General features: G+C 46.6%; 50 protein-coding genes and 1 tRNA gene. 21 read left to right on the plus strand and 30 right to left on the minus strand.

Translation table 11 applies throughout. The features are described from left to right. Nucleotides 1-179: 179 nt before the first annotated feature. The 3 genes from yjiA to LPW36_RS09140 all read right to left on the minus strand — a co-directional run bounded on the left by yjiA (nt 180) and on the right by LPW36_RS09140 (nt 3,668). On the minus strand, nt 180-1,145 hold the full coding sequence (gene yjiA / locus LPW36_RS09130; protein WP_230609374.1) for a GTPase: 966 nt from the start codon (nt 1,143-1,145) through the stop codon (nt 180-182). A 19-nt stretch (nt 1,146-1,164) separates the two neighbouring features. Next, complete coding sequence (locus LPW36_RS09135) at nt 1,165-1,368, minus strand: YbdD/YjiX family protein (RefSeq protein ID WP_108901291.1); 204 nt, start codon at nt 1,366-1,368, stop codon at nt 1,165-1,167. A 146-nt stretch (nt 1,369-1,514) separates the two neighbouring features. Next, nucleotides 1,515-3,668, minus strand: a complete 2,154-nt coding sequence (locus LPW36_RS09140) for a carbon starvation CstA family protein (protein ID WP_230609375.1) — start codon at nt 3,666-3,668, stop codon at nt 1,515-1,517. A gap of 589 nt (nt 3,669-4,257) precedes the next feature. On the opposite strand from LPW36_RS09140, the gene LPW36_RS09145 reads away from it, so the two are divergent. The 6 genes from LPW36_RS09145 (at nt 4,258) to truB (ending at nt 10,615) form a co-directional block, all read left to right on the plus strand. Continuing rightward, nucleotides 4,258-4,334, plus strand: a tRNA-Met gene (locus LPW36_RS09145). Between the two features lie 202 nt (nt 4,335-4,536). Further along, the gene (gene rimP / locus LPW36_RS09150) at nt 4,537-4,989 is read left to right on the plus strand and encodes a ribosome maturation factor RimP (protein WP_230609376.1); all 453 of its coding nucleotides are present in this window, start codon (nt 4,537-4,539) and stop codon (nt 4,987-4,989) included. A gap of 20 nt (nt 4,990-5,009) precedes the next feature. Then, entirely contained in the window at nt 5,010-6,497 is a 1,488-nt protein-coding gene (gene nusA, locus LPW36_RS09155) for a transcription termination factor NusA (RefSeq protein ID WP_230609377.1), read from the plus strand. Nucleotides 6,498-6,520: 23 nt separating this feature from the next. Then, entirely contained in the window at nt 6,521-9,196 is a 2,676-nt protein-coding gene (gene infB, locus LPW36_RS09160) for a translation initiation factor IF-2 (RefSeq protein ID WP_230609378.1), read from the plus strand. A 70-nt stretch (nt 9,197-9,266) separates the two neighbouring features. Then, nucleotides 9,267-9,668 (plus strand): 30S ribosome-binding factor RbfA, encoded by a 402-nt coding sequence (gene rbfA / locus LPW36_RS09165; RefSeq protein WP_140919748.1) that lies wholly within the window; start codon nt 9,267-9,269, stop codon nt 9,666-9,668. Beyond that, nucleotides 9,668-10,615 carry a tRNA pseudouridine(55) synthase TruB gene (gene truB, locus LPW36_RS09170; protein ID WP_230609379.1) on the plus strand — a complete coding sequence of 316 codons (948 nt, stop codon included), beginning with the start codon at nt 9,668-9,670 and terminating at the stop codon, nt 10,613-10,615. Before rbfA ends, truB begins: the two co-directional genes overlap by 1 nt. A 523-nt stretch (nt 10,616-11,138) precedes the next feature. Here truB and LPW36_RS09175 read toward each other — a convergent pair. The 7 genes from LPW36_RS09175 to LPW36_RS09205 are packed head-to-tail and all read right to left on the minus strand — an operon-like array spanning nt 11,139 to nt 18,761. Continuing rightward, nucleotides 11,139-12,443 (minus strand): DUF58 domain-containing protein, encoded by a 1,305-nt coding sequence (locus LPW36_RS09175; protein ID WP_230609380.1) that lies wholly within the window; start codon nt 12,441-12,443, stop codon nt 11,139-11,141. Next, nucleotides 12,440-13,459 (minus strand): AAA family ATPase, encoded by a 1,020-nt coding sequence (locus tag LPW36_RS09180; protein ID WP_230609381.1) that lies wholly within the window; start codon nt 13,457-13,459, stop codon nt 12,440-12,442. Before LPW36_RS09180 ends, LPW36_RS09175 begins: the two co-directional genes overlap by 4 nt. Continuing rightward, nucleotides 13,449-14,696, minus strand: a complete 1,248-nt coding sequence (locus LPW36_RS09185) for a DUF4350 domain-containing protein (protein WP_230609382.1) — start codon at nt 14,694-14,696, stop codon at nt 13,449-13,451. Before LPW36_RS09185 ends, LPW36_RS09180 begins: the two co-directional genes overlap by 11 nt. A gap of 2 nt (nt 14,697-14,698) precedes the next feature. Beyond that, nucleotides 14,699-16,231, minus strand: coding sequence for a hypothetical protein (locus tag LPW36_RS09190; protein WP_230609383.1), 1,533 nt, complete (start codon nt 16,229-16,231; stop codon nt 14,699-14,701). Beyond that, nucleotides 16,221-17,219: a stage II sporulation protein M gene (locus LPW36_RS09195; RefSeq protein ID WP_230609384.1), complete on the minus strand. Its 999-nt coding sequence runs from the start codon at nt 17,217-17,219 to the stop codon at nt 16,221-16,223. The genes LPW36_RS09190 and LPW36_RS09195 overlap by 11 nt, the downstream gene beginning before the upstream one ends. Beyond that, nucleotides 17,216-17,911: an RDD family protein gene (locus LPW36_RS09200; RefSeq protein WP_230609385.1), complete on the minus strand. Its 696-nt coding sequence runs from the start codon at nt 17,909-17,911 to the stop codon at nt 17,216-17,218. Before LPW36_RS09200 ends, LPW36_RS09195 begins: the two co-directional genes overlap by 4 nt. Before the next feature lie 40 nt (nt 17,912-17,951). Next, a complete protein-coding gene (locus tag LPW36_RS09205) occupies nt 17,952-18,761 on the minus strand; it encodes a BPSS1780 family membrane protein (RefSeq protein WP_230609386.1) in 810 nt (269 codons plus the stop codon). 414 nt (nt 18,762-19,175) lie between these two features. Here LPW36_RS09205 and rpsO point away from each other — a divergent pair, with 414 nt between their 5' ends. From rpsO to yedF, 8 genes are all read left to right on the plus strand, one after another. Next, nucleotides 19,176-19,445, plus strand: coding sequence for a 30S ribosomal protein S15 (gene rpsO / locus LPW36_RS09210; protein ID WP_230609387.1), 270 nt, complete (start codon nt 19,176-19,178; stop codon nt 19,443-19,445). Between the two features lie 276 nt (nt 19,446-19,721). Then, entirely contained in the window at nt 19,722-21,839 is a 2,118-nt protein-coding gene (gene pnp, locus LPW36_RS09215; protein ID WP_230609388.1) for a polyribonucleotide nucleotidyltransferase, read from the plus strand. 151 nt (nt 21,840-21,990) lie between these two features. Then, on the plus strand, nt 21,991-22,878 hold the full coding sequence (nlpI, locus tag LPW36_RS09220; RefSeq protein ID WP_230609389.1) for a lipoprotein NlpI: 888 nt from the start codon (nt 21,991-21,993) through the stop codon (nt 22,876-22,878). Between the two features lie 107 nt (nt 22,879-22,985). Beyond that, nucleotides 22,986-23,057, plus strand: coding sequence for a protein YrbN (gene yrbN, locus LPW36_RS17970; protein ID WP_407656544.1), 72 nt, complete (start codon nt 22,986-22,988; stop codon nt 23,055-23,057). Beyond that, the gene (locus tag LPW36_RS09225) at nt 23,050-24,939 is read left to right on the plus strand and encodes a DEAD/DEAH family ATP-dependent RNA helicase (RefSeq protein WP_230609390.1); all 1,890 of its coding nucleotides are present in this window, start codon (nt 23,050-23,052) and stop codon (nt 24,937-24,939) included. Before yrbN ends, LPW36_RS09225 begins: the two co-directional genes overlap by 8 nt. Nucleotides 24,940-25,168: 229 nt before the next feature. Further along, the gene (locus tag LPW36_RS09230) at nt 25,169-25,927 is read left to right on the plus strand and encodes a hypothetical protein (RefSeq protein ID WP_230609391.1); all 759 of its coding nucleotides are present in this window, start codon (nt 25,169-25,171) and stop codon (nt 25,925-25,927) included. Between the two features lie 298 nt (nt 25,928-26,225). Beyond that, on the plus strand, nt 26,226-27,449 hold the full coding sequence (gene yedE / locus LPW36_RS09235) for a selenium metabolism membrane protein YedE/FdhT (RefSeq protein WP_230609392.1): 1,224 nt from the start codon (nt 26,226-26,228) through the stop codon (nt 27,447-27,449). Continuing rightward, nucleotides 27,446-27,691, plus strand: coding sequence for a sulfurtransferase-like selenium metabolism protein YedF (gene yedF, locus LPW36_RS09240; RefSeq protein ID WP_230609393.1), 246 nt, complete (start codon nt 27,446-27,448; stop codon nt 27,689-27,691). The genes yedE and yedF overlap by 4 nt, the downstream gene beginning before the upstream one ends. Nucleotides 27,692-27,746: 55 nt before the next feature. On the opposite strand, the gene LPW36_RS09245 is transcribed toward yedF, so the two are convergent. The 9 genes from LPW36_RS09245 to LPW36_RS09285 form a co-directional block, all read right to left on the minus strand. After that, complete coding sequence (locus LPW36_RS09245; RefSeq protein ID WP_230609394.1) at nt 27,747-28,703, minus strand: D-2-hydroxyacid dehydrogenase; 957 nt, start codon at nt 28,701-28,703, stop codon at nt 27,747-27,749. Between the two features lie 78 nt (nt 28,704-28,781). Next, entirely contained in the window at nt 28,782-29,792 is a 1,011-nt protein-coding gene (locus tag LPW36_RS09250) for a luciferase-like monooxygenase (RefSeq protein WP_230609395.1), read from the minus strand. A gap of 48 nt (nt 29,793-29,840) precedes the next feature. Continuing rightward, nucleotides 29,841-31,220: an MFS transporter gene (locus LPW36_RS09255; protein WP_230609396.1), complete on the minus strand. Its 1,380-nt coding sequence runs from the start codon at nt 31,218-31,220 to the stop codon at nt 29,841-29,843. A 235-nt stretch (nt 31,221-31,455) separates the two neighbouring features. After that, nucleotides 31,456-32,349: a heme o synthase gene (gene cyoE, locus LPW36_RS09260; RefSeq protein WP_230609397.1), complete on the minus strand. Its 894-nt coding sequence runs from the start codon at nt 32,347-32,349 to the stop codon at nt 31,456-31,458. A gap of 11 nt (nt 32,350-32,360) precedes the next feature. Next, nucleotides 32,361-32,693, minus strand: a complete 333-nt coding sequence (locus LPW36_RS09265) for a cytochrome o ubiquinol oxidase subunit IV (protein WP_230609398.1) — start codon at nt 32,691-32,693, stop codon at nt 32,361-32,363. After that, complete coding sequence (locus LPW36_RS09270; protein WP_230609399.1) at nt 32,694-33,314, minus strand: cytochrome o ubiquinol oxidase subunit III; 621 nt, start codon at nt 33,312-33,314, stop codon at nt 32,694-32,696. Beyond that, nucleotides 33,304-35,298: a cytochrome o ubiquinol oxidase subunit I gene (gene cyoB, locus LPW36_RS09275; RefSeq protein WP_230609400.1), complete on the minus strand. Its 1,995-nt coding sequence runs from the start codon at nt 35,296-35,298 to the stop codon at nt 33,304-33,306. Before cyoB ends, LPW36_RS09270 begins: the two co-directional genes overlap by 11 nt. Nucleotides 35,299-35,301: 3 nt before the next feature. After that, the gene (cyoA, locus tag LPW36_RS09280; protein ID WP_230609401.1) at nt 35,302-36,189 is read right to left on the minus strand and encodes a ubiquinol oxidase subunit II; all 888 of its coding nucleotides are present in this window, start codon (nt 36,187-36,189) and stop codon (nt 35,302-35,304) included. Between the two features lie 399 nt (nt 36,190-36,588). Next, a complete protein-coding gene (locus LPW36_RS09285; protein ID WP_230609402.1) occupies nt 36,589-37,140 on the minus strand; it encodes a metal-dependent hydrolase in 552 nt (183 codons plus the stop codon). Nucleotides 37,141-37,360: 220 nt separating this feature from the next. Here LPW36_RS09285 and LPW36_RS09290 point away from each other — a divergent pair, with 220 nt between their 5' ends. Next, on the plus strand, nt 37,361-39,082 hold the full coding sequence (locus LPW36_RS09290) for a M14 family metallopeptidase (protein ID WP_230609403.1): 1,722 nt from the start codon (nt 37,361-37,363) through the stop codon (nt 39,080-39,082). Between the two features lie 25 nt (nt 39,083-39,107). On the opposite strand, the gene LPW36_RS09295 is transcribed toward LPW36_RS09290, so the two are convergent. From LPW36_RS09295 to ubiU, 3 genes are all read right to left on the minus strand, one after another. Then, entirely contained in the window at nt 39,108-39,959 is an 852-nt protein-coding gene (locus tag LPW36_RS09295; RefSeq protein ID WP_230609404.1) for an ergot alkaloid biosynthesis protein, read from the minus strand. Between the two features lie 303 nt (nt 39,960-40,262). Beyond that, the gene (locus LPW36_RS09300) at nt 40,263-41,144 is read right to left on the minus strand and encodes a U32 family peptidase (RefSeq protein ID WP_230609405.1); all 882 of its coding nucleotides are present in this window, start codon (nt 41,142-41,144) and stop codon (nt 40,263-40,265) included. Nucleotides 41,145-41,156: 12 nt separating this feature from the next. After that, nucleotides 41,157-42,152: a ubiquinone anaerobic biosynthesis protein UbiU gene (gene ubiU / locus LPW36_RS09305; RefSeq protein WP_230609406.1), complete on the minus strand. Its 996-nt coding sequence runs from the start codon at nt 42,150-42,152 to the stop codon at nt 41,157-41,159. 309 nt (nt 42,153-42,461) lie between these two features. On the opposite strand from ubiU, the gene ubiT reads away from it, so the two are divergent. Both ubiT and LPW36_RS09315 read left to right on the plus strand, forming a co-directional pair. Next, nucleotides 42,462-42,983 carry a ubiquinone anaerobic biosynthesis accessory factor UbiT gene (gene ubiT / locus LPW36_RS09310; protein ID WP_230609407.1) on the plus strand — a complete coding sequence of 174 codons (522 nt, stop codon included), beginning with the start codon at nt 42,462-42,464 and terminating at the stop codon, nt 42,981-42,983. Beyond that, complete coding sequence (locus LPW36_RS09315) at nt 42,977-43,480, plus strand: GNAT family N-acetyltransferase (RefSeq protein ID WP_230609408.1); 504 nt, start codon at nt 42,977-42,979, stop codon at nt 43,478-43,480. Before ubiT ends, LPW36_RS09315 begins: the two co-directional genes overlap by 7 nt. Here the strand turns inward: LPW36_RS09315 and LPW36_RS09320 are convergent. Continuing rightward, complete coding sequence (locus LPW36_RS09320) at nt 43,477-43,788, minus strand: GIY-YIG nuclease family protein (RefSeq protein WP_338085977.1); 312 nt, start codon at nt 43,786-43,788, stop codon at nt 43,477-43,479. The two genes, LPW36_RS09315 and LPW36_RS09320, sit on opposite strands and share 4 nt — an antisense overlap. 144 nt (nt 43,789-43,932) lie before the next feature. On the opposite strand from LPW36_RS09320, the gene LPW36_RS09325 reads away from it, so the two are divergent. Further along, the gene (locus tag LPW36_RS09325; RefSeq protein WP_230609409.1) at nt 43,933-44,382 is read left to right on the plus strand and encodes a YhbP family protein; all 450 of its coding nucleotides are present in this window, start codon (nt 43,933-43,935) and stop codon (nt 44,380-44,382) included. Here LPW36_RS09325 and LPW36_RS09330 read toward each other — a convergent pair whose 3' ends face one another. The 4 genes from LPW36_RS09330 to nrdD form a co-directional block, all read right to left on the minus strand. After that, on the minus strand, nt 44,383-44,649 hold the full coding sequence (locus LPW36_RS09330) for a type II toxin-antitoxin system RelE/ParE family toxin (RefSeq protein WP_230609410.1): 267 nt from the start codon (nt 44,647-44,649) through the stop codon (nt 44,383-44,385). Nucleotides 44,650-44,652: 3 nt separating this feature from the next. Continuing rightward, nucleotides 44,653-44,910 carry a type II toxin-antitoxin system RelB/DinJ family antitoxin gene (locus tag LPW36_RS09335; protein ID WP_230609411.1) on the minus strand — a complete coding sequence of 86 codons (258 nt, stop codon included), beginning with the start codon at nt 44,908-44,910 and terminating at the stop codon, nt 44,653-44,655. A gap of 209 nt (nt 44,911-45,119) precedes the next feature. Beyond that, nucleotides 45,120-45,584, minus strand: a complete 465-nt coding sequence (gene nrdG / locus LPW36_RS09340; protein WP_230609412.1) for an anaerobic ribonucleoside-triphosphate reductase-activating protein — start codon at nt 45,582-45,584, stop codon at nt 45,120-45,122. Between the two features lie 119 nt (nt 45,585-45,703). Beyond that, complete coding sequence (nrdD, locus tag LPW36_RS09345) at nt 45,704-47,863, minus strand: anaerobic ribonucleoside-triphosphate reductase (protein ID WP_230609413.1); 2,160 nt, start codon at nt 47,861-47,863, stop codon at nt 45,704-45,706. Between the two features lie 394 nt (nt 47,864-48,257). Here nrdD and LPW36_RS09350 point away from each other — a divergent pair, with 394 nt between their 5' ends. After that, entirely contained in the window at nt 48,258-50,540 is a 2,283-nt protein-coding gene (locus tag LPW36_RS09350; protein ID WP_230609414.1) for a YgiQ family radical SAM protein, read from the plus strand. A 665-nt stretch (nt 50,541-51,205) separates the two neighbouring features. Then, complete coding sequence (locus LPW36_RS09355) at nt 51,206-53,581, plus strand: glycoside hydrolase family 31 protein (RefSeq protein WP_230609415.1); 2,376 nt, start codon at nt 51,206-51,208, stop codon at nt 53,579-53,581. A gap of 73 nt (nt 53,582-53,654) precedes the next feature. Here the strand turns inward: LPW36_RS09355 and uxuA are convergent, their stop codons facing one another. The 3 genes from uxuA to LPW36_RS09370 form a co-directional block, all read right to left on the minus strand. Next, the gene (uxuA, locus tag LPW36_RS09360; RefSeq protein ID WP_230609416.1) at nt 53,655-54,845 is read right to left on the minus strand and encodes a mannonate dehydratase; all 1,191 of its coding nucleotides are present in this window, start codon (nt 54,843-54,845) and stop codon (nt 53,655-53,657) included. 167 nt (nt 54,846-55,012) lie between these two features. Beyond that, on the minus strand, nt 55,013-55,765 hold the full coding sequence (locus tag LPW36_RS09365; RefSeq protein WP_230609417.1) for an FCD domain-containing protein: 753 nt from the start codon (nt 55,763-55,765) through the stop codon (nt 55,013-55,015). Nucleotides 55,766-55,869: 104 nt separating this feature from the next. Next, on the minus strand, nt 55,870-56,844 hold the full coding sequence (locus LPW36_RS09370; protein WP_230609418.1) for a TRAP transporter substrate-binding protein: 975 nt from the start codon (nt 56,842-56,844) through the stop codon (nt 55,870-55,872). 327 nt (nt 56,845-57,171) lie between these two features. Between LPW36_RS09370 and LPW36_RS09375 the strand changes: the two genes are divergently transcribed. Continuing rightward, nucleotides 57,172-57,666: a TRAP transporter small permease gene (locus LPW36_RS09375; RefSeq protein ID WP_230609419.1), complete on the plus strand. Its 495-nt coding sequence runs from the start codon at nt 57,172-57,174 to the stop codon at nt 57,664-57,666. The last annotated feature ends 5 nt before the right edge of the window (nt 57,667-57,671 follow it).

A 57,671-nucleotide genomic window follows, 5' to 3' on the forward strand; every position in this document is an offset into this window, starting at 1 on the left:
TCTTGCGACACTCTCCGCTAATTTTAAGACGAACAGTACTCAGTACTGTTCTTAATCATCTCGCCAAAACCTACCAGAGTATGGTGTTGGTTTATTAGCGCTGATTTTGTGGGGATCCCTCAGCGCAAATGTGGGGCTTTTTGTTTAGTGTTTCGAAAGGGTATTATTGATGATAATTATCAGTTTGATAATTCGGCAAATTTAGTTCGAATTTCTTCTTCTGGTAAATCGATACCGATGAATATCATGGTGCTTTTTTGTTCTTCATCTGAAAGCCACTCACGATCCCAGTCGGCGTTGTACAGACGCTGTACGCCTTGAAACAGCAGGCGACGGGATTCATCTTTTATCAGCAAAATTCCTTTATAACGCAGCAAATTATCAGCAAATTTCACCAGAAGGTTTTCCATGACTTCGGATATTTGCATCAGTTCTAGCGGTTGGTCGTGATAGATTACTATTGACTGAATATTATTTTGTGGCTGAGGTATTCGGCGAAAAACGGGCGTTGGTGCTGTTACATTTAACTTATCATTAAGCACAAAGCCTTCGATATCAAACAAGACACTGAGGTCGATATTGCCATGTGTCACTTTGTGAATAGAAGCGCGAGCATTCATTAGCTGTAGCCGTTGAATCAATGCTTCATTATCTGTTGCAATATCGGTTTTGGTCAGCAAAATGCGATCTGCATAGCCAACTTGTGCTTGTGAGAGAGTAAATTGACTTAGTTGCTGATCGGCATGTACCGCATCGACTAATGTGAGAATGCCATCTAACAAAAAGCGTTGGCAAATACGTTCATGAGCAAAAAAGGCTTGAGTAATAGGACCAGGATCGGCCATACCGGTACATTCGATAATCAGACGGTCAAATTCCAACTGATTTTTATCTACGCCATCTAACAAATCCAGCAGGGCGTTTTCCAGTTCATCCGATTTGCTGCAACAGATGCAACCGTTGCTGAGGGTGGTGATACGGCTGGCGCGATCGCCAATAATGGTATTATCTATTGGTACTTCACCAAATTCATTTTCAATAACAGCAATTTTATAACCGTGATTTTCATTCAGAATGTGGCGTAATAAGGTGGTTTTACCTGCACCCAAAAAGCCTGTCAGGATAGTGACTGCAATGGGTTTCATATCGCATCCTTAGTGTCTGTTAACAGCAGCGCATTCCGCCTTTGCCGTCTGCACCGTAGCGGGCATCCTGACGTTCGCGAAAAAACTCTTCGTAAGTCATCGGCGTTTGGTCCGGGTGAGTGAGCTTTATATGCTGAACGTAATTATCATAATCAGGTACACCGATTAGCATACGCGCGGCTTGCCCCAGATATTTACCAGCCTGACCGAGATTTCCAAACATGTTGTTCTCCAGGAAAATACGCTACAAAAATTATCTGTAAATCTGATGGATAATGGGCGCAGTGTTTGCTGCGCCCATGAATATCAGATCTTAACTTGTTCTGAATACGGCATTATTTATATTATGCAACGTATTCATGATGTCTGTTAGTGGTGCGAAGAAATCTGAATACCACCTTCAGGAACTGGCACAAAAGGCGTTTCCTGATCGGTACGTTCTGATTTTTTACGCGCAGCCATTGCAGTTTTGATACCGTAGAAAATGATGCTGTAAACCACTAACAGGAACAGGATGCTTAAACCAGCGTTAGTGTAGTTGTTAACTACAATGTGGTTCATATTAGCAATCTGTTGTGCAGTCAGGTTAGCACCACCATCAGCGATCTTCTGCTTATAGTTGTTAGCCTGGAAGAAGAAGCCTTCTAACTGAGGATTGTCGCTCAGCAGTTTCAGACCCAGTGCATAAGTGGTACAGATCAGCAGCCAAATAGCTGGAATCACGGTAACCCAAATGTACTTGGTACGCTTCATCTTAATCAGTACAACGGTACTCAGAACCAGAGCAACAGCTGCTAACATCTGGTTGGAGATACCGAACAGAGGCCACAGGCTCTTCACGCCGCCTAATGGATCCACTACGCCTTGATACAGTAAGTAACCCCAAAGACCAACGCAACCCGCGGTACCGATAATACCGGCAATCAGAGAATCAGTTTTCTTCAGGAATGGAACGAAGTTACCCAGCAGGTCTTGCAGCATAAAGCGGCCAGAACGAGTACCGGCATCCAGAGCAGTCAGGATGAACAGTGCTTCAAACAGAATACCAAAGTGGTACCAGAAGCCCATGTTCGCCGCAGGAATGATCTGATGGAACACGTGTGCAATACCAACGGCTAATGTTGGAGCACCACCAGCACGGTTCAGTACTGAAGGTTCACCGATGTCTTTAGCGGTTTGCAGGATTTGATCGGGGCTGATTACAAAGCCCCATGAGCTAACGGTAGCCGCAGCATGGGTAGTCACATCACGCAGTGATTCTATGATCATTGGTGCATCTGCAGTACCCAGTCTGTGCAGGTCTGGCATGGTGATGCCTAACGCTGCTGGCGGGGTGTTCATTGCAAAGTACAGACCAGGCTCGATAATAGAAGCCGCGATCAGAGCCATGATAGCTACGAAAGATTCCATCAGCATTGCGCCGTAACCGATGAAACGAGAGTCGGTTTCGCAAGCCAGCAGTTTTGGCGTAGTACCAGAAGAAATCAGCGCATGGAAGCCAGAAACAGCACCACAGGCGATAGTAATAAACAGGAATGGGAACAGTGAGCCTTTCCACACTGGACCAGTACCATCAATGTACTGCGTTACGGCAGGCATTTTCAGGTCTGGGTTCAGGATCACAATACCAATTGCTAAACCAACGATAACACCGATTTTCAGGAAAGTTGCCAGATAATCGCGCGGTGCCAGAATCAGCCATACAGGCAGTAAGGCAGAGATAAAGGCATAACCAATCAGCGTATAGGTAATAGTGGTGTCTTTGAAAGTCAGTGCAGGGCCCCAGTATGGGTCGTGGGCAATAACGCCACCGAACCAAATGGATGCGACTAACAGAATGATACCGATAACCGAAATTTCGCCCACACGACCCGGGCGTAAGAAGCGCATGTAAATCCCCATGAACAGCGCGATCGGTACAGTCGAACATACGGTAAACACACCCCATGGACTTTCGGCCAGGGCTTTAACAACGATCAGTGCCAGTACTGCCAGAATGATGATCATAATCAGGAAACAGCCAAACAGCGCGATAGTTCCCGGAACCGGGCCCATTTCCTTTTTGATGATCTCACCCAGTGAAGCACCATTACGGCGTGAGGAGATGAACAGTACCATAAAGTCTTGTACTGCACCTGCTAATACCACACCGGCCAGCAGCCATAGGGTACCAGGCAGATAACCAACCTGTGCAGCCAATACAGGACCAACTAATGGGCCTGCGCCAGCGATAGCAGCAAAGTGGTGACCAAACAGTACTTTTTTGTTAGTAGGTACATAGTTCAGACCGTCATTATTAATCACGGCTGGTGTTGCACGGTTTGGATCCAATTGCATCACTTTAGAAGCGATATAAAGGCTGTAGTAGCGGTATGCCACCAGATAAACCGATACAGAAGCAACGATAATCCACAGGGCGCTGATGTGCTCGCCACGGCGTAAAGCAACTACGCCCAGGCAAGATGCGCCAAGTATTGCCAACAATATCCATGGGATATGTTTCAATATTCCCTCTCTTTTCATGAGGTATCCTTTTTCTTCCTGTCTGTAATAAATTGAGTGATTAGCCCGGTTATATGTCGTTTTAAGCAAGTGTTTGCCTGATCCGGACATGTCATTTCCCTCCTTATAATAAGGGGGGAATATAATATTGACGGCTCATTATCATGAGGCGCGTCGAGGGATAACATCGCAATTTGGTCCAGCGGTTTGATCTGCAGGCTAAGCGGTTAAAATCGACCAGTGAGTGGTTGGAAGATGATTAACTGATGGGCAGATAAAGGTTGATTAACTTGATAGCGTGTTTTTTGGGTATGGCCAGCCCTGAACAGGCTGAAAGTTAAAGTTGATGTGGTTATTCACGGGTGGATAAAATTTTGATTTCTTCCAAAGGAGCCCGTATTATCAGCGCATCTAAGGTGTTTATATTGTCATTAAGTTATCATATGCAAATATAAAAGATGCAGTAATTGGATTCAGACGGGTAAGCCCGGTTAGTGATTATTTACTATCATTGATCAAGCGGATGAGTACTTAAGGCCTGTCCCATAAGCATTACCTTTTGAACATTTGCGTTTTGCAGGTGGTTAGCGTATTATACGCATCGTTCGGACGCGGGGTGGAGCAGCCTGGTAGCTCGTCGGGCTCATAACCCGAAGGTCGTCGGTTCAAATCCGGCCCCCGCAACCATTTTCCCTAGTTTATTTTCAAATAGAGCAGCGACAGTTTGTTGCGGCTGTTTATTTGAAAAGATACTCACTGAGTCAGTAGCTCAATCGCTTTCTCAGTAACAGGGTCCAGTTGCAAAAAGCCCCGACTTATCGGGGTTTTTTGTTATTAGACAGCAGAATCACTGGGCTTTATGCCCTTTTTTTATGTCTTGGGGGTGGGGTTGGCCACGCTAGAGCAGAAGTTGACAGAGTTGATAAGCGCACCGGTAGAAGCATTGGGCTTTGAACTGGTTGGTATTGAGTTCATCCGTGGGCGTCAATCGACTTTGCGTATCTACATTGATAGTGAAAACGGTATTAATGTTGATGACTGTGCCGATGTCAGTCATCAGGTCAGTGCAGTACTGGATGTTGAAGATCCAATTACTACGGCCTATAACCTGGAGGTATCGTCTCCGGGTCTGGAAAGACCGTTATTTACAGCGGCTCATTATGAGCGCTTTATCAATGAAGACGTATCCCTGACTTTGCGCATGGGTGTACAAAACCGTCGTAGATGGGCAGGCAAGATTAAATCCGTCGAGGGTGAAATGATAACTCTTGATGTGGAAGGTAAAGATGAAGTATTCGCACTGAGCAATATTCAGAAAGCGAATCTGGTCCCCCACTTTTAGAGCTCATATGAGGCAACTAGATGAATAAAGAGATTCTGGCTGTTGTTGAAGCGGTTTCTAATGAAAAGGCGCTTCCTCGTGAGAAAATTTTCGAGGCGCTAGAAACAGCTCTGGCAACGGCAACTAAGAAAAAGTATGAGCAGGAAATTGACGTTCGCGTAAGTATTGATCATCGCTCCGGCGATTTTGATACTTTCCGCCGCTGGATGGTGGTTGAAACTGTCACTCAGCCAACGCGTGAAATTACGTTAGATGCTGCTCGTCTTGATGAACCTGAAATTCAGGTTGGCGATTACGTTGAAGATCAAATTGAGTCGGTAACCTTTGACCGTATCACAACTCAAACCGCGAAACAGGTTATCGTACAGAAAGTACGTGAAGCTGAACGCGCGATGGTGGTTGAGCAATTCCGCGAGTATGAAGGCGAAATCGTTACTGGCGTCGTTAAAAAAGTTAACCGTGATAGCATCATTCTTGATTTAGGTAATAATGCCGAAGCCGTTATTGGTCGTGAAGATATGCTACCGCGTGAAAACTTCCGCCCAGGTGACCGTGTTCGCGGCGTACTGTATATCGTTCGCCCGGAAGCGCGTGGTGCCCAGCTGTTTATCAGCCGTTCACGTCCGGAAATGCTGATTGAACTGTTCCGCATTGAAGTACCGGAAATTGGCGAAGAAGTTATTGAAATTAAAGCGGCTGCTCGCGATCCGGGTTCCCGTGCGAAAATTGCTGTGAAAACCAACGATAAGCGTATCGACCCGGTTGGTGCCTGTGTTGGTATGCGCGGTGCGCGCGTACAGGCCGTTTCTGGTGAACTGGGCGGTGAGCGTATCGATATCGTATTATGGGATGATAATCCTGCACAGTTTGTAATTAATGCGATGGCCCCCGCAGACGTGGCCTCTATCGTTGTTGACGAAGATAGACACACCATGGATATCGCTGTAGAAGCCGGTAATTTGGCTCAGGCGATTGGTCGTAACGGTCAAAACGTTCGTCTTGCTGCACAGCTGACCGGCTGGGAGCTGAACGTGATGACAACTGAAGAGTTACATGCAAAACATCAGGCAGAAACATACGCTGCGATTGATGCCTTTACCAAGTATCTGGATATCGATGAAGATTTCGCAACGGTACTGGTACAGGAAGGCTTCTCATCTCTGGAAGAACTGGCTTATGTGCCGGTGAAAGAGCTGTTAGAAATTGATGGTCTGGATGAAGACACCATTGAAGCGTTACGTACCCGTGCTAAAAATGCGTTAACCACGCTGGCATTAGCGCAGGAAGAGAGCCTTGGCGACAACAAGCCGGCAGAAGATTTATTAAGTCTGCCTAATCTTGATCGTTCTATGGCGTACAAGTTGGCTGCAAAAGGCGTTTGTACGTTAGAAGACCTTGCGGAGCAGGGTGTTGACGATTTAACAGATATTGATGGCCTGACCAGCGAAAAAGCTGGCGAGTTAATTATGGCCGCTCGCAATATTTGTTGGTTTGGCGATCAAGAGTAATCACTGTAGCAGGAAGGAACAGCATGTCAGAAGTAACCATAAAATCGCTGGCCGAAGAGATCCAAACTCCGGTAGACCGCCTGTTACAGCAGTTTGCTGATGCAGGTATTAAAAAGTCTGCCTCGGACTCCGTGACCCAGCAGGAAAAAGAGACGTTGCTGACGCATTTAAACCATGAACATGGTGGTGCGCCGAGCAAACTTACGTTGCAACGTAAGACCCGTAGCACACTGAGCATTCCAAGTACCGGTGGCAAAAGTAAATCTGTCCAGATTGAAGTACGTAAAAAACGTACTTATGTAAACCGTGACTCACAAGAAGCTCAGGAAGCGGAAGCACAGGCAGCTCGCGAAGCCGAAGAATTAGCGCAACGCGAAGCAGAAGAGAAAGCCAAACGTGCTGCAGAAGAGCAGGCGAAACGCGAAGCAGAAGAGAAAGCCAAGCGTGAAGCTGCTGCTAAGAAAGCGGCTGAAGAGAAAGCTAAAGTGGCGACAACAGCGAATAAACCTGCAGAAAAGGCTGAAAAACCAGCCCAGACGGAAAAAGCCCGTCGTGAAGCAGAAGCAGCAGAACTGAAGCGTAAAGCTGAAGAAGAAATGCAGCGCAAAGTTGAAGAAGAAGCAAAACGCGTAGCAGAAGAAGCTCGTAAAATGGCCGAAGAGAACGAAGGCCGTTGGGCATCTGAATCAGTGGAAGAAGAAGTGGTTGAAGATTACCACGTGACGACTTCCCACCATGCGCGTGAAGCAGAAGATGAGAACGATCGTAAAGTTGAAGGCGATCGTCGTGCTCGCGGTGGTAAGTCAGGTAAGCCGAAGAAAGGGAACAAACTCTCTGAATCGAAAGCCGACCGTGAAGAGGCTCGCGCCGTTACCCGTGGTGGTAAAGGTAAGCGTAAGCCAAGCACATTACAGCACAGCTTTAATAAACCAGCTCAGGTAGTAAACCGTGACGTAGTGATTGGTGAAACTATCACCGTTGCCGAGCTGGCAAACAAAATGGCAGTTAAAGGTTCTCAGGTTATTAAAACCATGATGAAACTGGGCGCCATGGCCACTATCAACCAGGTTATCGATCAGGAAACTGCTCAACTGGTTGCTGAAGAGATGGGCCACAAAGTTATTCTGCGTCGTGAAAACGAGCTTGAAGAAGCGCTGATGAGTGACCGTGATACTAACGCAGCACTGGAGCCTCGTGCACCGGTTGTTACCATCATGGGTCACGTAGACCATGGTAAAACATCGCTGCTGGACTATATCCGTTCAACCAAAGTCGCCTCCGGCGAAGCGGGTGGTATTACCCAGCATATCGGTGCTTATCACGTTGAAACTGAAAATGGCATGATCACCTTCCTGGATACCCCGGGACACGCCGCGTTTACCTCAATGCGTGCTCGTGGTGCTCAGGCAACGGATATCGTTGTTCTGGTGGTTGCGGCAGATGATGGCGTGATGCCACAGACTATCGAAGCTATTCAGCACGCTAAAGCAGCGAAAGTTCCTTTAGTGGTTGCGGTGAACAAGATCGATAAGCCGGAAGCGGATATGGATCGCGTTAAGAACGAGCTGTCACAGCACAACGTTCTGCCTGAAGAGTGGGGCGGCGATACTCAGTTCATCCCGGTTTCTGCGAAAGTCGGTACCGGTATTGATGACCTGCTGAATGCGATTCTGCTACAGGCTGAAGTTCTGGAGCTGAAAGCCGTGCGCGAAGGTATGGCGAGTGGTGTAGTGATTGAATCATTCCTGGATAAAGGTCGTGGCCCGGTGGCAACGGTTCTGGTTCAGGAAGGTACGCTGCGTAAAGGCGATATCGTTCTTTGTGGTTTTGAATATGGCCGCGTTCGCGCAATGCGTGATGAAGTGGGTCATGAAATCAATGAAGCGGGTCCATCAATTCCGGTAGAAATTCTGGGTCTGTCAGCGGTTCCTGCTGCGGGTGATGAAGCGACGGTGGTCCGTGATGAGAAGAAAGCGCGTGAAGTCGCTTTATATCGTCAGGGCAAATACCGTGAAGTGAAACTGGCGCGTCAGCAGAAGTCTAAACTGGAAAACATGTTTGCGAACATGGAAGAAGGTGATGTTTCTGAACTGAATATCGTTCTGAAAGCAGACGTTCAGGGTTCTACCGAAGCGATTTGTGAATCACTACGGAACCTGTCTACTGATGAAGTAAAAGTGAAGATTGTTGGTTCGGGCGTAGGTGGTATTACTGAAACTGATGCTACTCTGGCGGCTGCTTCTAACGCTATCATCTTAGGCTTTAACGTTCGTGCTGATGCTTCTGCGCGTAAAGTTATTGAGGCTGAGAACCTGGATCTGCGTTACTACTCAGTGATTTATGACCTGATTGGCGAAGTGAAACAAGCCATGAGCGGTATGTTGGCACCTGAATACAAACAGCAGATCATTGGTCTGGCTGAAGTACGTGACGTATTCCGTTCACCGAAGTTTGGTTCCATCGCTGGCTGTATGGTCACTGAAGGTATTGTTAAGCGTCATAACCCAATCCGCGTATTGCGTGACAACGTGGTTATCTATGAAGGCGAGCTGGAGTCTCTGCGTCGCTTTAAAGATGATGCCAGCGAAGTACGTAACGGTATGGAATGTGGTATCGGCGTGAAGAACTACAATGATGTTCGCGTTGGCGACCTGATTGAAGTGTTTGAAGTTATCGAGATTCAGCGTACTATCGCTTAATTCCGATGGCTTAAAGTAGTATCCATTTGGGGGGCCTGGCGCCCCCTCATTGTTTTGGAGATTAATAATTATGGCAAGAGAATTTAGCCGTACTCAGCGCGTTTCTCAGGAGATGCAAAAAGAGATTGCCATCATTCTACAGCGTGAAGTCAAAGATCCGCGCATTGGAATGGCAACGGTTTCTGGCGTAGAGCTTTCACGGGATCTGGCTTATGCCAAAGTATTCGTGACTTTTCTGAATGATAACGACGAAGATGCCATTGCAGGCGGTCTGAAAGCTTTACAGGACGCATCTGGTTTCATCCGTTCACTGTTAGGAAAAGCGATGCGTCTGCGGGTGATTCCTGAATTGACCTTTGCTTATGATAACTCTCTGGTAGAAGGTATGCGTATGTCAAACCTGGTGACCAGCGTAGTGAAGAACGATGCTGAGCGCCGTGCTGCTGCCGGTGAGGATGAGGAAAAAGAGTAATGGGTCGTCCTCGTCGTCGCGGTCGCGATATACATGGTGTTCTGCTGCTGGATAAGCCGACGGGCATTGGCTCTAACGATGTCCTGCAAAAGGTAAAACGTATCTTCAACGCTAATAAGGCGGGACATACCGGTGCGCTGGATCCGTTGGCTACGGGCATGTTGCCAATCTGTCTGGGAGAAGCCACCAAGTTCTCTCAGTTTTTATTGGATGCGGACAAACGTTACCGCGTGATCGCACGATTGGGGCAAAGAACCGATACCTCTGATTCCGATGGCGCTATCATTTCTGAACGCCCGATTAATTTTACTCAGGCTCAACTTGATAGCGCACTGGAAACTTTTCGCGGCGAATCAGACCAGATCCCATCAATGTATTCCGCATTGAAATATCAGGGCCGACCGCTGTATGAGTATGCCCGCCAGGGTATTGAAGTTCCACGCGAATCCCGAAAAATTACCGTATATGAACTGAAATTCATTCGCCAGGAAGGTAACGAACTGGAGTTGGAAATTCATTGTTCCAAAGGTACCTATATCCGCACCATTGTTGACGATTTAGGTGAATTACTGGGCTGTGGTGCCCATGTGATTTATTTGCGTCGTCTGAATGTGGCGGATTATCCAACGGAACGGATGGTGACTCTGACTCAGCTTGAGCAAATTGTTAATAACGCTCAGGCGGAAGAACGTGCACCGGCGGAAGATTTAGATCCACTGCTGCTACCAATGGACAGTGCTGTTGCTGACTTCCCGGAAGTTAACTTATTACCGGTAATGGGTGTATACGTTAAGCAAGGGCAAGCAGTACAAGCCGCGGGCGCTCCGCGCAGCGGGTTAGTGCGTATTACCGTAGGGGATGAACGCGAGTTTATCGGCGTAGGCCAAATCGACGATGACGGCCGCGTAGCTCCCCGCCGTCTGGTGGTTGAAAACCCGGTTGAGTAGTCTCGTTAATTAAATAACAAAAAGGCACGAATATGAAGTGCCTTCAGATTGATGACTAACCTAATAAATTAGCACTTGTGAATATTTCGGCCCTCCCAACGATTGACTATGTTAAGACATAAAACTGAACCATAGACTTTGTACTATTAGCGAATTCAAACTGAGGGAGAGATTTACAGGCTAACGCCTGCCCTTCGGGGCAACGCAAGCGTTGTCCGTGGGGATCGACTTGGCGTAAGCCAACGACAAACAGGCAAAGCCTGTTTGAACAGCGCCAGCGCTGGCCCGTCAGGGTGAAACACCGCAAGGTGTTTCATAACTGCCCGTAGGAAATCTAGGCCCGAAGCGCACCAGAGCTGAGTACAGATGGTCTTCCGGCCGAGCACGAAGATAATATAAGCACTTAGCTTTTGCGGCCGGAATATTCTCAGAAGCCGATTAATATATCTTTAGCGGTAACTCAATTATAAAGCCTATCTTACCTTTCCCCGAAAGGGTATTTCACAAGAGAAAAGTAACCAAACTACAGTTGTCCCGCCGCCTTAATCGCCAGATACCTATTCACACTCTCAACCGCCAGTTGCTGCGGCTGAACATCCAGACAGAGTATGCCCGCACTACGCAACCGCGTTAATACGGCCTGACGTTTGGATTGATAGCTGGATGCTGCGGCACGCAGGGCGGCATCTTGCTGATTATTAATGGGTATTGAAGCAGCATTATCCAGCTCGGTTTCCCGCAGGCTGGCGACCAGTACCAGATGACGTTTGCTTAACAGTTTCACTGCAGCCAGCAAGCTTTGCTCATCTTCATCTCTTAAGTTGGTAAACAGTACTACCAGTGAGCGCTTACGTTCCCGGGTAATCAGTGACTGTGCCGCCACTTCGAAATCGCTACTGGATAAGGTAGGTTGCAGATCGTACACCTCATGCAGTACCCGGTTAATGGCATTAACCGAGCGAACCGGTGGTAAATAGCGTTCCGGGCCACCCAGTGTTATTAAGCCAACGGAGTCACCATAACGCAACCCGACATAGGAGAGCAGTAACACCGAGTTTAGCGCATGGTCAAAATGCATCAGCTCACCTTCGCTGGCACCCATACGGCGTCCACAGTCCAGCATCATGATAATGCGTTGATTACGCTCATCCTGATATTCCCGGGAGATCATTTTTCTCATTCGGGTGGTGGCTTTCCAGTCTATTTGCCGCATAGCATCACCACTGCGATATTCACGCAGCTGTTCAAACTCCATACCCTGACCCCGTTTACGGAATTTATGAAATCCCATACCGGCCTGAGTAATGGTCGTTTGCAATGCCATTTGAGTTATTGGTGCAAAGTTTGGAAAGACGCTGACTTTTTTCTTTGTGCCAACTAATGCCTGACGCTGCCATAACTGTAAAGGTGAAAACAGACGCAGATGTACCTGACCAAACCACAAATCGCCCCGCATTAGCGGCTTGATGCGGTAAACCACCTGAGAAACCTGAGGTGGGGTAAGCATCAGATGAATGGTTCTGTCATCATATTCACACTTTTCTGGCGGGCTGTCCTTTAATTGAATTTTTTGACGTACCCTTACCTGAGCGGTGACATATAGGATTACATTACACCATATGGTTTGCGGCAGGCTGCCTGCAACCTCGCGTTCAATAACGGGTAATGGCTGCCGGTATAAACCGATTGCGTCCAGAGTAACCAGCAGTAAAAGTGCTGCACCAACTATCAGCCAGACGGGAAACAGGGAAGGGATAATGGTTGCGGGAATTGACCCACAGAACCAAAGACCGCTAAGCACCAGTAGCCGGTTAGAAGGCAGAATCATCTGCGTGGGGCCTCAATTCGGTCTAACAGGCGGTTAAGAATATGCTCTTCCGTCAGCCCTTCAATTTCTGCATCAGGCGACAGTGTAATACGATGGCGCAGTGTTGGTATTGCCTGCTGTTTGACATCGTCAGGCGTTACAAAATCGCGACCTGCCAATATAGCACTGGCACGAGCTGAACGAATCAACGCAATACCTCCGCGTGGGCCAGCACCCGTACTGATGCCCGGCCAGTTGCGTGTCGTTCTGACAATGCTTAAGGCGTAATTCAGTACGCTGTCATCGACCCGAATACCGGCGGTAATTTTTTGTAAGGCAACAATCATTTCCGGGCTGGCTACCGCCTCGATTTTATCAACATTCAGACGATCGCCAACGCGCTCAAAGGTGCTGGTAGCAACCAATGCCAGTTCTTCCTGCTCGGTGGGGTAGTCAAACATGACGTGAAGTAAGAATCTGTCCAGTTGAGCTTCCGGCAGGGCATAGGTTCCGTCCTGCTCTATGGGGTTTTGAGTAGCAATAACTAAGAAAGGTGGTGAAAGCTGGGCGGTTTCCCCATCAATTGTCACCTGGCCTTCCTGCATTACTTCCAACAGCGCCGCTTGGGTTTTTGCCGGCGCGCGGTTAATCTCATCCGCCAGCATCAGGTTGGTAAAGACTGGGCCACGACGAACCACAAATTCCGATGCCTTCATATCGTAAAACATATGACCAGTGACGTCGGCGGGCATTAAGTCAGGAGTAAACTGAATACGCGATGAGTGACAGTTACAGGCCTGTGCCAGCGCTTTAGCCAGCAAGGTTTTTCCCAGTCCCGGAACCCCTTCAAGCAACACATGGCCACCCGCCAGCAGGGCACAGAGGATCTGCTCTACAACCTGATCCTGACCAATAAATACCTTGCGGATCTGCTCCTGAATACGCAGAACAATGTTGGTTGCTTCCTGCGGCGTAGTCGGAATAGTTGGTACGGGAGCGGATGATGAAAAATAGTTATCCGTTGAGTTAAATTCCATAGTTTAGTCTCCTACTCGAACTGCTTTGCAGTGAGTTTAATCGGTCGATCAGCAGGCACAGGGTTTGGGTTGATTGGGTAAATTGGTTCAGATGTTGAACTTCTCCTGCCATCGCCTGAGTAATAAGCCCGAGGTCATAATGAGTAATATGTTCAATAAGTTGAGCGTCGCTGCGGTTACCGGGGTACTGAATGCGTAACGGTTGTAACAGGCGTAATACCTCTTCCTGCAGTGGGGCAACCAACCGCTCATAGTCATAATTATTCAGGTGAAAATCAGCCACAGCCTTTAAATGCTCGGTAAGGCTGGGGCGGGTCGGTGGTGGCGTAGGGATCAGCGCGCCAAAACGAGGGATATAGCGCCACAGTACCAGTAAGATACAAAGCCCAAATGCCAGTAGCGTATAAAGCGCATGTTCGACCAGCCAGCTTAACAGGTTTGGTAAAGTGGCATAGCGAACCAAATAAATAACGTCGTTTCTGTCTGGCAGCGTAGCAATATGCAGCCAGAGTTTGGCGTGGTCATATTGCTTAATATTGTCATTACCGAATAGTTTAAGTGGAACAACCGTCACCCAGCCCTGCTCAAGCTGAAACCGGCTGATAATGTCCCATTCGCTTTTCGGTGATTCAGGAACATTTTCTGTGGTTTTCCAGTCTACGTAAAAACGCGGGGTGTCAGTAACATCAGCCACCATCTTGTCTTTTTCAAACAGGATTGGCATGCCATCCCGCTTTTTGTCTGGCGTGTCTTTTTCAGGTAATTTAACCGTAATTAGATCAACAGAAGGTTTTTTGCTTTCACATTTATCATCGTTATCACATTCATCTTTCAGATAAATATCAAACAGTTCCTGTAATTCGACACTGTTTTTATCCTCAAGAGGCGAAATAATCAGATGACCACCTTTGCTAACCCAGTCCATTAATTTGGTTTTTTGGGTTGGTTCTTTAAGTAAACCATCAGGATTGAATAATACTAAAGTTGATTTTGCCGGTAACTTATTCAGAGACAGCGCATCACCAACGATTTTCACCTGATAACCAGACTTACTCAGCAGTTGTTCTGCGGTGTAGTAGTTATTTGCAATAACTTTCCAACTGGGAAGCGTTGTAACTTCCCGTTCTTCCCACTCAAGTTGTTGATAGCAATAAATGGCCAGTCCGGCAATGGCGGCAAATATAATCGTCAGGATTAACCATGGATTAGTGCTCTTTTTGGCGTTATCCGCTGACATAATTAGCTGGCCTCCCACTGAGACTGATGATCGTAGTGAGTTGGCCATTCCCGGCACAGCTGTTCTAATTTTATGATATCAGGGGAACGGTGTGCGTAGGCCTGTGCCAGCCAAAGCTGGGTTAACTTGATAAAGAAATCTGCGCTGCTAAGTTCCGATCGCTTGACTAAGCGGATACAGTCCTGTTCGGTATCCGAAGAGCGAAACATTACCCTATCCCGATGAGCAAGAACCGATAGTGAGCCACGAAATAGCAGGCTAAGGGCAGAACGCAAATCGCCAGAATGAATCATCGACAAGGCAACTTCGGCAATATTTTCAGGTAGCGATTCGGGTTGAATATCCAGCCCGGCAATTTGTGTCGGAGGGGCTAATTTTTGCGCTTTTTGCCCCCGGATAACCGGTAATTGAATAATAATAAAGTAGGCGATAGCAATAACGACCAGCGCCAGTATTCCCCAAAGCATCCATTGGCCCGCTCCGGTTAAGGTAACTAAAGCGCCATTTGGATTGGACGAAATAGGTGGCAGTGATAAATCCGGTTTCTTATTCGGTTTTTTCGCCTTTTTTTCTTCCTGTATAAACTTCAGACGCTTTCTGACTTCTTTGCCGCCATATTCTGGCTGTTTCAGTATTTGCTGTAATTTTTCAGGGGCATGGGTAATGGTTTCTTGTCTGACGGTGGCATTGTCCTGACTGGCATAGCTATGGGGAGCGTAACCGGAGATACCCAGAGTCAGTACAAGCAACAGCGCACTAAACAGCGTTGATGACGTTGTGCGGCTTTGCTTCTCTATTTTGCGGAATTCCAGCTCAATATCCCAGGCTTCAATATCACTGCGTCTCTTTAAATAAAGAGAAAAACCGGCAGCGACGTAGATAGGTTCCCATAGCAAAATACCTAAAATATAAAATCCCAGCGCCATCAGTGAATTAAAATTAAAATTGTTCAACCACAGATCTCCGAACAACTCATCGGTATAGCTGTTGTTATCGATAGAGATCATGGCGACAAAGGCAATTGCACAGAAAGGAAAAACTTTTTCAGCAATAAAACCAAACAGCGTTAATACAGCGGCATTGATACCAATGTAGTTAGAAATCGCTTTACGTCTTATTCTGGCATTGCGGCCTTTAATACCTTCAAGGACATCAACGGGGAGCGTCAGTGAACGATAGGGGGAAAAGCGTGCCCAGGTGAGCGCCCGAATCAGCCGGGTTTTAAACAGCAAGGTGGGAATGGCTTTTATGTTTTGGCGCAACGTTGGCGCAGATCCAAATACGACTCTGCTGATAACAAACAGCGCCATACGGTCAAGCAGCGGTTTTATCCACCAGACCAGCAGATAGATACCGGTATAGCTAAATTCTGCCCAATAGGCCAGACCAAGCAATAGCCCTATGACAGGTAAAGAGAAGCATAGCCATGCAATATAAAGCGGCTTGAACCAGTGCATCGCCATTCGAACGCCTAAATCAATGGCCTCATTGGCTGGCCGGGTGCGCAACACAATGGCTAAACGATCAAGCTGCATGGCGGCGCCCTGTAAAAATAAAATAACCAAGCAGCAAAAGCAGGGTAAAGGCACCAACGGCAATTTTTATCGGTAAAGGGAAGTTATGCGGTGACCAGAATGCTTCAATCATGGCAGCGATAAGTAACATAATGCCACTACCGCAAATCAGGCCCAACACCGAACGTGCCGTGGTTTTTAATGAGTCGGGGCGACTTAGCCGGCCCGGCATAATCAAGCTCCAGCCCAGTTTCAGTCCGGTGGCGCCAGAAATAATTATTCCACCAATCTCAAACGCCGTATGACCAAGAACAAACGAATAAAAGTTACGGCCAGCCCCAATATTAATCAGACGAGCTTCGATGGCGCCCATGTGAATGCCATTAAATACCAGCGTGTATACGGTGCCTAAGCCTGCCAGTAAGCCGCCGGCAAAAGCTTTAAAGGCAATACTGATATTGTTATAAATGTAAAAGCCAAACATCTTCCAGTTAGAGCCGGAATCGCGCAGGATACTGGCACCGTAATCAAAGGCATCATCACCGTTATACATTTCATCCATCTGATGAATATCATCCGGAGCAATAACCACGTAGACAAAATCAGGCCACAGGCGGATTACGACCATCATAATGATCCATGGCCCAATAATAAGCAGCGCAGAGAGTAGTACCCAGCGAAGATTAGCTCGCAGATCGGCGGCAAATCCTCCGGCAATATAGTTCAACATTCGACCGCTTATACTACTGTTGGCACGATATAAGATGTCATGTCCTGACTGAACCAAATTGTGTAACCGCTCAACCAGTAACAGGCTATAGCCGCGATCGCGGGCGATAGCCAAATGCTGGCAGAGATTTCGGTAGCGTTGTGGCATCTCGTGGTTGGCAAACGGCGGCCGGGAGACGGTTCCATCCTGATTTTTTATAATTCTCAGATGATGGCCTAACCAGTTTTCAAAGGCTTCCCATTCCGCCTGATGTAATGCCTCAAAGCGTTCCTGCTTCATGGTTTGCGTCCTATCAAAAAGTTAGCAATGCTGATAAGGCGAGCTGCACCCTGAGATTCTTGCGGATGCGTAGTTTGTGATAATTGAGGTAGCAATGCAGCCAGCTCTTCCTGCCTTGGTTTAGTTAAACCCACGGAACGTTCAGCAAAGGAGACAATCGTTTTTTGCGTATCGCGTGACAGTGGAAAGTCAGGGGGAACCGGCATAGCTTCAGGTACGCTAAACCGTCTGGCAGCTGGCTCGGTATAAACCACGATAGTACCGGCGACAATATCCCCTAAACGGCGGAACTCTTTGTTGGTCAACATAGCGATCAGACCGAACAAATAGAAAAGCGGGAAGAAATCTGCAAAACGCAGAAAATTACGGATGATAGAAGCACTTAAATTAATTGGGGTACCATTGTCGTTAAGTACTTTTAAGCCAACAAGGCGTTTACCGGGTGTTTTTCCCTTAAATACCACTTCAAAAAAAACCGGGTAAAACCACTCTATAAGAAAAATTGAAATCAGAAATAGCCCAATACCCGAATCGCCAATAAACATGGAGGGTATTGCAATAAGCAGCATTAATAACCAACGTAAGATGGTATCAATAAAAAAAGCGAAGCCGCGGGGTAAAAAACCGGCAGGATGTAATCGGATCTCAATGAGCTCCGGGGTGGTGATGTCACGAACCGTATCAAGCATCATATATTAAAGCCGGGCAGAGGCCCGGCTTTATCTCTGCAAATTACTTGGCAATAAACAAACTACGGTAAGTCGAGTAGTAGGTTACAAGGAACAGAGGCATAGTGATTAACAGACCTAAACCAAAAGGTAAGGCTGAAACGAACATGATGATACCCATTACCAGGAAGAACAGCAGGCCGGGAACAATGTTCTTTTTAACAGCAGACAGGCTCATAGAAACAGCCTGACCTAAAGGCAGATTGTGAACAACGATTAGTGCAGGAGCAAACCAGGTTAATGCATAACCAACCAGGTAGATAACCATCATTAACAGGAAGGCCAGGAACATCATACCGCCGCTTGCGCCAGCCATTGCCATTGAAGGATCGCCGCCCGCTTGTGAACCCACAGCCATTGCCAGCATAGCGCTACCGCCAACAACGAACATCACGATAATAGCCAGAATCATGATACCAAACATGATAGCGCCAACACCCAGCAGTGAGCCCAGGTTCTTTTGGAAACCAGAGAACAGCAGGCCAAGGTCAACTTCGCCGGTCAGACGTTGCTTTTCACAGATGGCAATAATACCACCAACGAAAATTGGCATGATAACGGCGGTTAAAATGTTCAGGAATGGGATGAAACTAATGATCATCAAAATCACTAACAGTACGATACCCAGAACAATCCACATACCTAATTTAGGCTTCATAAAGTTCCAGGCTTGAGTAATCCAATTTACGCCTTCACCAGCAGGAACAGCCTGAGCGCCAGGGATAAAAGTTTCACCAGCTTTATCAAGTACGACGGCGACGTCTTCGACGTTAGATTCCGGCGGTGTATAAGGGTTATGGTCTTGTTGAGTCATAGTATATTTCTCTTTCCTTAGGGTGTTTATGGTCTATAAAGTATTGACCAAATCCATATATTCAAAAAATTTATTTCAGTCAAAGCCCCGACACCCAAAAATCAAATGTCGCGGGGGATTGAAGAGCGATAATCATACTCGCCAGGGGATTTTATGAAAAGAAGATTTGCGTGTTTTTTGGTATAATTTCCCACTCTTTTCTGTAAAAACGATTAGCAGGTTAGGCAGGTGAGAATGGGTTAGTGGTGATAGTTAACAGTTACTGGCGTTTGTTAAATAATTTTTACCTGTTAATCCGTTAGCTGGCTTGCTATATGGATATGTGAAGAGTAGTATATATCGGCTTATGCATTGGGTGGCTGAATTAGAGATCGGCGCCTGTTTTTATTTATATCTAAGAGTTGGAGTTCTATAATGTCTCTAAGTGTTGAAACGAAAGCTAAAATTGTTGCTGAGTATGGTCGTGGCGCAAACGACAGTGGCTCACCAGAAGTTCAGGTAGCCCTGCTGACTGCACAAATTAACCACCTGCAAGGCCATTTCTCCGAGCACAAAAAAGATCACCATAGTCGTCGTGGTCTGCTGCGTATGGTTTCTCAGCGTCGTAAGTTGCTGGACTATCTGAAGCGTAAAGACAGCTCACGCTATACTCAACTGATTGCCAGTCTGGGTCTGCGTCGCTAAGTCGATGAGTTTCAGGAGAAAGGGGCCAAATGTGGCCCCTTTCTTCTAGGATTAGAAGATAAATAGCAGTATTATAGAACGCTGGTTTTTGGGCCTTCTGGTGCAGAGGTTCGCGCGGCTAATGAAAGCGCTGATAATAATAGTGGTTATTCTTATAACTAACGTATTATTAAATCAGAATTTTCATTAGTCGCGAGGATGCAGTTAGAAGAAAGTTAAAGTTAGTCCGTTGGAGCAAATGCTTGATGGACTCGTATGAAAATAAAGGAAAATAGCTTGCTAAATCCGATTGTTCGTAAATTTAAGTATGGTCAGCATACCGTGACGTTAGAAACCGGTATGATGGCTCGTCAGGCAACGGCTGCTGTGATGGTAAACGTTGATGACACCGCAGTATTTGTTACCGTTGTTGGCGCGAAAAAAGCCAAAGAAGGTCAATCATTCTTTCCATTAACCGTTAACTATCAAGAGCGTACTTACGCTGCGGGTCGTATTCCTGGTGGTTTTTTCCGTCGTGAAGGCCGTCCTAGCGAAGGTGAAACCTTAATCGCTCGTCTGATTGACCGTCCGATTCGTCCACTGTTCCCGGAAGGTTTCCTGAATGAAGTTCAGGTTATCGCGACCGTAGTTTCTGTTAACCCACAAGTTAGCCCGGATATCGTGACAATGATTGGTACTTCAGCAGCATTAGTACTGTCAGGCATTCCATTCAATGGTCCGATTGGTGCGGCACGTGTCGGCTATATCAACGATCAGTACGTTCTGAACCCAACTACCGATGAGCTGAAAGAGAGCCGTCTGGATCTGGTTGTGGCAGGTACTCAAAGCGCAGTACTGATGGTTGAATCTGAAGCCGCATTACTGAGCGAAGAGCAGATGCTGGGTGCAGTAATGTTTGGTCATGAGCAACAACAAGTTGTCATTGATAACATCAACGCACTGGCAGCAGAAGCAGGTAAAGCTAAGTGGGAATGGCAGGCACCTGAAACTAATCAGGCGCTGTATGCTCAGGTTGAGGCGTTAGCTTCCGCTCGCTTAGGTGATGCTTACCGTATTACTGATAAACAAGAGCGTTATGCTCAAATCGATGTGATTAAAGCTGACGTATTGGCTGCCCTGTTAGAACAGAATGCAGACTTAAACCAAAGCGAAATCGGCGATATGCTGGGTAGCATCGAGAAAAACGTAGTTCGTAGTCGCGTATTACGCGGTGAACCACGTATCGATGGTCGTGAAAAAGATATGATTCGTGGTCTGGATGTACGTACTGGCGTATTACCACGTACTCATGGTTCAGCGCTGTTCACCCGTGGTGAAACTCAGGCACTGGTTGTGGCAACGCTGGGTACTGCCCGTGATGCACAAAACATTGATGAGCTGACCGGTGAGCGTACTGACAGCTTCCTGTTCCACTATAACTTCCCTCCGTACTCTGTAGGTGAAACCGGCATGGTTGGTTCACCAAAGCGTCGTGAGATTGGTCATGGTCGTCTGGCAAAACGCGGCGTATTAGCGGTAATGCCTGACCAGACTGAATTCCCATATACCGTTCGTGTAGTATCAGAAATTACTGAATCTAACGGTTCATCTTCAATGGCTTCTGTTTGTGGTGCTTCATTAGCACTGATGGACGCAGGTGTGCCAATTAAAGCCGCCGTTGCGGGTATCGCAATGGGTCTGGTGAAAGATGACGAAAACTTTGTTGTTCTGTCAGATATTCTGGGTGACGAAGATCACCTGGGCGATATGGACTTTAAAGTAGCCGGTAGCCGTGAAGGTATCTCTGCGTTGCAGATGGATATTAAAATTGAAGGTATTACCCGTGAGATCATGAAAGTGGCTCTGAATCAGGCTAAAGGTGCTCGTCTGCACATTCTTGGCGTGATGGAACAGGCTATTTCTGCACCACGCGGTGATATTTCTGAATTTGCTCCACGTATTCACACCATCAAGATTAATCCTGAGAAAATCAAGGATGTCATCGGTAAAGGTGGTGCGGTAATTCGTGCGTTGACTGAAGAAACCGGTACAACTATCGAAATCGAAGATGACGGCACAGTGAAGATTGCTGCAGTTGACGGTGATAAAGCGAAACACGCTATTCGCCGCATTGAAGAGATCACCGCTGACGTTGAAGTTAACCGCGTTTATTCCGGTAAGGTTACTCGCATTGTTGACTTTGGTGCTTTCGTTTCCATCGTTGGTGGCAAAGAAGGCCTGGTACATATTTCTCAAATCGCCGATAAGCGCGTAGAGAAAGTATCAGACTACCTGCAAATGGGTCAGGAAGTTCAGGTAAAGGTGATGGAAGTTGATCGTCAGGGTCGTATTCGCTTAAGCATTAAAGAAGCGACTGCGCCTGCTCAGGACGTTCCAGCAGCATCTGAAGAATAACGGTAATATTTATTATTGCTGTAATTAATTACATGGTGTCTTGTTGTTGTATAATGGCAAGTCACCATGTGTATGACTGGGACAGGGAGTTCTTGTGTAAAAGCAAGTGGATGGTAGGATACCTATCCCATGTTTGTCTCCGGGAGTTGAAATGAAGCCTATTTTGCGCTGGTGCTACATTATTGCAACAGCCATTCTGTTAACAGGATGTAGCAGCCTTGAAGGGCGTAAATATGGCGTTTTGGCAATTCCATTGCAGCCAACGCTGCAACAGGAAGTGATGCTGGCACGTATGGAACAAATCCTTGCGAGTCAGGTCTTATCAGGTGATGAGAGAGCGCAGCTATTGTATGAGCGTGGCGTATTGTTCGACAGCCTTGGGCTGCGGGCATTAGCACGTAATGACTTTTCGCAAGCGTTAATGATTCGCCCTGATATTCCAGAGGCATTCAATTATTTAGGAATATATCTGACGCAGGGCGGCAACTTTGATGCTGCTTATGATGCGTTTGATTCTGTATTAGAGCTTGATCCAACTTATAACTACGCGCGTTTAAACCGAGGGATCGCCCTGTATTATGGCGGTCGCTACATTTTAGCGCAGGATGATCTGCTGGCGTTTTATCATGACGACCCTAACGATCCTTTCCGATCTCTGTGGCTGTATTTAGCTGAAAAAGAGATTGATTCAGGTAAAGCATTGAAGGCTCTTGGAGAGCGTTATGCTAAAGCTGAACGAGGAGAGTGGGGCTGGAATATTGTGGAGTTCTACCTGGGTAACATTAGCGAAAAAACGCTGGTGGGCCGTTTACAGGCAGAAGCAACGGATAACACTTCGCTCGCTGAGCATCTCAGTGAAACTGACTTCTATTTAGGTAAACATTACCTGAGTCTGGGGGACAAGAACACCGCCGTGGCGTTGTTCAAACTGACGGTTGCCAATAATGTACATAACTTTGTTGAGCACCGCTATGCACTGTTGGAATTAGCCTTGTTCGGGCTAGAGCAAGACGACCTATCAGAATCGGATAAAAAATAGACTGACGATTAAGTCAAAGCGGCCTTGCGTGTCCTGGTGACAAACGAGGGCGGTTTTTCTGTTCGTTTTTTAATCTAATTTGAGCTGGTTCACACTTTTAAATGAAAATGACTGAGTATTTTCTCAATAAGGTATGTAGACTGGCCGCCATTTTTAGTGAGGCACGTGTACATGTCTGAGATAGAAACCTCTTTTGCTGATTTAGGCTTATCAGCACCTTTATTAAAAGCATTGACCGATATGGGATATGAAAAACCATCCCCGATTCAGTCGGCTTGTATTCCACACCTGCTGGAGGGTCGCGATGTATTAGGCATGGCGCAAACCGGTAGCGGTAAAACAGCGGCATTTGCATTGCCGTTTCTTAACAATATTCAAGCTGATATGGCCTGCCCGCAGGTTCTGGTATTGGCTCCAACCCGCGAATTAGCAGTTCAGGTGGCGGAAGCCTGTACTGAATATGCTAAAAATATGTCGGGTGTTCGCGTTGTTGCTCTGTACGGCGGTCAGCGTTATGACGTTCAGCTACGTGCTTTACGTCAGGGCCCACAAATTGTAGTGGGAACCCCGGGCCGTCTGTTAGATCACCTGAAACGCGGTACATTAGATTTATCTAAACTGAAAGGTTTAGTGCTGGATGAAGCAGATGAAATGTTACGTATGGGCTTCATCGAAGACGTTGAAACTATCATGGCGCAGATCCCGGCTGAACATCAGACCGCACTGTTCTCTGCAACCATGCCGGAAGCGATTCGTCGTATTACCCGTCGTTTCATGAAAGATCCGCAGGAAGTTCGCATTCAGTCAAGCGTTGTGAATACGCCGGATATCAGCCAGAGCTACTGGACGGTATACGGTATGCGTAAAAACGAAGCGCTGGTTCGTTTCCTGGAAGCGGAAGATTTTGATGCGGCAATTATCTTTGTTCGTACCAAAAATGCCACGCTGGAAGTTGCTGAAGCATTAGAGCGTAGTGGCTATAACAGCGCCGCGTTAAACGGTGATATGAATCAGGCTCTGCGTGAGCAAACTCTGGAGCGCCTGAAAAATGGTCGTCTGGATATTCTGATTGCGACTGACGTCGCTGCTCGTGGTCTGGACGTTGAACGTATCAGCCTGGTAGTAAACTATGATATCCCTATGGATTCAGAATCTTACGTTCACCGTATCGGTCGTACCGGTCGTGCGGGTCGTGCTGGCCGCGCATTACTGTTCGTAGAGAACCGTGAACGTCGCTTACTGCGTAACATTGAACGCACAATGAGAATTACTATTCCTGAAGTTGATCTGCCTTCAGGTGAACTGTTAAGCAAACGCCGTTTAGAGAAGTTCGCTACTCGCGTTAGCCAGCAACTGGAAAGCAGCGATTTGGATCAATACCGTGCGCTGTTGGCTAAATTACAGCCAGCAGAAGAGCAGGATATTGAAACACTGGCCGCGGCATTGCTGAAGATGGCGCAGGGTGAACGCCCATTAATTCTGCCACCGGATGTACCAGTTGATCGTCGTCCTCGTCGTGAAATGCGCGATCGTGACGATCGTGGTAGCAACGATCGCTTTGGTCGTCGTGAACGTGATAATAGCCGTGAAGCTCCACCGCGTCGCGAACGTCGTGACGTTGGTGAAATGGATATGTATCGTATTGAAGTGGGTCGTGACGATGGTGTTGAAGTTCGCCATATCGTTGGTGCTATTGCTAACGAAGGGGATATCAGCAGCCGTTACATTGGTAACATTAAATTGTACGCCACTCATTCAACTATCGAGTTGCCAAAAGGTATGCCTGGAGAGCTGTTACAGCACTTCACTAAGACGCGCGTATTGAATAAACCATTAAATATGCAGCTGATGGGTGATGCACCTGCCAGTGAACCTCGTCGCAGTGGCGGTGGTCGTCGTGATGGTGCTCCTGCTGCGGGTGGTGAGCGTCGTTCCTCTGGCAATGGTGGTGGAGCGGGTCGTGGTCGTGATGGTCAGTCTCGTGGCCCACGTCGTGAATCTGGCAGCCGCGAAGGCGGCAATAGCGCCCCACGTCGCCGCTCATACTCTGGTAATGAATAAGATGTAAGGAATATGGGTAAAGGTTTGTAAGCCATTATTCATTAATAATTACATAAAAAGCACCTGTAATGGACTCTCATCAGGTGCTTTTTTTATTGTGCTATTATATAAATAGGAGCAATCACCTATTGCTATTATTAATGGATTTAATCTGATATTAAACAGACCTCGCCTGTAATGAGGTAAGAGGTTTTATTTAGTTTATTTTCAATTTACGGATAATTAACACATGAGCATCGCAAAAAATATTTTACCTATCCCTGCATTACCTATTATTCAAAGCACTATTATGGCATCGGCTCCAACTTTCTCGGGTGGCCGCCATGATGGGCACATGAATATATTATGTGCATTAGTTCGTGGTGAAAAAACAACAGAAGAAGTGGCTAATTACTTAAAAGATAATGTCATTGATACAGCTAATGATAAGGCATTCTCTCTATTTGTTGGTGAGCGCCGTGCCGAGCAAGATGCGGCATGTGCTGCTTATATCGCATCTACAGTGTTAATTCCGCCTAATTTTGCTGAGTTTCTGGAGCCTGCAGCAAATAAAAGCGAAGCTAATAAAGATGATAAGCAAGAGTTCTCGGTTAATCAGGAACGCCTGAATGCATCATTAACGACCAAGCTGGCCGTCGCCTTAGCTAACGTCGATGTCTTTGCTCTTATTGCCAGAATATTACCGGAAAACCTGACGGTTGAAGGTTATCGTACAGAGATCGCTCGTCTGTTTGGACAATTGGCTCCTGTCTATATGGAACGCGTCCAGGCTTATTTTCATAAGGGTCTGCAATTCAATTTGCTACAAATGCAAAATGACCAGTTCGCCTTTACCAGCTCAAATGGCTATTTGTTCAACTATGATATTCAAGGCCTGAGTCTGCTGTTGGGTGGAATTAACTGGTATGGTCGCGGTCAGCTAATGGGTCAGGAGCACTTCCTGAATGTGGATTATTTCACACCAAAAGTCGCTGAATTACTGGAATAATTTCTCCGGTAAAATCTGCAATAAAGAAACGGCTTTTGTGCCGTTTTTTTATTGCCAATAACTTTGTGTAGTCACAAAAAAATATCACAGTTTTTTTACATGTTATTGGGTAAAATAGCGCTGCTCTGATGCTGACAGCTCAGGGCGTGCTCGTTACTTAATACTGCAATACATCAATTCTTATCTTGTTTGTCGCCGTCTGGCTGGCAAGTGCTGATACTGTTCCTGATTAAGATTGATTTATCACTATTGAGAACAATTATTTATTTAAAATAATTTTTTCAAGGATAAGAGATCTATGCGTTGGCAAGATTTTAAAGCCCGGTATCTGATAAAGTTCTGGGCACCCCTTCCCGCCGTTATTGCTGCGGGTATTCTTTCGACTTACTACTTTGGTTTAACCGGTACTTTCTGGGCTGTTACTGGCGAATTTACTCGCTGGGGCGGTCATATTGCCCAACTATTAGGTGCCGACCCTCAACACTGGGGTTATTTTAAGGTGATTGGCCTTGAAGGAACACCGTTGGACAGGGTTGATGGCATGATGATTATTGGTATGTTTGGTGGCTGTATTGCCGCTGCACTATGGGCCAATAATATTAAGCTACGTTTACCCCAGCACCGCATTCGTATTTTTCAAGCGATACTGGGCGGAATCATTGCCGGTTTTGGTGCTCGTTTAGCGATGGGCTGTAACCTGGCTGCCTTCTTTACCGGTATTCCTCAGTTTTCATTGCACGCCTGGTTTTTCGCACTGGCCACTGCGGTGGGTTCTTACTTCGGTGCCCGTTTTACCCTGTTGCCGATATTTCGCATCCCGGTCAAATTGCAAAAGGTCAGTGCCGCTTCGCCGCTTACTCAAAAACCGACACAGGCACGTCGCCGGTTTCGCATTGGCATGATTATCTTTTTGCTGATGGTTATCTGGGGAATGGTAGAGATTACCAGCAGTCCTAAGCTGGGAATTGCAATGTTGTTTGGCCTGGGATTTGGCTTGCTGATTGAACGGGCTCAAATCTGCTTTACATCGGCTTTTCGCGATCTGTGGATCACCGGACGCACCCATATGGCAAAAGCCATTATTATCGGGATGGCGGTGAGTGCTATTGGCATTTTCAGCTATGTACAGATGGGGGCCCATCCTAAAATTATGTGGGCCGGGCCAAATGCGGTATTGGGTGGCTTACTGTTTGGCTTTGGTATCGTTCTGGCCGGTGGTTGTGAAACTGGCTGGATGTATCGTGCCGTTGAAGGGCAGATTCACTACTGGTGGGTAGGTATAGGTAACGTGATTGGCGCAACTATTCTGGCCTACTATTGGGATGATATTGCCCCGGCGCTGGCAACCAATTATGACAAGGTAAATCTGCTTGATACTTTTGGTCCTTATGGTGGTCTGTTAGTTACCTATATTCTGCTGGGGTTAGCTTTTGCCGCCATGTTGTGGTGGGAGAAGCGATTCTTTGCCAAAAAGAGTACCCAAAGCGCTATTTCTCTTGAGACTAATAAGGAGCTGGCATGAGTGACGAAAAGCAAAATATCGTTCCGGATTACCGTTTAGATATGGTAGGGGAGCCTTGCCCTTATCCCGCCGTAGCGACGCTGGAGGCGATGCCTCAACTGAAGTCAGGGGAAATACTGGAAGTGATCAGCGATTGTCCGCAGTCGATTAACAATATCCCTCTTGATGCCAAAAATCATGGCTATGAGGTATTGGATATTCAACAAGATGGCCCGACTATTCGCTATCTGATTAGAAAATAATAAGAAATAACGGGGCAATGATGAGTTCTCACATTGCCCCGTTAATATGTCAGGCTTAATTCACTACGTTTTGTAGCTTCCCGGCGATGAAATGCTTCAGGTTATTGACCGTAATTTCCATCAGGCGCAGGCGCGCTTCTTTAGGAGCCCAGGCAATATGCGGGGTAATAATACAGTTGCGGGCGTTGAGCAGCGGGTTATTTTCTGACGGTGGTTCGACGGACAGAACATCCAGCCCGGCACCGGCAATTTTTCCACTGTTTAGCGCATCCGCCAAATCTTGCTCAACGATTAATCCACCGCGGGAAGTATTCAGCAGCATCACGCCATTTTTCATTTTGGCAATATTGCTTTGATTAATCAGGCCGGTGTTTTGCTCGGTTAGCGGACAGTGCAAACTGATCGCATCTGATTCTGCCAGCAGCTGATCTAACGTGACGACGCGTAAATTAGGTTGTTCAATGCTTTTTTTCTGGCTTGGGGTATACACCAGAACTTCCATACCCATAGCCAGCGCTATTTTGGCAAAGGCAGAACCAATTTGACCGTAGCCAATCAGGCCCAATTTTTTACCCATTAGCTCAATAAGCGGTGAGTGCCAGTAGCAAAAATCGATGCTTTTCGGCCAGCCACCGGAGCGAGCATCGCTGCTGTGTTCACCAACGTGGTGGCACAGTTCCAGCAATAGCGCGGTACTTAACTGAGCAACGGCCATGGTGCTGTAACTGGGTACATTACATACCGGAATATCTCTCTGGCGGGCTGCTTTAATGTCAACAATGTTATAACCGGTCGCCAATACGCCAATCATTTTAATTGAGCGACATTGCTCAATGGTTTGCTGGCTAATCGGTGTTTTATTGGTTAATACAATGTCGGCATTGCCAATTCGTTCGACAATAAGTTCTGCCGGAGTGCGATCGTAAACGGTTAACTGACCCAGTTGTTCAATCTCAGTCCAGGAAATATCGCCCGGATTAAGGGTGTGACCATCTAAGATAACTATTTTCATAATTCACCAGAACGTCCATTAATGTAAAAAGTGATGATAATGTTTGCTCCCATGGCTGATTATCCACATTTTTGGCCGTTATTTAGCTAAATCAGCAGAGATTTCCGCGATCAGTTCAAAAGAACGCATACGAGCAGCGTGGTCAAATACCTGTCCGTTAATCATGATCTCATCAGCATCAGTCTCTTTCAGCAAGTTTTGTAGCCCGTTACGTACACCGTTTTTATCGCCAATAATCGACAGGCTCAGGGTATGGTTAGCGCTGTAGAGCTCATGTTTAGCCACTACTGAATGAATGTCTTCTACCGGATGTGGCAGAGGGCCAGGTGTTCCACGCAGCATGTTGACAAAGTGTTGTTGCAAAGAGGTAAACATATATTCCGCTTCAGCGCTGGTATCGGCGGCAATGGCATTAACACAAACCATAGCGTAAGGTTTTTTCAAATCGGCAGAAGGTTTGAATTCGCGGCGATATAGTTCAAGGGCCTGTAGCATCATATCCGGTGCAAAGTGAGAGGCAAAAGCGTAAGGCAGCCCCATACGTGCAGCCAACTGAGCGCCATACAGACTTGAACCTAATAGCCAAACGGGAACCCGCAGTCCCTGGCCCGGAATTGCTTTTATGGTTTGCGTCGGTTTTTCATCGTCAAAATAGCCTGTCAGCTCGGCAATATTGGCCGGAAAATTTTCAGATGCATCGTGACCGTTGCGGCGCAAGGCCTGTGCCGTTTCCTGATTGGTCCCCGGAGCCCGGCCTAAACCTAAATCGATACGGTTCGGATAGAGGGATGCCAGAGTACCAAACTGCTCGGCAATCACCAGAGGGGAGTGATTTGGTAGCATCACGCCACCGGCACCAACGCGAATGGTTGACGTTGCTCCGGCGATATAACCAACCAGTACGGAAGTCGCTGAACTGGCAATACCCGCCATATTATGGTGTTCTGCCATCCAGTAGCGATGATAACCAAGACGTTCTGCCAGAATGGCCAGCTCTTTTGAGCGAGTGAATGCCTGAGGGATAGTGCCACCCTGAACAATGGGAGACAGATCAAGCACTGAAAGTGGTACGCTGGAAGCATTAGACATATTGGTAATCTCCGTTATCGCTATTATTTAATAGATTATCTCATCGGATTACGCCGGCTGAGAGTGATACGAACTGATTAACTGTTCCAATTTGGCACGATTAGTTTTACCCGAATCGATTTTTACATAGGCGGACTGCTCTTCCGGCACAATGACCACGTCATTTACACCGGCAACCATTTTCAGATAGCTTTCTAACAGACCGTCTTGCAATGCGGTTTCTGGTATTTCAATACGCAGGCTACTGACGTAAGGTGGTTGCTTCATTGTGGTACTGAGCATCAACCACAACGCACAGAGCACAACGCAGCCAATAAATACTGCACTGGTTCCGCTAAGGCCAAATAACCATCCACCCAAACTTCCGCCGATAGCCACACCAATAAATTGGCTGGTCGAATAGACACCCATCGCTGTACCTTTATAACCTGCAGGCGCTTCTTTACTTATCAGCGAAGGTAAGATGGCTTCCATGATATTGAAAGCGATAAAAAATAGCTGAACACCGACAAAAATAGTCCACAGGTGTTGTCCGCTGGAAAAAAGTATAGACTCTGAAGTAAGAAGCAGTGCGACACAGGTTAAAAATACTTGCTTCATTTTGCGTTTTTTTTCCGCAATTATGATGAAGGGCACAACTGCGACAAAAGAAACCAGCATAGTGACCAGATAAACTTTCCAGTGTTCGGCGGGCATAAAACCGGCGTTTTCCATCGCAACGGGCAGAGCCAGGAAGGTTGCCATTAGTAAAGTATGCAGGCAGAGAATGCCGATATTTAACTTTAGCAAACGTTCGTTTTTGAGCACTTTGCTAAAACTGCCTTTTACCATACCGGATTCCCGGTTTAACACATGGCCTGTAGGATTAGGGATCAGAACTAACGTTAGTACTATTCCCACCAGTGCCAGCACGGCGATACCCCAGAACAGCGCATTCAGGCCAAAGGCATGAGTCACAATGGGCCCCAGTACCATCGCAATGGCAAAAGTAATACCGAAGCTGACGCCAATAAACGCCATGGCTTTAGTACGGTTTTGCTCTCTGGTCAGGTCTGAAAGCAATGCCATAACGGCGGCGGCAATGGCCCCAGAGCCTTGCAGAGCACGGCCAAGAATCACGCCCCATATTGACTCACTTAAAGCAGCAATTATGCTGCCGATAGCAAAAATCAACAGCCCGCCAACAATCAGCGGCTTACGACCAACCCGATCGGAAATCAAACCAAAAGGGATCTGGAAAATTGCCTGTGTCAGGCCATAGATGCCGATGGCAAGACCAATGAGCGGTTTAGTAGCGCCAGCCAGAGCCATACCGTAGGTGGTAAGGACTGGCAGTACCATAAACATTCCCAACATCCGCAGGGAGAAAACTAACCCCAGGCCAAAAGTTGCCCTACGTTCTCCCGGAGTCATTGCATAATCGTTCATATCACCTCAAATCACTTCGCGTCCATTGCCGGAATGTTCCAACTGAAAACGAACGGCCTGTTGTTATTCTTATTCTTCACTGGTTAATTAAACCACGGACTATGGCGTTGAATAGGATAGTAGTAAGCCGGATGAATTGCTTTATATTTCTGCTAAAGATTGAGATAACGATAAAGTTTTAGGCTGGATTAGCGGCAGTACACTCAATTGAGGAACTGCCGCCTGTTACAGATAATTATGACCAGACCAGGGTAAGCAGCGATTCAGGTGCCGCTACCTGAGAATAGTCTACCGACATCATGATGCTTAGTGTGGTAATAGCCACAATGGAGAAGATGAACAGCTTTTGTGCCCAAATTTTGTTATCTGTTGTTTTATAACCGGTCAGGGCCATAATCAGCCAGCCAAAGCCAACGACTGCCGCAACAAACAGATAGCTATAACCGGCATAACCGCTGATGGTTAACATCAGGGTCGCCACAATGAAGCCGATGATATACATCGTAATGTGGTTTTTGGTTACGGAAATTCCGCGTTTTACCGGCAGAACCGGAATTGACGCAGCCAGATAGTCCTTATAGCGGAAAATAGCAATGGCGTATGAGTGAGGCATTTGCCACAGGCTGAAAATCACCAGCAGAATTAATGCCCCGGTATCAAACTGATTGCTTACCGCACAGTAACCAATAACCGGTGGAGCAGCACCAGACAGACTACCTACCAGAGTACCGTAAACGGATTTACGTTTCAGATACAGACTGTATAGCCCCACATAAACCACGAATCCTAACAGAGCAAACTCTACCGCTAATAAATTGGTATAGACGTAGAGTAAGGCAAAGCCAGCCATTCCCAACAGACAAGCGTAGAGAATAGTGATGGCAGGGGAGATAAGCCCCTGAACCAGAACCCGGTTCTTGGTTCTTTCCATCAGGCAATCAATATCCCGGTCAATATAGTTATTAAACACGCAGCCGGATGCCACCACCAGCGAGACGCCGATGATAGTGGCAAACAGCAGGGAGAAATCCACACTGCCCTGGGAGGCGAGCAGGAATCCTCCAATGACTGAAATCATATTGCCAAAAATGATTCCCGGTTTGGTGACTAACAGATATTTCTTAATCATCTGAGTAGCTCTTAGTGAACCATCATGTTGATATTAAGGTTGTACATAATCCATAGTGAACCTACAACGACGATGGCGATTATCAATCCGGTGAATACCAGGGCGACAAAGTTCCAGCCGCCCTCTGATTTTGTGTTCATATGTAAGAAATAGACCAAATGAACCACGATCTGCACAATGGCAAACAGGGAGATAGCGACAGCCAGCGTTGCCGGTGTAGCTGCACCTGTCATGACCATCCAGAAAGGAATGGCCGTCAGAATAACTGAGAGCACAAACCCGATAAGATAAGACTTAACCGAGCCATGGCTGGCGCCGGAAGCGTCTACAGCGGTATGTTTCATTTAGATTGCCCCCATCAGATAAACCACGGTAAACACGCAGATCCAGATAACATCCAGGAAGTGCCAGAACAAGCTGAGGCACATTAAACGCGCATTATTTTTCGGCGTTAACCCCTTTTTCGATACCTGAATCATCATGATTGCCATCCAGATCAGACCCAGGGTAACGTGCAGTCCGTGAGTGCCAACCAGCGTAAAGAATCCTGATAAGAAAGCACTGCGTGACGGGCCATAGCCTTCGCTGATCAGCAGGTGGAATTCATTAATCTCCATGCCGATAAAGCCAAGACCAAACAGGAAAGTAATGGCTAACCAACCGATAACCTGATTCTTATTGCCCTTGTACATCGAAATGATAGCCATACCGTAAGTAAAGCTACTTAATAACAGCAGAGCCGTTTCACCGATAACATAAGGCAGTTCAAAAATCTCTTTGCCTGACGGGCCATCGGCAATGCCGGTGGCCAGTACAGCATAGGTGGCAAATACTGAGGCGAACAGAATACAGTCGCTCATCAGGTAGATCCAAAAACCGAATACGGTCTTGGCACCACTGTCGTGATCGTGGTGCTCATGCTCATCAAGGTGAGTGTGAGAATTGATCAAGGTATCAGTTGCCATGATTTACCCCTGCCTGGCTTAATTGTTCAAAACGCTGATTTTCGATTTTCTCAATCTCTTCAACAGGTACGTAGTAATCCGTATCATCATTGAAGGTATGGGTAATATAAACGACCGCCATACCGATCAGACCAACGATAGCCATCCACCAGATTTCCCAGACCATGGCAAAACCAAACACCACGCTAAAGGCAGCAATGATGACACCGGTCCCGGTATTTCTTGGCATATGGATTGGCTCATAACTTGCCGGACGCTTATAGGCGGTACCGTCATCTTTCATATCGGAGAAAGCATCGATACCTTTAATGACCGGAAGATGCGCAAAGTTATAGAACGGTGCCGGAGAAGAGGTTGCCCACTCCAAAGTACGGCCACCCCATGGGTCGCCGGTGACGTCCATATTTTTCTTGCGGTCTTTGATACTAACCAGTAACTGCAGGATTTGACAGGCAATACCCAGTGCAATTAATACTGCACCGAAGGCGGCGACCACCAGAAGTGATGTCCACTCAGGTTGCAGGCTGTAGTTCAGACGGCGGGTCATACCCATAAAGCCCAGAATGTACAGCGGCATAAAGGCAACGAAGAAGCCAATAATCCAGAACCAGAAGGCGTATTTACCTAAGGTTTCGTTCAGCTTGAAGCCAAAGGCTTTCGGGAACCAGTAGTTAAAGCCAGCTAGGCAGCCAAACACCACACCACCAATAATGACGTTATGGAAGTGAGCAATCAGGAACAGGCTATTGTGCAGTACCATGTTGGCCCCCGGCACTGCCAGCAGAACTCCGGTCATACCACCTACCGTAAAGGTCACCAGAAAGCCCAGCGTCCACAGGATTGGCGTAGAGAACTTAATACGACCCTGATACATGGTGAACAACCAGTTGAAGATCTTCACGCCGGTCGGTATGGAGATAATCATAGTGGCAATACCAAAGAAGGCATTAACGTTGGCACCGGCACCCATGGTAAAGAAGTGGTGCAACCACACGATAAAGGAGAGCAGAGTAATAGCTACCGTTGCCCATACCAGCGAGGTATAACCAAACAGCCGTTTTTTACTAAAGGTTGCCACCACTTCAGAGAAAATACCAAAGCAAGGCAGAATCAGAATATAGACTTCAGGATGACCCCAGGCCCAGATCAGATTGACGTACATCATCTGGTTGCCACCAAGGTCATTGGTAAAGAAGTGGAAATCCAGATATCGGTCAAGGGTGAGCATGGCGACGGTTGCGGTCAGAATAGGGAATGCCGCAATAATCAGCACGTTGGCACATAATGCTGTCCAGGTGAAAACCGGCATTTGCATCATCTTCATGCCAGGGGCACGCATCTTCAGAATGGTCGCAAAGAAGTTAACCCCGGTGAGCAAGGTACCTACCCCGGATATCTGTAGGCTCCATATCCAGTAGTCGACCCCGACCCCCGGATTATAAACCTTACCCGAGAGTGGCGGATAAGCCAGCCAGCCGGTTTGTGCAAATTCGCCTACGCCAAGGGAGATGTTGATTAACACCACACCGGCCACAAACAGCCAGAAACTCAGAGAGTTCAGGAATGGAAAGGCGACATCACGGGCGCCGATTTGTAGTGGTACCACAATGTTCATCAAACCAATAACGAACGGCATGGCCATGAAGAAGATCATGATAACGCCGTGAGCGGTAAAGATTTGATCATAGTGGTGCGGTGGAAGGAAACCTTCCCCACTGGTGGCTGCTGCCACCGCCAGTTGAGTACGCATCATGATGGCGTCAGCAAAGCCGCGCAGCAACATCACCATCGCGACCAGAATATACATTACACCAATTTTTTTGTGGTCAACGCTGGTGAGCCATTCGTTCCACAACCATTTCCATTTTTTTGCCCAGGTAATCAGAGCAAGCAAGGCAATCCCGCCGACAACAATGAGGCCAACGGCAGCCATAATAATCGGTTCATGGTAAGGAATCGCTTCAAGTGTTAATTTTCCTAACATCGTTTATTCCTCGCCTCCAGAATGATGTGAGTGCTTGCTGGTATCCATTTTCATATATTTATTAATAATATCGAGATACAGACCAGGCTTAACCGTTGAGAAATATTCAACAGCATTGTTTTCGCTTGGTTTAGCAAGTTGATTGTAATCTTCCCATTGAAGCTGATTCGGGGATTGCTTCACTTTTTCAACCCATTTATCAAAGTCTTGCTGAGAAGTAACAATAGCGTTGAACTTCATTCCGGAGAATCCTTTGCCGCTATAGTTAGCCGACATGCCCGGATAAACGCCTTTTTCATTGGCGACCAGATGCAGGATATTCTGCATACCGCCCATGGCGTAAATCTGGCTGCCCAGACGAGGAATAAAGAAAGAGTTCATCACGGTATCGGAGGTAATTTTAAATTTTACCGGTACGTTCTCCGGGAAGGAGAGTTCATTAACCGATGCAATACCGAGGTCAGGATAGATAAATAACCATTTCCAATCCATGGAGACTGCTTCAATGGTGATCGTTTGGGCTTCACTTGGAATGGTTTGGCGCGGGTCAAGTGCGTGAGTACTTTTCCAGGTTAATGTCCCCAAAACCAGAATGATAACGCAAGGAATACCCCAAACGACCATTTCAATTTTATTTGAATGGGCCCAGTTAGGCGTATATTTTGCATCTTTGTTCGATTCGCGATATTTCCATGCGAACAGAAAAGTCATAATTATAACGGGAATAACAACGATCAACATCAGAAGGGTAGCCGTTATGATCAGGGATTTTTGTTCCATCCCGATCTGGCCTTTAGGATTCATCAGTGCCATATCACAGCCCGTGAGCAATAAAGCTGCAAGGCCGAGCATTAGCACTTTAGAAAACTTATTGCATTGTTTGAGTCTCATTGAACGACCTCATGACAAAGTACATAAGCGCTTTGTGGTATTGAGAACCGATGGTAATTGGTTCCGGGTGTGCGGCAATTTTATGGAAAAGTTACAAATATGTAAATATCATTAAAGCGTTGTCATCAAATGATATAAGTTTGTTGTGGTTCAATTGAGCGGATGATGTGGATTTTTCGAAAGAATCAGGAATAAAACCCTGTTCACCAAGGGGGTGTTTAACTATTTTCTATCAAAAATAGTTAAATATTATTTATTGTGGTTTTTTGTATCACAGACTAAAAGATGAGTCCCAAAGTGTTAAATTTGTTAAAAAACACCTCGGCTGGTGAATAACGATATTATTCACCAAAAAGTGGATTTCCTTAAGATGAAGGAAAATACTATCAAAGGGATAGGTTAAACCGATGGTGAACTGATGGCGTCGTTATTGGCTCTTCTCAATGCAATAAGCGCTAACATTATGACGACACCGGGTAGCCAAACCCATAATAATTCTGACTGAATAACGGCAATACCATTAGGTTTCAGGTACTGTGCCAGCTGGAATGGGGCCACCTTAATGACCTGAACCGGTGCGAAAAATCGCTCTCCTGACCAAGGCCATAGCCAGCCAACGCCCATTCCGCCGGTGGTTAGCGAATCCAGCACGCTGTGAGATAACAGCGAAACGGTCAGAAAACCCCAAATTCGTCGATAGCCAACCTTAAAGGTTTTTTTGAATAACAGGGCCAGCGTTGGTAAAGCAAACGCAAACAGCAGGGAGTGGGTAAACCCCCGATGGCCAAAAACATTGGCATAGGCGATGCCAAGTTTAAAAGAGAGTACGTCGAGATCGGGAATCATCGAGAAGGCAATACCGGTCATCAGTAACACCGGTGGAATTCGACGAGGTCCTAATCCAATACCCAGACAGAGAGGGACTGCGGCATGGGTGACAATGGTAGGCATATCAATATCCTGCAAAAGCTCGCTACAAGCATAAGTTACGGAGGTTATAAAACTCAGCATAGGTGTCTTATGTGAAGCATAGATGAAGTGATGGGATTTTTTGTGTGTTTTTTTTATGTGTTGTATAACACATTCGCGATAAACCGATTTATCATTGGCATACAGAAAAAATCATGCCATCAGCAAGGCAGATAATCGATAGCGTATTTTGGAGAGTTCAATGAAGTGCTTTTCCCGCACGGTTGTATCCGTACTGCTTCCCTTTGTATTATCCGGGTTGCTTTTCCCTTCGGTCAGTTTGGCAAAATACGATCCCGCTAAAGATTATCAGGAAATTCCCGCTATCGTAAAACAGTTCCCGGCGCCCAGCCTGATAGAATTGGGTACACCGGCTTTTAATAAAGATAAAACTGATTTTACCTCCCAGCAGGAGATGGAAAAATTTATTGATGACCTGAGTAAAACATCCAATACATTGCGGGTGAAGCAGATGGGATTATCCCAACAGGGAAAATCAATCCCACTGTTAGTGTTTTCTGATGTGCAAAGCGCTTCTCCGGAGATTTTGCTAAAAAATGGCAAACCAACGGTACTGATTATTGCATTACAGCACGGTAATGAACCTGCTCCGGGAGAGGCGGCGCTGGCTTATGCTAAAAGCCTGGCTGAAGACAAAGAAGGGGATGTGCTCTCCAGGGTTAACGTATTGATTATACCCAGAGCTAACCCGGACGGCGCTGAAAGTTTCAGCCGTGATTTGGCAAACGGCATAAATCTTAATCGCGACCATTTACTGCTAAGTACGCCGGAAAGTCGTGCTATTGCACAGGTGTTTATTCAATATCAGCCGGATGTGGTATTAGACGGCCATGAATATAGCGTTGCCGGCCGCTGGGTGGAAAAGTATGGTGCAGTGCAGCGTTATGATGCCATGTTGCAGCAGGCAACGACCAATAATCTGCCTTCGAGTTTAACCAAAATGATGGATAAACCCTATCGTGAAAGTCTTGTCAGCACTTTTGAAACCAATGGATTAAGCCACTCCTGGTACTACACTACGGATAAGTTAGATAAGCAGAATAAAACATTGTCTATGGGGGGTATTGAAGCGGATACGCTGCGTAATATTGCCGGGCTGCGTAATTCGGTTTCATTTTTGCTGGAAAATCGCGGAGTAGGTTTAGGTAAGGCGCACTTTGCCCGTCGGGTGTACACTCAATTTTTAGCGATGCAAACTATGGTTAAAACCAGTGCTAAGAATAGCGTGGATTTGCTTAATAATGGTCAGGAAATTCGCCGCGATATCGCTACTCAGGCAGGACAAGGCGCTATTGTCGTGAAAGGCGAAATGACGCCGGAAAAACGAACTATCTCTATGATTGATGCCAAAACCGCTGATGGCATCAAAGTGAATGCTGACTGGCGTTCGGCATTAAGTATCATGCCGGTGATTACCCGCGCCCGACCTTATGCCTACCTGTTAGCACCGACGGAGAAAAAAGCGGTACAAAACCTTCAGGCATTAGGCATCGAGGTTTATCGGGTTGTTCAGCCGCAAAAAGTTAAGGTTCAGCAATATACTCTGACGGATCGTAATGCAAGTAGCAAAAAGGATGTTACCGGCAGCGTAGGGCAAAAAGGGAACCAGATGGTTCAGGTAACCACCAGAATAGACGGCCGGGAGCTGGAGCTATCGGCAGGATACTATTACATTCCACTGAATCAGCCTTTAGCTAACCTGACCATAGCAGCGCTGGAACCAGAGACTCAAAGTAGCTTTGTGGCAAACGGTATTATTAGCCTGCCAAAAGTAAAAACGGAAAAGAAAAAAACTAAGGCCAAAGCTAAATCTCAGGCCACGAATGCGGAAGTTACAATGCCTGCGTTACCACTTTACCGTTTGGCCGAACGTGCCGATATATCGCTGGTATTAGCGGAATAAACATCGAACCGGGCAGAAATTTTGATTAATCTGACAGCCAGACCCTACGCATTTCTCTGGCAAAGGTTTCCAGATTTTTCGGGGTTCTGCCCGTTAACTCCTCAACTTCGTTGGTCAATCGGGTTTCTGCACCTCCGGCAATCATGGTATCCAGAGAGGCCAGTGTTCGTGCGTAATTTTCATTCATCCCCTGTGCCACAAAGCGTTTAGCCAGGCCTCCCTCCGTCAGCTTGATATGGTCTATTTTTAGTCCAATTGCCGCACTGATAATCTTTGCCACATCGCAATAAGAGAGCGCTTTAGGGCCGGTAATAACCACATCCCGATTTAATGAATCGGGGCGCAACAGCGCGGAGCAGGCAACCGCCGCAATATCGCTGGTGTCTACAAAGGGAACTCGTCCATCAAAGGTTGCAGAATAGATACGGCTTTCATCCAGAATGGAGGACATATGATGCTCCTCCGAGAAGTTTTGCATAAACCAGGTCGGGCGCAAAACGGCCCATTCAGGGGCGTTTTGTTTTAGATAACTGTGTACCGTGCCAACCATTGGCCCCCCTTCTTCCAGCAGGGAGGCGCTGAGTAACACAAAACGGCGAACGCCCTGTTTAAGCGCAAGGTCAATAAAGGGCCGCATTAGCGTCAGCGGCTCGGCTACATTGGGAGGGGCCACCAGATAAACAGCATCAATGTTCTGTAAAACATCCGCATGGTTAAGCCTGTTGCTCCAGTCGAAGCGTACCGCCTGATGTCCGTAAACTGATGAACCAGAACGTGAAGCAATAATGCAGGAGCGCCCTGCATCTTTTAACTGTGATGCGATACGCCGGCCGGTCTTACCCGTTCCACCGGTAATAAGAATGGTAGGATTAGTCATGATGAACGCTCTCTGTAGCCTGAACTTATCGCCGGAGATTGGCCTGGTAAAGCATCGGAATTCTGAATAGGCACGAAGCCAGCGTTAATTTGAACATAGCAGAAAAACAGGAAAGATCGACCCGAAAGCCGCGTTGGCAGAGGGAAATATACGTTAAGATTTGTGTCGATTTTGTCTGCTGAAAGCAGGTGGTTTGAAAACATAACCAACACTTTGAGAGCGTTGGTTATGTTTATATGATGTTTTAATGGTCAGCATCATTTGACGAAAATTGGGATTGGTTTGGTATCAAAGTAAGAATGATTATTCTGATACCAACTCCAATCCGGCAATGCGTTTCCAGTAGCCATTGCAGTCTGCATGATTTTGTAGTTTCAGCGGTGACTGGCCCTGTTCGTTATGGCGAAATTGAGTAATAAGTTCCAGCGTGCCGTGCCCCTGTGGTGACAGACGCACGATATCCACCAGCCCATTCATCTCTTTTAAGTTGTTGCCAAGGTTATAGCAATAGCCGCTTTGCGTCTGAATACCGTTTAACACAAATACCTGCTGGTTTTCCTGAGAGATAACGTTACGGCCCGTTGGGTAGTTAATACAGCAGGTCTCACATTCATCTTTTGGCCGGTTTTCTGAACGGGCGGTAAAACAGCGGGCGGAATAGGCTAACGGCAAATGGCCATAGCTGAATACTTCAACTTCAAATTGGCGGCGAATACCCAGCTCTTCACATTGATTCAGCAAATTAGACAGCCAGTCACGAGAGAGCTCCACTGGCATACACCAACGTATCATTCCCTGTTTGTGCAGGGAGCGCAGGGTATAGGCGTTATAGCAGTTGAGGGCCGGGCCTGCGACATAGGGTAATTTATGTTCGACAGCCATATTGACGGCACCAAGATCGTTAGCCTCAATCAGATAGTCGCCATTTTCAATATAGCGCTTTAGCTCGGTTAACTCTGATGGTGCCTGAATCAGCGCCAGTGTGGATAACACCACCTGCTTACCGGATTGTGCCAGCGTTTTAGCCAGATCCAGCCAGTCATTAACCTTCATTTCACGGCGTTTGCTGCAAACCGCTTCGCCTAAATAGATAATATCGGCACTGCTTTCCATTGCCGCATGATAGAAGGCTTCGGTTTGATTTTTAGGCCAGTAGTAGAGCAGAGGCCCCAGAGAATATTTCATCGTCGCCTCCCGTTATTGCCATTTACGGTGATAAGCACCCAGAGTGGTTTGGGTACCTTCGGACATCGATCCCAGCGTCTCCATCCAGGATTTCTCTACGCTAAAGTTCTGTGGATCCGCCAGACAGCGATCGATTGCCTGACGCCAGACTTTTGCCACCTGACTGACATAAGCCGGGCTGCGCTGACGACCCTCAATTTTTACTGAAGCAATATTGGCGGCTAACAGCTCTGGTAACAGTTCCAGCGTATTCAGGCTGGTTGGCTCTTCCAGAGCATGATACAGCTCATCTCCCACCTGATAACGGCCTTTGCACAGGGTTGGATAACCGGCATTTTCACCTTCTTTATAGCGATCAATCAGCACATCATTCAGGCGAGATTCTAAACCCTGTGGAGTTTGCTGCCAGCGAACAAAACGGGCCGGTGAGCAGGCTCCCACGGTGTTAGGGGATTCACCGGTAAGATAGGAAGAAAGATAACAGCGCCCTTCCGCCATAATGCACAGACTACCAAAAGCAAACACTTCCAGGGGGACCGGACTGGTACGGGCCAACTGTTTAACCTGATGCATTGAAAGCACCCGCGGCAAAACGACTCGTGCAACATCGAAATTTCGCTGATAAAAACGAATCGCTTCTTCATTGGTTGCCGATGCCTGAACCGAGACATGACGTTCAAGATGAGGGTAACGTTCTGATGCATATTCCAGCATGGCAATATCTGCCAGGATTAGTGCATCAGCACCAATATCCGCTGCCTGATCCACTGCACGCTGCCAGCGGCTATAGCCATCAGGGTGAGCAAAGGTATTGATAGCAATATGCAGTTTGCGTCGATGGCGATGAACATAACTTACTGCTTCTTCAAGTTTTTTATCAGTAAAGTTTAGTCCGGCGAAATGACGGGCATTAGTATCATCTTTAAAGCCAATATAGACGGCATCAGCGCCGTTATCTACGGCTGCTTTCAACGCCGGCAAATTACCGGCAGGGCACAGCAGTTCCATCTTATCGTCCTGCAAAAAGTAAGAAGGTTATTAAAGCAAAGCGCTTAATAACCTGTTGAAGTCGTTACCTGAATCTGTTGGCTGATTGTAGTTAACCTTTTGATAACGATTTTTGATTTGAGGCAGCTTATTGCTGATTGGTCAGTTAATTATGGTGTCCCAAAGTACAGGATTCACAGAAACAAGCATTTTCATTCTGAGCATATAACCTTTGGCGGTAGATAATTTGATAATTTTTTGACCTGACTCGATGATCTCTCGTCTCATTGTGGCAAAATAGTGTCATTACTTTTTAGCAGGAGTCAGCCAGTGTTTGATCAACTGAGAGCCCGTTTGGTTCGTCAGGGACCTTCCCTTTTACGTTTACCAATAAAGTTAACCCCGTTTGCATTACAGAAACAGGTTCTGCAGCAGCTATTGGGCTGGCAGTTTCGCCATGCATTGGCGGAAGGTGATTTAGATTTTCTTGAGCAACGCTGGTTAAAAGTCGAAGTTCGCGATTTGGGTCTGTGCTGGTTTGTAACTGTACGTGAAGGTGTATTGTTGGTGAGTGATAACCAGCAGGAAGATGTCAGTTTTAGTGGTGATGCTAACGATCTGATTCTGATTGCGGCTCGTAAACAAGATCCGGATACGCTGTTTTTTCAGCGCCGTCTGGTCATTGAAGGCGATACAGAGCTGGGCCTGTATGTGAAAAACCTGATGGATGCGATTGAGCTGGAAAATATGCCGGCTCCTCTGCGCATTGGGCTACAGCAGTTGGCTGACTTTGTCGAGGCCGGTTTAAAAGAGGGCGGCGAAGAGCATTCGCGCGCACCAGCATCGTGTTAATTCGCGTTGAGATACCCGTTGATGCAGCAGGCATCAATAAGCTGTTGCGTAAGGCATTTGTCGGTGATGATGAGGCTGAACTGGTTAATCATTTGCGTGAAGATGGCCTGATTACGCTGGGCATTGTTGCGACCGATGATTACGGCGGCGTAGTTGGCTATGCGGCGTTTAGCCCGGTGATGGTTAATGGTGAAGATCGCCAGTGGGTAGGTTTGGCGCCGTTAGCCGTGGCCGAGAAATACCGTGGAAAAGGTTTAGGCAAAGCATTGGTTTACGAAGGTCTGGATGCGCTAAATGAATTTGGCTATGCCGCGGTTGCGGTATTAGGTGAACCTGCCTATTACGGCGCTTTAGGTTTTAAAACCGCAGCTGAATATGACTTACACTGCAAGTGGCCGGATACTGCCTCTGCTTTCCAAATCTATCCTTTGGCGGAGGAGTCTTTGCAGGGTGTTTCCGGATTGGTTGAGTACTCAGCACCCTTTGATCGCTTCTAATCATTTAATAACGCGGTTAACTGTTCAATAGAAGGCTGGTCTTTGACCAGTTTTTCTTTTTGAGTTTTTGCCAGCTGTTTTATACGATATTCCAACTTTAATGCTTCGGAATGCCCGCTGGTTTTAATTTGATAAACCAGCGTCAGTTCTCCGGCATTTCTCAGGGCTTTGGCACCATTACCGGATTGATGTTGCTTAAAACGGCGTTCAATACTGGTGGTGATCCCGGTGTACAGGCGATTGTCTGCGGTGCGCAACATATACAGATGCCAGTTATTAGTTTCTGCCGGGGAGTTGCTCTGTTTCACACATTCTATTTTCAGTTGCTAAATCAGCGCATATCTTACCAATTTTATTACCTGAAAGCAGCGCACGGCTTTGCTGATGCTCCGGATTGTTGTTTGTGTTAACTTGGCGGCTGAATTCTATTTTTATTGTGGGATGATAATCTGATGACAACTGATCCTGAACATAGCCTGAAAGCCATTTGCCGCTATTTGAAAAAAAATCATGTTGTCAGCTTATGTACCATGAGTACCGACGAGCTGTGGTGTGCCAGCTGTTTCTATCTGTTTGATATGGAAAGTATGGCGCTAATTATTATGTCAGAACCCCATGCCCGACACGGAAAACTGGCGCTGGCTAACCCTCAGGTAGCCGGTACCATTGCCGCTCAGACAAGAAACATCGCCTTAATTCAGGGCATCCAATATACCGGAAAACTTCAGTTGCTAACCGGGGAAGATGAGCAACAGGCGCGGGAAAAATATATTCAGCGTTTCCCGATTGCTAAATTCACCAGCGCACCTTTGTGGCAATTACGTTTTGATGAAATCAAAATGACCGATAATAAATCTGGATTCGGTAAAAAACGCTACTGGCAACGCAGTGAGGGTGAATAGTCAGAACAGATTGGCGTGACTACCAACCCGATACAGTCTTAACTCCGAATCAGTACGTTGGTAAATCAGCAGAATGTCCGGCGCCCCATGACATTCCAGATAGCCAACATAGCTACCGGATAGTTTATGTTCCCGATAGCCAGTTGGCAGCGGTTGGCCTGTTTGTAGCAAAGCGATTGTATTCAGGATGACTCTTTGCGCGTTTCTATTATTTGCATAATGTTTAGCGTCTTTTTTAAATCGATTCTGATAAACAATCGTCAGCATTACTTACCACCCCAGATCTTTTTTCAGTTCATCCACCGAGTTAACACGATGTACACCAACGCCCAGTTCAAACTCTTTAATTGCCTGAAGAGTTTCTTGATTCGGATTAATTAAACCTTCGGGTATTTTTCCCGTTGCTGCCAATTGTCTGACTACCAGTCGGATGACGGTAGATAAATCGAACCCCAGTGTTTTTGCATTTGCCATTGCTGCCGCCTTTATTTCTGGTGAGACCCGCGCTTTTACGATTGCGTCGTTCATAATATTCCCCTTATTGGTATCTGATTTTTATGTGCTCATTGTGGTCACAATAAGTACTCAGGTCAATAGCGAAGAATACGCCTGGAGGGGGAGATTACGCTTAATGTAGGTTAATAAAAGTAGGGTAAGGCATGAAGGTTCGCAGGTTGCGAAGCGTCTCGAAATTTAATCGCTGTACTATAGGAGAGATAAGCAAAAGAATGCGATATTTATCGCAATTTATGTACGATCTGATTACTGCTACCGCGCCACAACAGGGATGGATCGGCTAATGCTTTGACGAATTTACCATCGATCAACACATTAATTAAATCAACTACTTCTTGCTGCTCAGGTGTGAGTTCAGACAGTAAGTATCCGGTCCAAAGCCAGATATCTTTTCCCGGACACTCGTTTTTTACGCGTTTTACCAGTTTCAGTATATCGGGAACGTTCTGTGGATGCAGTGGATCGCCACCAGACAGGGTAAGACCCTGACGAGAGATCCGGGTATCGTTAAGATCGGCAATAATGCGATCTTCCATTCCGGAGGTAAACAGTACACCCGAATTCAAACGCCATGTGCTTTTGTTATAGCAACCGGGGCATTGATGAACACAGCCGGAGACAAACAGTGTACAACGCGTGCCGGGGCCGTTAACGATATCGACGGGATAATACTGGTGGTAATTCATAGTTTAATTATTTGTATCCGGAAAGAGGTTAGCTAAAGCGCTAACCTCTGGTTATCTTGCAACAGAATCCAATAGATTATCGGGTTCCGTTGCCTGTCAGGTTAAAGCGACGTTTTTTATTAACAGGCCTGACTTTCGCTTTGATCCAATTGACCATTGCCTAAGTGTTTCACGCGGCGTTTTACTTCTTCCTGTTTACCAGCGTTAAACGGACGGGCATCCGGGCTGCCAAGGTAACCGCAAACGCGACGGGTTACCGACACTTTTGATGAGTCGTGGTTACCACATTTTGGACAGGTGAAACCTTTGCTGGTGCACTCAAATTCGCCGGAGAAACCACACTCGTAGCACTCATCAATTGGCGTATTGGTACCATAGTAAGGAACACGGCTGTAGCTGTAATCCCATACGTCTTCCAGCGCTTTCAGATTGTGCTGAATGTTTGGATATTCGCCATAGCAAATGAAACCACCGTTAGCCAATGGTGGATAAGGGGCTTCAAAGTCCAGTTTGTCATAGGGGTTAACTTTTTTCTCAACGTCCAGATGGAAACTGTTGGTGTAGTATCCCTTATCGGTGACATCTTCAATCACGCCGAACTCAGCGGTATCAAGACGGCAGAAGCGGTTACACAGGTTTTCACTTGGGGTGCTGTACAGGCTGAAACCGTAACCGGTCTCTTTTTTCCACTCTTCAGTAGCCACTTTCAGGCGTTGAACAATCTCCACACCTTTATCACGTAGTTGCTGGCTATCATAAGGATGTACCTGATTACCAAACAGTGCATTTACCGTTTCGTGAATACCAATGTAGCCTAATGAAATAGAGGCGCGACCGTTTTTAAAGATTTCAGAGATGTTGTCATCTGCCTTCAAACGCACGCCACAGGCCCCTTCCATATACAGGATTGGTGCAACGCGTGCTTTAATACCGTCAAGACGCTCGATACGTGTCATCAGGGCGCGTTTCGCCAGCGTCAGACGCTGTTCCAGAATCTGCCAGAAGCGGGCTTCATCGCCACGGGCTTCCAACGCAATGCGCGGCAGGTTAAGGCTGATAACGCCTAGGTTATTACGACCATCGTGGATTTGTTCACCATTTTCTTCATAAACGCCCAGGAAGCTACGACAGCCCATTGGGGTTTTAAATGAACCAGTGACTTTTACAACCTGATCGTAATTAAGAATATCCGGGTACATACGCTTAGAAGCACATTCCAGTGCAAGTTGTTTAATATCGTAGTTAGCGTCGCTGAATCTATGGTTAATTCCGTCTTTAATGGCAAATACCAGTTTAGGGAATACCGCAGTTTTGTGGTTTTTACCTAATCCGGCAATACGATTTTTCAGAATAGATTGTTGAATCATGCGTGATTGCCAACTGGTACCCAAACCAAAACCGAAGGTCACAAAAGGGGTCTGACCATTGGCGGTATGAAGGGTATTCACTTCATATTCCAGCGACTGGAATGCATCGTAGCACTCTTTTTCCGTTCTGGACTGAGCGTACTCTTCTGCATTTGCAATATTCCACTCTAACGCCACTTTCTTATGTTTGTTATAGCTTTCTGTCACAAAGGGCGCGAGGACTTCATCAATGCGGTTAATGGTAGTGCCGCCATAAATATGGCTGGCCACTTGAGCGATAATTTGAGCGGTGACTGCCGTAGCGGTAGAAATGGATTTCGGCGGCTCAATCTCCGCATTACCCATTTTGAACCCTTTAGTTAACATGCCTTTCAGATCGATAAGCATACAGTTAAACATCGGGAAGAATGGGGAGTAATCCAAATCGTGATAGTGGATTTCACCGCGCTCATGAGCCATAACAATATCACGCGGCAGCAGATGCTGTTTGGCGTAGTGTTTAGCCACAATGCCAGCTAACAGGTCGCGCTGGGTTGGAATCACCTTACTATCTTTGTTGGCGTTCTCATTGAGCAGGGCAATATCGCTTTGCTCAACCAGACCCTGAATCTCCTGATTCAGGCGACCGCGTTTTTCCCGTGAAATATCACGGTCGTGGCGGTATTCGATATAGGTACGGGCCAGCGTCTTGTAGTTACCGCTCATCAGCTGGTTTTCTACTGCCTGCTGGATCTCATTAATATCAACAGCAGTTCGGCCTTCCATATGCTCTGAAACTGCTTTTGCTACGTCGGCACAATAGTCGTCATCGTAGATATTGGCGGCAGTGGCTGCACGTACAATCGCTTCCTTGATTCGTACTTCATCAAAAGGCACTTTGCAACCATCACGTTTAATCACAACTGGTTTCACTATTGACTCCTTCACTAGCTGACTGTTTAGTCTTCTTTATTCGTAGTTATCCACAAGAAATACCACCTACGGGAAGGGGGTTCTTGTGGATGGAATGTGGATAAATCACTATATATAGGTGTGTTCGAAATTACGTACACTATATATTGTACCTGACACAAATAAAAGATGATTTATTTGACGAAGAACAAGGAATTGATTACTTGTTCATTCTTCAGGCGAAAACAACCGGAAAAAGTGTGCTTTTTCATCAAATGTATTGTTATAAATTTCATTGCATTGGTAATAATTCTGAGCGTGATTACTATTTGTCCGTGATTCAGCGCAATAAAACGGTATAATTCCCAGCCTGCCGTATCGTCGGTTCCTCTAATAACGTTTAAATGAGTTTTCTATGAGTAGCATTAGTCTGATCCAGCCTGAACGCGACCTGTTTTCCTATACGCCTTACTGGGCGGAGTGTTTTGGCACGGCACCTTTTTTGCCGATGTCCCGCGAGGAGATGGACACATTAGGATGGGACAGCTGTGACATTATTATTGTGACCGGTGATGCTTATGTTGACCACCCCAGCTTTGGTATGGCAATTGTCGGAAGGATGCTGGAAGCTCAGGGGTTTCGCGTGGGCATTATTGCCCAGCCCGACTGGACTAACAAAGATGATTTTATGCGGCTTGGAAAACCCAATCTGTTTTTTGGGGTAACTGCAGGCAATATGGATTCCATGATTAACCGCTATACCGCCGATCGACGTATGCGTCATGATGACGCCTATACGCCGGATAACGTTGGCGGTAAGCGACCAGACCGGGCTACGCTGGTGTATAGCCAACGTTGTAAAGAAGCCTATAAAGATGTTCCGGTGATCCTTGGGGGTATTGAAGCCAGCCTGCGTCGTATTGCCCATTATGACTACTGGTCTGATACCGTGCGCCGTTCTGTTTTGGTGGATTCAAAGGCCGACATGCTGGTTTACGGCAATGGTGAGCGCCCTATGGTTGAACTGGCTCACCGTCTGGCTGCGGGAGAAGCGATTGCTGATATTCAGGATATTCGTAACACTGCGCTAATGCGTAAAGGGCCTTTGCCGGGTTGGTCAGGCGTAGATTCCACCCGGCTGGATAAGCCGGGGCGCATCGATCCTATTCCCCATCCTTATGGTGATGATTTACCCTGCGTTGATGAAGGCAGTCCGTTTGCTCCCGAAAAACAGCCGGTGGCAAAAGAGGTCGTTGTTCAACCCGTCAGGCCAAAGCCATGGGAAAAGACCTACGTTTTGCTGCCGTCTTATGAAAAAGTGAAGGCAGATAAAATCATGTATGCCCATGCCTCACGCATTTTGCATCATGAAACTAACCCTGGCTGTGCCCGGGCACTATTGCAAAAACATGGGGATCGCTATGTGTGGATTAACCCACCGGCCATTCCATTGTCAACGGAAGAGATGGACAGCGTGTTTGCACTGCCATATCAACGGGTTCCTCATCCTGCCTATAACGGCCAGAAACTGCCTGCCTATGAGATGATTCGCTTCTCCGTTAACATTATGCGCGGCTGTTATGGTGGTTGCTCATTCTGTTCGATCACCGAACACGAAGGGCGCATTATCCAGAGCCGTTCAGAAGATTCGATCATTCGCGAAATCGAAGAGATCCGTGATAGCGTACCGGGTTTCACCGGTATTATTTCTGACCTTGGTGGGCCAACGGCTAATATGTATATGCTGCGCTGCCAGTCACCAAAAGCAGAACAGACTTGTCGCCGAGCTTCCTGTGTCTATCCTGAAATTTGTCAGCATATGGACACTAACCATGAGCCGACCATTAAACTTTATCGTCGGGCCAGAGATTTAAAAGGTATCAAGAAGATCCTGATTGCCTCCGGGGTTCGTTACGATTTAGCGGTACAAGACCCCCGTTATATTAAGGAACTGGCAACCCATCACGTTGGTGGATATTTGAAGATAGCGCCGGAACATACCGAGAAAGGGCCGCTATCAAAAATGATGAAGCCCGGTATGGGCAGCTACGATCGCTTTAAAGAGCTGTTTGATACCTACTCTAAACAGGCTGGAAAAGAGCAGTATCTTATTCCTTATTTTATTTCGGCTCATCCGGGTACTGAAGATGAGGACATGGTTAATCTGGCATTATGGTTGAAGAAAAACCGCTTCCGTTTGGATCAGGTGCAAAACTTCTATCCGTCACCGTTGGCCAATTCAACCACCATGTATTACACCGGTAAAAACCCGTTATCGAAAGTGGACTATAAGAGTGAAGACGTCACCATTCCAAAAGGGGATCGTCAGCGCCGGTTACAAAAAGCGCTGCTGCGTTACCACGATCCAGCCAACTGGCCATTGATTCGTACTGCGCTGGAAGAGATGGGATTAAAGCATCTGATAGGGAGTCGCCGTGAATGTCTGGTGCCCGCGGCGACCATTGAAGAACAAAGAGCCGCTAAACGTAATCTACGTCAGACGCGCCCGGCATTAACCAAACATACGGATATCACTCGTCAAAGAGATCCAGCAAAAGGGCACCAGGCAGCGGAAACATTCCGTAAACCAGACAATAAGGCGAAGAATGCCAGAGCTCAAGGCGGTAAGCAGGAAGCTGAACATTCAGCAAAAAGCGGAAAGGCGAAAGGTTCGGCCAGAAAAAAACCGTCTTTCTGAGTGTTAAAAACGTTTGAAGCGGGTGAATGAGATGTTCACCCGCTTCGATAAAAGATTGCCTGAATAACTTACCGGTTATTCGACGAGGTTTTTGAGTGTTTATCGGTTTTAAATGTAAAACGCGATTTTTTCTTTTGCTGATGTTCGTCAGTCTGATTCAATGAGACAGGGTTTGAACCGGTATTGGTTAGCGTTGTTAATCTGGGCAGTGAGAAATCTGCCAGCCCCAACACATTGGCTCGAAAGCAGGATAAATTCATAGCACCCTCCCGTGAATATCTTAGTCACAACTATCTAACTATAAAACAGGCTGATTGTCCTGTCCGTTTATGCTGTCACATTCCAGCCAAATTTTCACAATCGATAAAGGCCAAAACTACTACATACTTATGGTCGACGCCCGGAAACCTTAATCATAACGTTGGGTGATTCGGCAATTTTGGGAGTTTTTAACTTTTCATTGATTTTGTGATCTCTCACAAATTAGATAATGAAAAAATTTTCACATTAAATATATGCAAAAGTATGAGTAATGATTGGGGGTTACCTTAATTATTGATATGTTTGTGCAATTTTTTTCAAAAAAATCCATTGAGGCATAACTTTTTTTATCGTTAGCTAACATCAACTACCTGTAATTATTGCTAACTATAAAGACGGACATTATGAAAACACTCAAGAACTGGACGTTGCAGCAACAGCTCCCCGATCGTATTGAACTTAATGTTGATAGCCGCCATTGCTTTTGTTTGTATGTATTGGAATCAGATCTGTTTCGGGTTCTTATCAAGCAAAACAACCAATTAGCACTGGACCGTACCTGGACTATTGCACCGGATAACGATACCCCCTGGGAAGGGCGTTCCAGATTAAGCTGTGAGGGCTTCTCCCTACCCGGCTACCAATTAGAACAGCAAGATAAGTGGCTACGCGTTAGTACCGATACACTACGGGTTACTATTCATCAGCCGCTATGGCTGGAGTGGGAATACAAAACCCAAAACGGCGACTGGCAACTGCTAACCGCCGATCGTCCTACCAGCGCCTACTTATTGAATGCCCACGGCGATGGTGTTGCCCATTATCAACGCCGTTACGGCAATGAGCAGTTTTATGGTTTGGGAGAAAAGGCGGGCGATCTGAACCGTAGTGGCCGTCGGTTTGAAATGCGTAATCTGGATGCGATGGGCTATAACGCTGCCTCTACCGACCCGTTGTATAAGCACATTCCCTTTACCATCACCCGCCGTAATGAAGTTAGCTTTGGTCTGTTTTACGATAACCTGAGCAGTTGCTGGTTGGATTTGGGTAAAGAGCTGGATAATTATCATCTGCCTTACCGCCGCTATCAGGCTGAGGCAGGGGATCTGGATTACTACCTGTTTCTTGGGCCAAAAGTATTGGATGTTACCAAGAAGTTTGTTCAACTCACGGGAAAAACCTTCTTTGGGCCAAAGTGGAGCCTGGGTTACAGCGGCTCAACAATGCACTACACCGACGCGCCGGATGCTCAACAACAGCTGCAAAAATTTATTACGTTATGTAATGAGCACCAGATTCCTTGTGACTCTTTCCAGCTTTCATCCGGTTATACCTCGATTAACAATAAGCGCTACGTCTTTAACTGGAACTACGACAAAGTACCTCAACCAAAGATGTTGAGTCAGGCATTTCATCAGGCTGGATTAAAACTGGCTGCAAATATCAAACCTTGCCTGTTACAAGACCATCCTAAATATCAGGAAGTGGCGAAAGCCGGATTGTTTATTCGTGATTCCGAATCCGATGCGCCAGAGCGTTCCGTCTTCTGGGATGATGAAGGCTCTCATATTGATTTTACTAACCCACAAGCCATTAAATGGTGGCAGGGAAATGTCACTCAGCAACTGCTGGAAATGGGTATAGATTCAACCTGGAACGACAATAACGAATATGAAGTATGGGATGGCGAAGCGGTTTGTCACGGTTTTGGTCGTCCGATTGCCATTAAGCATATCCGTCCGGTGATGCCATTGTTGATGTGTCGTTCTTCCATGGAAGCCCAGCAGAAGTTTGCTCCGGAAAAACGGCCTTATCTAATCTCACGTTCCGGTTGTGCCGGTATGCAACGCTATGTGCAGACATGGAGTGGCGATAACCGCACCAGTTGGCAGACGTTGCGCTATAACACTCGCATGGGTGTCGGCATGAGTTTATCCGGTTTGTATAACGTGGGGCACGATGTTGGGGGATTCTCCGGCGATCGTCCTGATGCCGAGCTGTTTGTTCGTTGGGTACAAAATGGTGTGATGCATCCGCGTTTTACCATCCACTCATGGAATGATGATCATACGGTGAATGAACCCTGGATGTATCCGGAAGCGACTCCTGCGATTCGCGATGCTATTAAATTGCGTTATCGTCTGCTGCCGTATTTTTATAACTTGCTATGGCAAGCCCATCGTGACGATGAGCCAATGCTTCGAGCTACTTTTCTGGACCATGAGCATGACAATAATACATTCAGCGAAACCGATGATTTCCTGATTGGTAAAGATCTGCTGGTTGCCAGCGTGGTAGAACAAGGTCAGCGTGAACGCCCGGTTTACTTGCCTGATAATCAAAGTGGCTGGTACTGTTTCTACTCTGGTCAATGTCATAAAGGTGGGCAAAAAATTGTATTACCTGCGCCATTGGATCGTTTACCGCTGTTAGTCAAAGCGGGAACAGTATTACCGTTATCGACCCATACCGGTTCTACACAATTAGTTAAGCAAGAAGTTCGTGAACTGCATATTTTCCCTCTGGTAGCCGCGGGAGAAACCCGTGGTGAAATCTTTGAAGATGACGGTGAAAGCTTTGGCTATCGTGAGGGTAATGCCCTATGGCTAAACTGGACGTTAACCAGCGATACAAACCGTATTGATCTGAAAATTGACGTGAAAGGCAGCTATGCTCCTGTATGGGATACTCTGAAAATGGTATTACCACAGGGAGAGAAACGCAGCCTGTATGTGAATGGTCAGGCGGTTGAGCAAATGGCGCTGTCGTCGTTGAGGTAAAGTGAGATTAATTCAGTATTGAAATAGAAATGGCGCCTTATGGCGCCATTTCATATATCAGAAGATCAAAACATTACTTCAGATCGTTAAAGAAAGTGCGCTTCAATGCCAGCTCAACGCCACGTATTTCTGCCAGACCTTTCAGACGACCAATGGCGGAGTAGCCCGGGTTGGTTTTCTTCTTCAGGTCATCCAGCATCTGGTGCCCATGGTCAGGGCGCATTGGGATCTTGCGCATATCGCCGGTTTTTTGACGGCGGGACTCTTCTTCCAGAATGGCTTTCACCACCGAATACATATCCACATCGCCATCTAAATGGGCCCCTTCATGGAAGGTTTTTGGGTTATCTTCACGGCAGGTTGAGCGCAAATGGGTAAAGTGAATGCGATCGCCAAAGGTTTCGATCATTCTGACTAAATCGTTATCAGCCCGAACGCCGTAAGAACCTGTACACATGGTGAAACCATTGTGAATACTGTCGACGGTCTCTTTTAACCACTGCATATCTTCGATAGTGGAAACAATACGCGGCAGCCCCAGAATTGGACGCGGTGGATCGTCCGGATGTACTGCCAGACGTAAGCCACAGGCTTCGGCTACCGGAACAATCGCTTTCAGGAAATAAGCCATATGCTCACGCAGTTTGGCTTTATCAATACCATCATAAGTTGAGAGGTGCTTACGGAATTGCTCCAGAGTATAACCCTCTTCAGCACCCGGCAGACCGGCGATAATATTGCGTACCAGTTTATCAATATCAGCCTGACTCATGGCTTCATAGTAGGCCTTAGCCTGAGCAACTTCTTCGGGGGTATAGTCTGCTTCGGCACCCGGGCGCTTTAACATATGCAGTTCAAAGGCAGCAAAAGCGATTTGGTCAAAGCGCAGCGCTTTAGAGCCATCAGGCAATACATATTCAAGGTCGGTACGGGTCCAGTCTAATACCGGCATAAAGTTGTAGCATACGGTATCAATACCGCAGGCGGCCAGATTGCGGATAGATTGCTGATAATTAGCGATATGCTGCTTATAGTTACCGGTCTGAGTTTTGATCTCTTCATGAACCGGTATGCTTTCTACCACTGACCAGACTAACCCTTTCTCTTCGATTACTTTTTTACGTTTTTCAATCTCTTCAATACTCCAGACGTCACCGTTGGGAATATGATGCAATGCCGTCACAATACCGGTAGCACCGGCCTGGCGAATATCATCTAAAGATACCAGGTCATTAGGGCCATACCAACGCCATGTTTGTTCCATATATAAATACCTTCAAATCAGGGTGTTAAAGACAGCAGCAACCCCGCCATAAATAGCGTATAAACATAAAATTATATTTAATCGACTAATCAGCGTTGCGCTATATGTCGCTTATCTGACCATGACAGAGGAGCCTGCCATGGCGGTTATTAGCTTTTCCCGTAATATCAGGGATCCTGATTTTCAACGGGAACTGATTCAAAAAGATAACCATCAAAAGAGGGGTCATCCAAATCAGAAAGTTCCATCAACTTTTGTTTCACATTCTCCAGATGCTGCCACATTGCCTGACGGGCACCTTGAGGATCTCTGCGTTGTAATGCCTGCAAAATCTTGTTGTGATCGCTAAGCCAGGCTCGCCGATAGTCCTGATTGGAGATATGGGTATGTAGCTTTTGCCACATGGCGCTGTCCCGGCGGCGGCGCCACAGGTCTTGCACCATATCTTCCAGCAGCGAGTTTTGAGTAGCTTTAGCGATCAGGGTATGGAACAGCTCATCACCGTCATAATTAGTTTGCCCGCTTTCCAGAGCGGAACGCTCCTGCTCAAGTGCTTGACGCAGTTCAGCAATATCCGATTTAACCAATTGAGTGGCGGCAAAGGCGGCAATGTTGCTTTCCAGCAGTTGCCGCGCCTGTAGCATTTCAAAAGGACCAATATCGTCACTGTTCTGTTGCGTAGCTTGCTTAACATTGTCAGGCAGGTTTATTACATAAACCCCGGAGCCTTTACGCACATCAACCAAATTTTCTAATTCCAGCATGATTAATGCTTCGCGAATTACCGCCCGGCTAACGCTGAACTGGGCGGCGATATCCCTTTCCGGTGGTAGGCGTGAACCCACAGGAAAGTTACCTGAGCTCAGCATGGCTTTTAGCGCTTTACCAATTTCTTGATAGGAGCGTTTAGCACCTGACATGTTATATCCTTAGCGTTATATGGTCTTGGTAGGTATCTGGCTAATTGTAGCAATATCCGACACAAGATCAATTAACTGGTTGACCAATTATGCGATTTGTACCATTAGATTTTTTTCATAGAATCAACCAGTTGATAAACTTCAGGATTACTCTTCTGTAAGTTGTCATACATTGGTTGAACCGCCCGCTGGAAGCTGGCCTTTTCCGGATAGCTAAACTGCACGCCCATCTTCTCGGCTTTTACTTTCTCTTCTGCATTAGACTTAGCCCATAACTCTTTCATAAACATCATGGATTCATCTGCGGCTTGCTGTAAGGCCTTTTGGTCTTTTTCTGACAAACCGTCCCAGACTTTGGCTGAGATTACCAGCACGTCAGGAATTGAGGTGTGCTCATCTACGCTATAGAACTTTGTGACTTCACCGTGGCGATTCAGTGTCAGTGCCGTCAGGTTGTTTTCAGCGGCATCAACCACGCCCTGTTGTAACGCAGTATATAACTCACCATATGCCAGAGGCGTAGGGTTACCCCCTAACAGCTTAATCATTTCAACGGCACTTGGACTTGGCTGAACGCGAATTTTTAACCCTTTCAGATCTTCCGGTGAGTTGATGGCCTTTTTAGCGTAGAAGCTGCGAGAACCTGCATCATAGTAGGTCAAACCAATGAAGCCATTTGGTCGGGAAGATTGTAAAATTGATTTTCCTGATTCACTTAACATGGCGCGGTAGTAATGTTCACGATCGGTGAACAGATAAGGCATGTTAAAGGCGCCATAGTTTTTAGAGAATGCCTCCAGCTCGGCAGCATTGGATTTGGCCATGGCTAACGCGCCGTTCTGTACTAATTCCAGAGACTCCCTTTGGTCGCCCAATTGCGCATCCGGATAAATGCGGATAATCAGATTTCCATCAGACAGCTCTTTTGCCCGGCTGGCCATTTGTTCCATGGCTTTTTGTACCGGATGGTTGCGGTTATGGTTATGGCTGAGTTTCATGGTAACCGCAGCATAGGTTGGTGCTGCTACCATCATGATGGAGCCAATAATTAGAGGCAACAAGCCCTTCTTTAATGACATGTAACTCTCCTTCTGTCGTTGTTGTATTTTTTAGAGTGGGTATAGCAGGGTACGTTCAGCAGGCTGACCACTTTGAGGTAAAAAGTCAAAATAAAATGTAATAATAATGCAAATTGGTTGACCAATATCTCAAAATTGCAATAAGGTCGCTTGAATTGATTGATCGAGAAACAGAAAAAATGTCTTATAACACGGACTAATTTTGTGTGAAATTCTGGCTTAATAATAGTTATTACATTTAAATCATGTGGTTGTGGCTAAATAAATAAAATAAATTTGTTAGTCCTGCTAAATCTGCAATATCAATAGAATAGGGAGTCAAACTTGATGAATACACTTAAGAAAATGGTTGACCAATTTCTTGCGTGGGCGGTGATCCTTATTTCCAGCGTTCTTGTTGTTTGCGTTTTATGGCAGGTTTTTTCGCGTTACTGTCTGGGTACGCCCAGCGTAGCAACCGATGAGATAGCCCGCTTTATGTTTATGTGGGTAGGTTTGGTGGGGGCAGCCTATGCGGTAAGTCTGAAACGCCATCTGGCCATCGATCTGTTGATGCAAAAACTGACCGGCACACGCAAGCTGGTTTCTGAAGTGGTAATAATTTTAATGACGCTACTGTTTGCCGGGCTGGTTATGGTTTACGGCGGCCTGGGGTTGGTTCAGAAAACCCTGAGTACACAGCAGCTCTCTCCGGCTTTAGGTATTCCTATGGGGTATGTCTATTTCGCCATTCCTTTCAGTGGCATCGCCATTATTTTTTATTCACTGGTCGATTTACTGAACAAGTTTACGCCGCATTCCTCTGTCGATACCGCAGGGTAACTGTG

The sequence above is a fragment of the Limnobaculum eriocheiris genome (genome assembly GCF_021010575.1).
Lineage (GTDB): Bacteria > Pseudomonadota > Gammaproteobacteria > Enterobacterales > Enterobacteriaceae > Limnobaculum > Limnobaculum eriocheiris.

Bases quoted from the DNA above. Each gene is read 5' to 3' on its own strand.
- uxuA (WP_230609416.1), bottom strand. From the start codon at position 54,845: ATGGAACAAACATGGCGTTGGTATGGCCCTAATGACCTGGTATCTTTA.
- cyoB (WP_230609400.1), bottom strand. From the start codon at position 35,298: ATGTTAGGAAAATTAACACTTGAAGCGATTCCTTACCATGAACCGATT.
- LPW36_RS09350 (WP_230609414.1), top strand. From the start codon at position 48,258: ATGAGTAGCATTAGTCTGATCCAGCCTGAACGCGACCTGTTTTCCTAT.
- LPW36_RS09140 (WP_230609375.1), bottom strand. From the start codon at position 3,668: ATGAAAAGAGAGGGAATATTGAAACATATCCCATGGATATTGTTGGCA.
- LPW36_RS09195 (WP_230609384.1), bottom strand. From the start codon at position 17,219: ATGAAGCAGGAACGCTTTGAGGCATTACATCAGGCGGAATGGGAAGCC.
- LPW36_RS09265 (WP_230609398.1), bottom strand. From the start codon at position 32,693: ATGAAACATACCGCTGTAGACGCTTCCGGCGCCAGCCATGGCTCGGTT.
- LPW36_RS09295 (WP_230609404.1), bottom strand. From the start codon at position 39,959: ATGACTAATCCTACCATTCTTATTACCGGTGGAACGGGTAAGACCGGC.
- LPW36_RS09365 (WP_230609417.1), bottom strand. From the start codon at position 55,765: ATGTCAGGTGCTAAACGCTCCTATCAAGAAATTGGTAAAGCGCTAAAA.
- yedF (WP_230609393.1), top strand. From the start codon at position 27,446: ATGAGTGACGAAAAGCAAAATATCGTTCCGGATTACCGTTTAGATATG.
- truB (WP_230609379.1), top strand. From the start codon at position 9,668: ATGGGTCGTCCTCGTCGTCGCGGTCGCGATATACATGGTGTTCTGCTG.
- LPW36_RS09230 (WP_230609391.1), top strand. From the start codon at position 25,169: ATGAGCATCGCAAAAAATATTTTACCTATCCCTGCATTACCTATTATT.
- LPW36_RS09250 (WP_230609395.1), bottom strand. From the start codon at position 29,792: ATGTCTAATGCTTCCAGCGTACCACTTTCAGTGCTTGATCTGTCTCCC.
- LPW36_RS09200 (WP_230609385.1), bottom strand. From the start codon at position 17,911: ATGATGCTTGATACGGTTCGTGACATCACCACCCCGGAGCTCATTGAG.
- ubiU (WP_230609406.1), bottom strand. From the start codon at position 42,152: ATGGAACTGCTGTGCCCTGCCGGTAATTTGCCGGCGTTGAAAGCAGCC.
- LPW36_RS09255 (WP_230609396.1), bottom strand. From the start codon at position 31,220: ATGAACGATTATGCAATGACTCCGGGAGAACGTAGGGCAACTTTTGGC.
- cyoA (WP_230609401.1), bottom strand. From the start codon at position 36,189: ATGAGACTCAAACAATGCAATAAGTTTTCTAAAGTGCTAATGCTCGGC.
- nrdG (WP_230609412.1), bottom strand. From the start codon at position 45,584: ATGAATTACCACCAGTATTATCCCGTCGATATCGTTAACGGCCCCGGC.
- LPW36_RS09300 (WP_230609405.1), bottom strand. From the start codon at position 41,144: ATGAAATATTCTCTGGGGCCTCTGCTCTACTACTGGCCTAAAAATCAA.
- LPW36_RS09245 (WP_230609394.1), bottom strand. From the start codon at position 28,703: ATGAAAATAGTTATCTTAGATGGTCACACCCTTAATCCGGGCGATATT.
- yjiA (WP_230609374.1), bottom strand. From the start codon at position 1,145: ATGAAACCCATTGCAGTCACTATCCTGACAGGCTTTTTGGGTGCAGGT.
- LPW36_RS09355 (WP_230609415.1), top strand. From the start codon at position 51,206: ATGAAAACACTCAAGAACTGGACGTTGCAGCAACAGCTCCCCGATCGT.
- yedE (WP_230609392.1), top strand. From the start codon at position 26,226: ATGCGTTGGCAAGATTTTAAAGCCCGGTATCTGATAAAGTTCTGGGCA.
- LPW36_RS09225 (WP_230609390.1), top strand. From the start codon at position 23,050: ATGTCTGAGATAGAAACCTCTTTTGCTGATTTAGGCTTATCAGCACCT.
- LPW36_RS09205 (WP_230609386.1), bottom strand. From the start codon at position 18,761: ATGACTCAACAAGACCATAACCCTTATACACCGCCGGAATCTAACGTC.
- LPW36_RS09180 (WP_230609381.1), bottom strand. From the start codon at position 13,459: ATGGAATTTAACTCAACGGATAACTATTTTTCATCATCCGCTCCCGTA.
- LPW36_RS09185 (WP_230609382.1), bottom strand. From the start codon at position 14,696: ATGTCAGCGGATAACGCCAAAAAGAGCACTAATCCATGGTTAATCCTG.
- LPW36_RS09135 (WP_108901291.1), bottom strand. From the start codon at position 1,368: ATGTTTGGAAATCTCGGTCAGGCTGGTAAATATCTGGGGCAAGCCGCG.
- LPW36_RS09270 (WP_230609399.1), bottom strand. From the start codon at position 33,314: ATGGCAACTGATACCTTGATCAATTCTCACACTCACCTTGATGAGCAT.
- LPW36_RS09375 (WP_230609419.1), top strand. From the start codon at position 57,172: ATGAATACACTTAAGAAAATGGTTGACCAATTTCTTGCGTGGGCGGTG.
- rbfA (WP_140919748.1), top strand. From the start codon at position 9,267: ATGGCAAGAGAATTTAGCCGTACTCAGCGCGTTTCTCAGGAGATGCAA.
- infB (WP_230609378.1), top strand. From the start codon at position 6,521: ATGTCAGAAGTAACCATAAAATCGCTGGCCGAAGAGATCCAAACTCCG.
- rpsO (WP_230609387.1), top strand. From the start codon at position 19,176: ATGTCTCTAAGTGTTGAAACGAAAGCTAAAATTGTTGCTGAGTATGGT.
- LPW36_RS09330 (WP_230609410.1), bottom strand. From the start codon at position 44,649: ATGCTGACGATTGTTTATCAGAATCGATTTAAAAAAGACGCTAAACAT.
- cyoE (WP_230609397.1), bottom strand. From the start codon at position 32,349: ATGATTAAGAAATATCTGTTAGTCACCAAACCGGGAATCATTTTTGGC.
- LPW36_RS09290 (WP_230609403.1), top strand. From the start codon at position 37,361: ATGAAGTGCTTTTCCCGCACGGTTGTATCCGTACTGCTTCCCTTTGTA.
- LPW36_RS09325 (WP_230609409.1), top strand. From the start codon at position 43,933: ATGACAACTGATCCTGAACATAGCCTGAAAGCCATTTGCCGCTATTTG.
- LPW36_RS09370 (WP_230609418.1), bottom strand. From the start codon at position 56,844: ATGTCATTAAAGAAGGGCTTGTTGCCTCTAATTATTGGCTCCATCATG.
- LPW36_RS09175 (WP_230609380.1), bottom strand. From the start codon at position 12,443: ATGATTCTGCCTTCTAACCGGCTACTGGTGCTTAGCGGTCTTTGGTTC.
- nusA (WP_230609377.1), top strand. From the start codon at position 5,010: ATGAATAAAGAGATTCTGGCTGTTGTTGAAGCGGTTTCTAATGAAAAG.
- LPW36_RS09335 (WP_230609411.1), bottom strand. From the start codon at position 44,910: ATGAACGACGCAATCGTAAAAGCGCGGGTCTCACCAGAAATAAAGGCG.
- nlpI (WP_230609389.1), top strand. From the start codon at position 21,991: ATGAAGCCTATTTTGCGCTGGTGCTACATTATTGCAACAGCCATTCTG.
- LPW36_RS09190 (WP_230609383.1), bottom strand. From the start codon at position 16,231: ATGCAGCTTGATCGTTTAGCCATTGTGTTGCGCACCCGGCCAGCCAAT.
- LPW36_RS09285 (WP_230609402.1), bottom strand. From the start codon at position 37,140: ATGCCTACCATTGTCACCCATGCCGCAGTCCCTCTCTGTCTGGGTATT.